This is a genomic window from Rhodopseudomonas palustris (genome assembly GCF_003226555.1).
GTDB classification, from domain to species: Bacteria; Pseudomonadota; Alphaproteobacteria; order Rhizobiales; family Xanthobacteraceae; genus Rhodopseudomonas; species Rhodopseudomonas palustris_I.
Window position 1 is genome coordinate 434,934 of sequence record NZ_QKQS01000023.1, and the last position, 56,892, is coordinate 491,825.

The 56,892-nt window shown below is 64.8% G+C and carries 52 protein-coding genes and 1 pseudogene (2 of these 53 running past the window's edge); 19 read left to right on the forward strand and 34 right to left on the reverse strand.

Annotated features, from left to right (window positions below):
• Positions 1-8, forward strand: partial view of an ABC transporter substrate-binding protein gene (locus DNX69_RS14555; RefSeq protein ID WP_110786683.1) — the 3' portion only. The gene continues 1,213 nt to the left of window position 1, outside the view; the window shows 8 of its 1,221 coding nt (coding positions 1,214-1,221); its start codon lies off the left edge, out of view; the stop codon is at positions 6-8.
• Between the two features lie 114 nt (positions 9-122).
• Here the strand turns inward: DNX69_RS14555 and DNX69_RS14560 are convergent, their stop codons facing one another.
• Positions 123-1,400: an MFS transporter gene (locus tag DNX69_RS14560; RefSeq protein WP_110786684.1), complete on the reverse strand. Its 1,278-nt coding sequence runs from the start codon at positions 1,398-1,400 to the stop codon at positions 123-125.
• 268 nt (positions 1,401-1,668) lie between these two features.
• Between DNX69_RS14560 and DNX69_RS14565 the strand changes: the two genes are divergently transcribed.
• The 4 genes from DNX69_RS14565 to DNX69_RS14580 all read left to right on the forward strand — a co-directional run bounded on the left by DNX69_RS14565 (position 1,669) and on the right by DNX69_RS14580 (position 6,321).
• Complete coding sequence (locus tag DNX69_RS14565; RefSeq protein WP_110787631.1) at positions 1,669-2,322, forward strand: ABC transporter ATP-binding protein; 654 nt, start codon at positions 1,669-1,671, stop codon at positions 2,320-2,322.
• Positions 2,319-4,784, forward strand: coding sequence for an ABC transporter permease (locus DNX69_RS14570; RefSeq protein WP_110786685.1), 2,466 nt, complete (start codon positions 2,319-2,321; stop codon positions 4,782-4,784). The genes DNX69_RS14565 and DNX69_RS14570 overlap by 4 nt, the downstream gene beginning before the upstream one ends.
• Complete coding sequence (locus DNX69_RS14575; protein ID WP_110786686.1) at positions 4,774-5,862, forward strand: lipocalin-like domain-containing protein; 1,089 nt, start codon at positions 4,774-4,776, stop codon at positions 5,860-5,862. Before DNX69_RS14570 ends, DNX69_RS14575 begins: the two co-directional genes overlap by 11 nt.
• Before the next feature lie 66 nt (positions 5,863-5,928).
• Positions 5,929-6,321, forward strand: a complete 393-nt coding sequence (locus DNX69_RS14580; protein WP_110786687.1) for an MAPEG family protein — start codon at positions 5,929-5,931, stop codon at positions 6,319-6,321.
• Between the two features lie 145 nt (positions 6,322-6,466).
• Here DNX69_RS14580 and DNX69_RS14585 read toward each other — a convergent pair whose 3' ends face one another.
• From DNX69_RS14585 to DNX69_RS14625, 9 genes are all read right to left on the reverse strand, one after another.
• On the reverse strand, positions 6,467-7,660 hold the full coding sequence (locus DNX69_RS14585; RefSeq protein WP_110786688.1) for an ABC transporter substrate-binding protein: 1,194 nt from the start codon (positions 7,658-7,660) through the stop codon (positions 6,467-6,469).
• Positions 7,661-7,758: 98 nt separating this feature from the next.
• Positions 7,759-9,444, reverse strand: a complete 1,686-nt coding sequence (locus DNX69_RS14590) for an outer membrane beta-barrel protein (RefSeq protein WP_110786689.1) — start codon at positions 9,442-9,444, stop codon at positions 7,759-7,761.
• An 87-nt stretch (positions 9,445-9,531) separates the two neighbouring features.
• Positions 9,532-11,412, reverse strand: coding sequence for a molecular chaperone HtpG (htpG, locus tag DNX69_RS14595; protein WP_110786690.1), 1,881 nt, complete (start codon positions 11,410-11,412; stop codon positions 9,532-9,534).
• 87 nt (positions 11,413-11,499) lie between these two features.
• The gene (locus tag DNX69_RS14600; RefSeq protein ID WP_110786691.1) at positions 11,500-12,876 is read right to left on the reverse strand and encodes a sensor histidine kinase; all 1,377 of its coding nucleotides are present in this window, start codon (positions 12,874-12,876) and stop codon (positions 11,500-11,502) included.
• On the reverse strand, positions 12,873-13,538 hold the full coding sequence (locus DNX69_RS14605; RefSeq protein ID WP_110787632.1) for a response regulator transcription factor: 666 nt from the start codon (positions 13,536-13,538) through the stop codon (positions 12,873-12,875). Before DNX69_RS14605 ends, DNX69_RS14600 begins: the two co-directional genes overlap by 4 nt.
• The gene (locus DNX69_RS14610; protein WP_110786692.1) at positions 13,538-13,870 is read right to left on the reverse strand and encodes a PepSY domain-containing protein; all 333 of its coding nucleotides are present in this window, start codon (positions 13,868-13,870) and stop codon (positions 13,538-13,540) included. Before DNX69_RS14610 ends, DNX69_RS14605 begins: the two co-directional genes overlap by 1 nt.
• A gap of 91 nt (positions 13,871-13,961) precedes the next feature.
• Positions 13,962-14,270, reverse strand: a complete 309-nt coding sequence (locus DNX69_RS14615) for a hypothetical protein (RefSeq protein WP_110786693.1) — start codon at positions 14,268-14,270, stop codon at positions 13,962-13,964.
• 185 nt (positions 14,271-14,455) lie between these two features.
• Entirely contained in the window at positions 14,456-15,580 is a 1,125-nt protein-coding gene (mtnA, locus tag DNX69_RS14620; RefSeq protein WP_110786694.1) for an S-methyl-5-thioribose-1-phosphate isomerase, read from the reverse strand.
• Between the two features lie 110 nt (positions 15,581-15,690).
• Positions 15,691-16,566, reverse strand: a complete 876-nt coding sequence (locus tag DNX69_RS14625) for an S-methyl-5'-thioadenosine phosphorylase (protein ID WP_110786695.1) — start codon at positions 16,564-16,566, stop codon at positions 15,691-15,693.
• A 319-nt stretch (positions 16,567-16,885) separates the two neighbouring features.
• On the opposite strand from DNX69_RS14625, the gene DNX69_RS14630 reads away from it, so the two are divergent.
• The 4 genes and pseudogenes from DNX69_RS14630 (at position 16,886) to DNX69_RS14645 (ending at position 22,140) form a co-directional block, all read left to right on the forward strand.
• Positions 16,886-17,998: an iron-containing alcohol dehydrogenase gene (locus DNX69_RS14630; protein WP_425327313.1), complete on the forward strand. Its 1,113-nt coding sequence runs from the start codon at positions 16,886-16,888 to the stop codon at positions 17,996-17,998.
• A gap of 172 nt (positions 17,999-18,170) precedes the next feature.
• Positions 18,171-19,721 carry an AMP-binding protein gene (locus tag DNX69_RS14635; RefSeq protein WP_110786696.1) on the forward strand — a complete coding sequence of 517 codons (1,551 nt, stop codon included), beginning with the start codon at positions 18,171-18,173 and terminating at the stop codon, positions 19,719-19,721.
• Positions 19,722-19,975: 254 nt separating this feature from the next.
• Positions 19,976-21,828: pseudogene (gene recQ, locus DNX69_RS14640) on the forward strand (DNA helicase RecQ).
• A gap of 84 nt (positions 21,829-21,912) precedes the next feature.
• Positions 21,913-22,140, forward strand: a complete 228-nt coding sequence (locus DNX69_RS14645) for an FmdB family zinc ribbon protein (RefSeq protein WP_110786697.1) — start codon at positions 21,913-21,915, stop codon at positions 22,138-22,140.
• Positions 22,141-22,304: 164 nt separating this feature from the next.
• On the opposite strand, the gene DNX69_RS14650 is transcribed toward DNX69_RS14645, so the two are convergent.
• A complete protein-coding gene (locus DNX69_RS14650) occupies positions 22,305-22,583 on the reverse strand; it encodes a DUF3551 domain-containing protein (protein WP_110786698.1) in 279 nt (92 codons plus the stop codon).
• 259 nt (positions 22,584-22,842) lie between these two features.
• Here DNX69_RS14650 and DNX69_RS14655 point away from each other — a divergent pair, with 259 nt between their 5' ends.
• Positions 22,843-24,429, forward strand: a complete 1,587-nt coding sequence (locus tag DNX69_RS14655) for an AMP-binding protein (protein ID WP_110786699.1) — start codon at positions 22,843-22,845, stop codon at positions 24,427-24,429.
• A gap of 119 nt (positions 24,430-24,548) precedes the next feature.
• Here DNX69_RS14655 and DNX69_RS14660 read toward each other — a convergent pair whose 3' ends face one another.
• Entirely contained in the window at positions 24,549-25,652 is a 1,104-nt protein-coding gene (locus DNX69_RS14660; protein ID WP_110786700.1) for an HD domain-containing phosphohydrolase, read from the reverse strand.
• Positions 25,653-25,868: 216 nt separating this feature from the next.
• Between DNX69_RS14660 and DNX69_RS14665 the strand changes: the two genes are divergently transcribed.
• Together DNX69_RS14665 and DNX69_RS14670 are read left to right on the forward strand one after the other, a co-directional pair.
• On the forward strand, positions 25,869-26,237 hold the full coding sequence (locus DNX69_RS14665; RefSeq protein WP_110786701.1) for a hypothetical protein: 369 nt from the start codon (positions 25,869-25,871) through the stop codon (positions 26,235-26,237).
• 55 nt (positions 26,238-26,292) lie between these two features.
• Complete coding sequence (locus DNX69_RS14670; RefSeq protein WP_110786702.1) at positions 26,293-26,964, forward strand: dienelactone hydrolase family protein; 672 nt, start codon at positions 26,293-26,295, stop codon at positions 26,962-26,964.
• A 31-nt stretch (positions 26,965-26,995) separates the two neighbouring features.
• Here the strand turns inward: DNX69_RS14670 and DNX69_RS14675 are convergent, their stop codons facing one another.
• The 3 genes from DNX69_RS14675 to DNX69_RS14685 form a co-directional block, all read right to left on the reverse strand.
• Positions 26,996-27,649, reverse strand: coding sequence for a polysaccharide biosynthesis/export family protein (locus DNX69_RS14675; protein ID WP_165825266.1), 654 nt, complete (start codon positions 27,647-27,649; stop codon positions 26,996-26,998).
• 134 nt (positions 27,650-27,783) lie between these two features.
• The gene (gene msrA / locus DNX69_RS14680) at positions 27,784-28,440 is read right to left on the reverse strand and encodes a peptide-methionine (S)-S-oxide reductase MsrA (protein ID WP_110787635.1); all 657 of its coding nucleotides are present in this window, start codon (positions 28,438-28,440) and stop codon (positions 27,784-27,786) included.
• Positions 28,441-28,594: 154 nt separating this feature from the next.
• Complete coding sequence (locus DNX69_RS14685; RefSeq protein WP_110786703.1) at positions 28,595-28,912, reverse strand: hypothetical protein; 318 nt, start codon at positions 28,910-28,912, stop codon at positions 28,595-28,597.
• A gap of 358 nt (positions 28,913-29,270) precedes the next feature.
• Here DNX69_RS14685 and rpsT point away from each other — a divergent pair, with 358 nt between their 5' ends.
• The 5 genes from rpsT to gyrB all read left to right on the forward strand — a co-directional run bounded on the left by rpsT (position 29,271) and on the right by gyrB (position 37,527).
• A complete protein-coding gene (gene rpsT / locus DNX69_RS14690; RefSeq protein ID WP_110786704.1) occupies positions 29,271-29,537 on the forward strand; it encodes a 30S ribosomal protein S20 in 267 nt (88 codons plus the stop codon).
• A gap of 1,239 nt (positions 29,538-30,776) precedes the next feature.
• Positions 30,777-32,195, forward strand: a complete 1,419-nt coding sequence (dnaA, locus tag DNX69_RS14700) for a chromosomal replication initiator protein DnaA (RefSeq protein ID WP_110786706.1) — start codon at positions 30,777-30,779, stop codon at positions 32,193-32,195.
• A 240-nt stretch (positions 32,196-32,435) separates the two neighbouring features.
• Entirely contained in the window at positions 32,436-33,554 is a 1,119-nt protein-coding gene (gene dnaN / locus DNX69_RS14705; RefSeq protein WP_110786707.1) for a DNA polymerase III subunit beta, read from the forward strand.
• A 174-nt stretch (positions 33,555-33,728) separates the two neighbouring features.
• Positions 33,729-34,868 (forward strand): DNA replication/repair protein RecF, encoded by a 1,140-nt coding sequence (recF, locus tag DNX69_RS14710; RefSeq protein ID WP_110786708.1) that lies wholly within the window; start codon positions 33,729-33,731, stop codon positions 34,866-34,868.
• A 217-nt stretch (positions 34,869-35,085) separates the two neighbouring features.
• Entirely contained in the window at positions 35,086-37,527 is a 2,442-nt protein-coding gene (gene gyrB / locus DNX69_RS14715; protein ID WP_110786709.1) for a DNA topoisomerase (ATP-hydrolyzing) subunit B, read from the forward strand.
• A gap of 229 nt (positions 37,528-37,756) precedes the next feature.
• Here gyrB and hppD read toward each other — a convergent pair whose 3' ends face one another.
• Complete coding sequence (gene hppD, locus DNX69_RS14720) at positions 37,757-38,875, reverse strand: 4-hydroxyphenylpyruvate dioxygenase (protein ID WP_110786710.1); 1,119 nt, start codon at positions 38,873-38,875, stop codon at positions 37,757-37,759.
• Positions 38,876-39,000: 125 nt separating this feature from the next.
• On the opposite strand from hppD, the gene DNX69_RS14725 reads away from it, so the two are divergent.
• Positions 39,001-39,480: an Lrp/AsnC family transcriptional regulator gene (locus tag DNX69_RS14725; RefSeq protein WP_110786711.1), complete on the forward strand. Its 480-nt coding sequence runs from the start codon at positions 39,001-39,003 to the stop codon at positions 39,478-39,480.
• Positions 39,481-39,529: 49 nt separating this feature from the next.
• Here DNX69_RS14725 and DNX69_RS14730 read toward each other — a convergent pair whose 3' ends face one another.
• The 18 genes from DNX69_RS14730 to DNX69_RS14815 all read right to left on the reverse strand — a co-directional run bounded on the left by DNX69_RS14730 (position 39,530) and on the right by DNX69_RS14815 (position 56,460).
• The gene (locus DNX69_RS14730) at positions 39,530-40,981 is read right to left on the reverse strand and encodes a PAS domain-containing sensor histidine kinase (protein WP_110786712.1); all 1,452 of its coding nucleotides are present in this window, start codon (positions 40,979-40,981) and stop codon (positions 39,530-39,532) included.
• Positions 40,978-41,262, reverse strand: coding sequence for a circadian clock KaiB family protein (locus DNX69_RS14735; RefSeq protein ID WP_011155579.1), 285 nt, complete (start codon positions 41,260-41,262; stop codon positions 40,978-40,980). The genes DNX69_RS14730 and DNX69_RS14735 overlap by 4 nt, the downstream gene beginning before the upstream one ends.
• A gap of 11 nt (positions 41,263-41,273) precedes the next feature.
• Entirely contained in the window at positions 41,274-42,965 is a 1,692-nt protein-coding gene (gene kaiC / locus DNX69_RS14740; RefSeq protein WP_110786713.1) for a circadian clock protein KaiC, read from the reverse strand.
• Positions 42,966-43,168: 203 nt separating this feature from the next.
• Positions 43,169-44,218, reverse strand: coding sequence for a methyl-accepting chemotaxis protein (locus DNX69_RS14745; protein WP_110786714.1), 1,050 nt, complete (start codon positions 44,216-44,218; stop codon positions 43,169-43,171).
• 292 nt (positions 44,219-44,510) lie between these two features.
• Positions 44,511-45,020, reverse strand: a complete 510-nt coding sequence (locus DNX69_RS14750; RefSeq protein WP_110786715.1) for an Lrp/AsnC family transcriptional regulator — start codon at positions 45,018-45,020, stop codon at positions 44,511-44,513.
• 140 nt (positions 45,021-45,160) lie between these two features.
• A complete protein-coding gene (locus tag DNX69_RS14755; protein WP_110786716.1) occupies positions 45,161-45,370 on the reverse strand; it encodes a hypothetical protein in 210 nt (69 codons plus the stop codon).
• A 138-nt stretch (positions 45,371-45,508) separates the two neighbouring features.
• On the reverse strand, positions 45,509-45,727 hold the full coding sequence (locus DNX69_RS14760; RefSeq protein ID WP_110786717.1) for a hypothetical protein: 219 nt from the start codon (positions 45,725-45,727) through the stop codon (positions 45,509-45,511).
• A 1-nt stretch (position 45,728) separates the two neighbouring features.
• Positions 45,729-45,914 carry a cbb3-type cytochrome oxidase assembly protein CcoS gene (gene ccoS / locus DNX69_RS14765; protein WP_110786718.1) on the reverse strand — a complete coding sequence of 62 codons (186 nt, stop codon included), beginning with the start codon at positions 45,912-45,914 and terminating at the stop codon, positions 45,729-45,731.
• The gene (locus DNX69_RS14770; RefSeq protein ID WP_110786719.1) at positions 45,905-48,103 is read right to left on the reverse strand and encodes a heavy metal translocating P-type ATPase; all 2,199 of its coding nucleotides are present in this window, start codon (positions 48,101-48,103) and stop codon (positions 45,905-45,907) included. Before DNX69_RS14770 ends, ccoS begins: the two co-directional genes overlap by 10 nt.
• Positions 48,104-48,137: 34 nt before the next feature.
• A complete protein-coding gene (locus tag DNX69_RS14775) occupies positions 48,138-48,638 on the reverse strand; it encodes a FixH family protein (protein WP_110786720.1) in 501 nt (166 codons plus the stop codon).
• A gap of 19 nt (positions 48,639-48,657) precedes the next feature.
• Positions 48,658-50,115 (reverse strand): cytochrome c oxidase accessory protein CcoG, encoded by a 1,458-nt coding sequence (ccoG, locus tag DNX69_RS14780; RefSeq protein WP_110786721.1) that lies wholly within the window; start codon positions 50,113-50,115, stop codon positions 48,658-48,660.
• A 111-nt stretch (positions 50,116-50,226) separates the two neighbouring features.
• Positions 50,227-51,108, reverse strand: a complete 882-nt coding sequence (ccoP, locus tag DNX69_RS14785; RefSeq protein WP_110786722.1) for a cytochrome-c oxidase, cbb3-type subunit III — start codon at positions 51,106-51,108, stop codon at positions 50,227-50,229.
• Between the two features lie 7 nt (positions 51,109-51,115).
• Entirely contained in the window at positions 51,116-51,280 is a 165-nt protein-coding gene (locus DNX69_RS14790) for a cbb3-type cytochrome oxidase subunit 3 (RefSeq protein ID WP_110786723.1), read from the reverse strand.
• 9 nt (positions 51,281-51,289) lie between these two features.
• Entirely contained in the window at positions 51,290-52,024 is a 735-nt protein-coding gene (gene ccoO / locus DNX69_RS14795) for a cytochrome-c oxidase, cbb3-type subunit II (protein ID WP_110786724.1), read from the reverse strand.
• Between the two features lie 12 nt (positions 52,025-52,036).
• Positions 52,037-53,683: a cytochrome-c oxidase, cbb3-type subunit I gene (gene ccoN, locus DNX69_RS14800; protein ID WP_110786725.1), complete on the reverse strand. Its 1,647-nt coding sequence runs from the start codon at positions 53,681-53,683 to the stop codon at positions 52,037-52,039.
• Positions 53,684-54,004: 321 nt separating this feature from the next.
• Positions 54,005-54,925, reverse strand: a complete 921-nt coding sequence (gene panE / locus DNX69_RS14805; RefSeq protein WP_110786726.1) for a 2-dehydropantoate 2-reductase — start codon at positions 54,923-54,925, stop codon at positions 54,005-54,007.
• A 73-nt stretch (positions 54,926-54,998) separates the two neighbouring features.
• Positions 54,999-55,736, reverse strand: a complete 738-nt coding sequence (locus DNX69_RS14810; RefSeq protein WP_110786727.1) for an SDR family oxidoreductase — start codon at positions 55,734-55,736, stop codon at positions 54,999-55,001.
• A 121-nt stretch (positions 55,737-55,857) separates the two neighbouring features.
• Entirely contained in the window at positions 55,858-56,460 is a 603-nt protein-coding gene (locus tag DNX69_RS14815; protein WP_110786728.1) for a 2-hydroxychromene-2-carboxylate isomerase, read from the reverse strand.
• 216 nt (positions 56,461-56,676) lie between these two features.
• On the opposite strand from DNX69_RS14815, the gene DNX69_RS14820 reads away from it, so the two are divergent.
• Positions 56,677-56,892: the beginning of a glutathione S-transferase gene (locus DNX69_RS14820; RefSeq protein WP_110786729.1), read on the forward strand. Its footprint extends 453 nt past the window's final position; the window shows 216 of its 669 coding nt (coding positions 1-216); it begins with the start codon at positions 56,677-56,679; its stop codon lies off the right edge, out of view.

A 56,892-nucleotide genomic window follows, 5' to 3' on the forward strand; every position in this document is an offset into this window, starting at 1 on the left:
GCCGGTAAACCTCTGTGAGACCACTCCGCTAAACTTCCGTCATGCCCGGCCTTGCCGCCGGGCATGACGGATCGAGACGAAAGCGTCTTGTTTCATTTGGGGCCGCATGTCCGGTCAGGCTCTCAGGCCGGCTTGAGATGCGCCGGCGCCGTACTTTGCAACAGCCTTGCCGGTTCGGTGTTCGGCCATAGCAGCAACAAGCCGGCGACACCGGAAGCAATCATCACCGCGCCGTTGATGGCGTAGCCGGTCAGGTAGCCGTGGAGGGGCGAGGCCGCGTGCTGCAGCACGTTGCCCATCACCCAGGGCGCGACGATCCCGGCGAGGGTGTACAGCGCGCCGTAGATCGCGATCGCGGCGCCGCGCTGCGACACCGGCGCGAACTCGGCGATCATCGGCGGGCACACCACGTAGATCGAGCCGCACAGGCCGGAGCCGACCACGAGCGCGACGATCCGCAGCGTGGCGTTGTCGATATAAGGCAGCGTCAGGATGATCGCGCCGCCGACGAGTAGCGGCGCTGCGCCCAGCACGCCGCGCGCCATCCGGCTGGACACGCCGCGTTGGATCAGCCGCTGCGACAGCCAGCCGGTGAGCAGCACGACGGTGGCGCCGAACACCCAGGGCGTGATCGAGATCAGCCCGGCCTGATGCTGGCCGAAGCCCAATCCCTGAACGATGAAGGTGGTGAACCAGGTCAGTCCGAGCGACAGCGCCCAATACGCCCCGAAGGTCGCCAGCACGCAGCCGATGAAGGTGCGCGAAGTCAGCAGCCGCGCGTAGGGGATCCGCACCTCCGCGGCCGCGACCGCCGGGCTTGGGACCAGCGGCCCCTCTTTGCCGAGCGCGAGCCACGCCGCCGCCCACATCAGCCCGACGATGCCGAGCGCCGCGAACGCGTAGTGCCAGGAGTGATTGACGATGATCCAGTTCAGCGCCGGCACTGCCAGGATCACGCCGAAGGCCGAGCCCTGCGACAGGATCGCGGTCGGCAGCGTGCGCTGGTGATCGGGAAACCATTTATAGATCGCATGCGCCGCGACCGAGAACGCCGGCCCTTCGCCGGCCCCGAGGATGATCCGGCAGATCACGAAGGTGGCGAAGGAGACTTCGCCGACGATCGGGAATTGCGCCACCGCCCAGATCAATGCCAGCGCCAGCAGCACCCATCGGGTCTCGACGCGATTGACGATGAAGCCGACCACGATCGCCGAGATCGAAAACAGGAAGAAGAACGACGAGCCGAGCAGACCGAATTGTTCGGGCGAGAGCTTCAGCTCCTGCATGATCGGCACGCCGGCCAGCCCGACGACGATCTTGTCGGCGAAGTTCACGACCATGAACAGAAACAGGAGAAGAGTAATTCTCCAAGCGCCTTTCGGCGTCGATTGCGCGGTCACGACAACCTCCCCGGATATACTCGTTCGACGGCCCTTATTGCGAGCCTGTTGCAATGCTGCAGCGGTTCCCGTCCGAATGCAATCGCGGATGTTGCCAGCCGCGATCAAAAGATCCGTTATTTATGCGGTGAATACGCGTTATCTTGAGCAGCCCAGCGACAGCCACCATATCGGCTCGACACGGCTGTAACGGTTTGGAAGACGACATGACCGGCACGATCTCACGCAATCCACGCGCGCCACTCGCGGTGCTGTGTCGACGTCACCGATGCTGATCGTCTCCAGCCTCACCAAATCCTACACCTCAGGCCAGGACCGCGTTGCGGTGCTGCGCGGCGTCGATCTTGCGGTGCAGCCCGGCGAGAGCGTGGCGCTGACTGGCGAATCCGGCAGCGGCAAATCCACCTTGCTGCATCTGATCGCCGGCCTCGATCAGCCCGACGGCGGCGCGATCAGCTTCGGCGAGGAGACGATCTCGACCATGCCGGATGCCGCGCGCGCCGCATTCCGCCGCGAGCGGCTCGGACTGGTGTTTCAGCAGTTCAACCTGATCCCCAGCCTGACCGTGGCCGACAACCTCGCCTTCCAGTCCCGCCTCGCCGGCCGTCAGGATGAGGCGTGGCGTAGCGAGCTGATCGAACGGCTCGGGCTCGGCGCCTTGCTGAAGCGCTATCCCGAGCAGCTCTCTGGCGGCCAGCAGCAGCGCGTCGCGATCGGCCGCGCGCTGGCGATCAAGCCGTTGCTCCTGCTCGCCGACGAGCCGACCGGCAATCTCGACGAGGCCACCGCCGACGACGTGCTGTCGCTCGCCACCGATCTAGTGCGCCGCACCGGCTGCGGCTTTCTGATGGTGACGCACAGCGAGCGGCTCGCCGGCATGCTCGACCGCCGGGTGCATCTGCACGCGGGGCTGATCCATTGAGGCGCGCGCTGTGGATCCTCGCCGTGCTGCTCAGCCACTGGCGACGGCATCCGATGCAACTCGCGACGCTGGCGATCGGCCTGATCTCCGCGACCGCATTGTGGAGCGGCGTGCAGGCGCTGAATGCGCAGGCCCGCACCAGTTACGACCGCGCCGCTGCGGCGCTCGGCGGCAATCGCACCGCGACGCTGGTGGCGCGCGACGGCGGCAGCTTCTCCCAGCAGCTCTATGTCGATCTGCGCCGTGCCGGCTGGCCGGTGTCGCCGGCGGTCGAGGGCGCGATCCGGATCGGTGGCCGGTCGCTGCGGCTGCTCGGCGTCGAACCGCTGTCGCTGCCGATCGAAGCCCGGACCGCGCCGGCGCTCGGCACCGGCGATCTGCAGGGCTTCATCCTGCCGCCGGGCCAGACGCTGATCGCGCCCGAGACGCTGCGCGAAGTCGGCCTGACCGAAGGCGCGACGCCGGAGCTACCGAACGGCCAGCATCTGCCGCCGCTGAAGCCGCAAGCCGAAATCGCGCCCGGCGTCCTGGTGGTCGATATCGGCCGCGCACAGAAGCTGCTCGACATGCCGGACCGGCTGTCGCGGCTGCTGCTCGGCAGCACTCAGACCGGCGCACGCCCACCGCTGCGTGAGATCGTCGGCGACAAGCTGCAGCTCGACCAGCCGGATGCGGCCACCGAACTCGAGCGCCTCACCGACAGCTTCCATCTCAACCTCACGGCGTTCGGGCTGCTGTCGTTTCTGGTCGGGCTATTCATCGTCAATTCGGCGATCGGACTGGCGTTCGAGCAGCGCCGGCCGATGCTGCGCACCCTGCGGGCCTGCGGCACCTCGGCGCGTCAGCTCAACGCCGTGATGGTGATCGAGTTGTGCCTCATCGCCCTGCTCGCCGGCCTGATCGGCCTCGTCTGCGGCTATCTGATCGCCGCAACGCTGCTGCCCGACGTCGCCGCCACTTTGCGCGGCCTGTACGGCGCGCAGATTCCCGGCGAGCTGTCGCTGCGGCCAGAATGGTGGGTCGCCGGCATCGCCATCAGCATTCTCGGCACCCTCGCCGCGGCCTCCGCTGCGTTGATCAAGGCGGCGCGACTGCCGGTGCTTGTCGCCGCGCAGCCCTATGCGTGGCAGCAAGCACAGCATCGCTGGTTGATCGTGCAGGGCGCAGCCGCGCTCGCGGTGTTCGCCGCCGGCTTCGGATTTTTTTGGTTCGGCGACTCGTTGTTGTCGGGCTTCGCCGTACTCGCCGCGATCCTGCTCGGTGCCGCGCTCGGCCTGCCGGCAATCCTCGGGCTGGTGCTGGCGCTCGGCGAGAAGCTGGCGCGCGGACCGCTGACGACCTGGTTCTGGGCCGACAGCCGGCTGCAGCTGTCGGGATTATCCCTGGCGCTGATGGCGCTGCTGCTGGCGCTCGGCGTCAATGTCGGCGTCGGCACCATGGTCGAGAGCTTCAGCCGCACCTTCCAGCGCTGGCTCGACGGCCGGCTCGCCGCGGAGGTCTATCTCAATGCAGCGACCGACCAGCAGGCGACCGAGATCAAGGCCTGGCTGAAGGAGCGCCCCGAAGTCCGATCGCTGCTGCCCGGCGCGCACGCCGAAGTGAAGCTGCAGGGCCAGCCGGTGGAGCTGATCGGCTTCGCCGATGATGCGACCTATCGGGATCACTGGCCGTTGCTCGCGCACACCAAAGACGTCTGGGACCGCGTCGCACGCGGCGACGCGGCGCTGGTCAGCGAGCAGCTGTGGCGCCGGCTCGGCGTCAAGCTCGGCGACCGCATCGTGGTGCCGAGCGACCGCGGCCCATGGCCGGTCGAAGTGGTGGCGATCTACGCCGACTATGGCAATCCGCGCGGCCAGCTCGGCGTCGCGTTCGATGCGCTGGTGCAGCATTTCCCGGATGTGGCCAAGACCAGGTTCGGGCTTCGGGTCGACCCTGCCCGCGTGCCGGCGCTGATCGCCGATCTGCGCAACAGCTTCACGCTCGGGGAGCGGAGCCTGGCCGATCAGGCGACGCTGAAAGCGATCTCCAAGCAGATCTTCAGCCGCACTTTCGCGGTCACCACCGCGCTCAACGCCTTCACGCTCGGCATCGCCGGGGTCGCACTGCTGACCAGCCTGTTGACGCTGGGCGCATCGCGGCTGCCGCAGGTCGCGCCGCTATGGGCGATCGGCATCACCCGTCGAAGGCTGGCGCTGGTCGAGCTGTTGAAGACGCTGGCGATGGCGGCGATCACCGCGCTGGTGGCGCTGCCGCTCGGCCTATTGGTGGCGTGGTGCCTGATCGCGGTGGTGAACGTGAAGGCGTTCGGCTGGCGGCTGCCATTCGAAGTGTTTCCGTTCGAGCTGGCGAAGCTGGTCGGCGTCGCTCTGCTCGCGACGCTGCTGGCAGCGGCGCTGCCGATCCTGAAGCTGATGCGGATGCAGCCGGCGCGGCTCGTGAAGGTGTTTGCCGATGAACGCTAGAGCTCGGATCAGCCGCCGCGCCTTCGCCGGCGGCCTGCTCGCCGCAGCCCTCGCGTCGCCCCGGGCCTCGGCGCAGGGCTTTGCCGGGCTCGGCAGCGAAGCCGGTGGATTCGCCCCCGTGGTGCCCGGCCGCAAGCTGACATTTCCAGACGATCATGGTCCGCATCCGGATTTCCGGATCGAGTGGTGGTACCTCACCGCGAACCTGAAGGACGCGGCCGGCAACGCCTATGGGGCGCAGTGGACGCTGTTCCGCCAGGCGATGACACCGGCCCCGCAACGCAGCGGCTGGGCCAATCAGCAGATCTGGATGGCGCATGCCGCCGTCACCAGCGCCGACACCCACCGGTTTGCCGAGAAGTTTTCGCGCGGCGGCGTCGGCGTTGCCGGGGTCGAGGCCACGCCGTTCAAGGCCGTCATCGACGACTGGGCGATGCAGGGCGATTCATCGCTGGTGGCCGCGACGCTGTCGCCGCTGGAGGTGACTGCGCGCGCGGCGGATTTCAGTTACGCGCTGCGGCTGAGCGCCGACCGGCCGCTGGTGCTGCAAGGCGACAACGGCTACTCGCGCAAATCCGAACGTGGCCAGGCATCCTATTATTACAGCCAACCGTATTTTGCCGCGGCCGGCACGCTGACGCTCGACGGCCGCTCGATCCCGGTCGAAGGATCGGCCTGGATGGACCGGGAATGGTCGAGCCAGCCACTCGCCTCCGACCAGACCGGCTGGGACTGGTTCTCGCTGCATCTGTCATCGGGCGACAAGGTGATGCTGTTTCGGCTCCGGCAGCGCGACGGCAGCAATTACTTCGCCGGCAATTGGATCGGCACCGACGGCCGCTCCGTGCCGCTGTCGCCGAATCAGATCCGGCTCGAACCGCTCGGCGTCACGACGATCGGATCACGCCAGTTGCCGACGCGTTGGCGGGTGGCGGTCGTCGGGCATGATCTTGCGATCGAAACTGCACCGCTCAATCCGAAAAGCTGGATGGGGACCAGCTTCCCGTATTGGGAAGGGCCGATCGCGTTCAAAGGTAACCAGAGCGGTATCGGGTATCTTGAGATGACCGGATATTGAGTTCAAGCTGCACGCAACCGGCGGCCATCAGCCGGGCAAGAACGAACCTAGCCTGGGAGCCCTTGGATGTTTCACTACACCACGATCGTCACCCTTCTGGCGTTGATGTTCTATTTCTACACCTCGGTGCAGGTCGCGCGGGCGCGGATGCTGTACGGCGTCAAAGCACCGGCGATCTCCGGCCATCCCGAATTCGAGCGGGTATTCCGCATCCAGGCCAATACGCTGGAATGGATGCCGATCTTCCTGCCGTCGCTGTGGCTGTTCGCCTATTATCTCAGTGACGTCTTCGCGGCCGGCGCAGGCGCGGTGTGGATCATCGGACGGATCCTCTACATGCTGGGTTACGCCGAAGCCCCCGAAAAGCGCGGCCTCGGCTTTGCGGTGCAGATGGTGGCGAGCGCTTTCCTGTGGGGCGGCTCGGTGTACGGCGTGGTGCACCAGATGGTGGGAGCGTAACCCAAGCACAGCCGGCTCCCCCTCCCGCTTGCGGGAGAGGGTTGGGGTGAGGGCGCCCCAGGCAGTGACTCAGCGATCCGCCGAGAGGAGTGCCCTTACCCAGATCGCTCGGCGCCGGCTCTCACTACAATGGCTCGATGAGCGCTTACTTGGTGAGCGGACAGCCGCTTTCCGCCGCAGTCGGGAACGCCTTGTCCCCCGGCACGGTGGCGAGCAGCTTGTAGTAGTCCCACGGCTTCTTGGATTCTTCCGGCTTCTTGACCTCGAACAGATACATGTCGTGGACGAAGCGGCCGTTGGCCAGCACCTTGCCGGATGCGAACGCGTCGTCGACCGGCAATTCCTTCAGCTTCTTGGCCACCGCCTCGGTATCCTTGGTGCCGGCGGCCTTGACGGCCTTCAGATAGGACAGCGTCGCCGAATAGGTGCCGGCCTGGATCATGCTCGGCATCCGGTTGGTGCGCTTGAAGAACCGCTCGGCGAACTGCCGCGATTTGTCGTCCCGATCCCAGTAATAGGCTTCGGTCAGCACCAGTCCCTGCGCGGCCTTGAGGCCGAGGCCGTGCACTTCCGCCAGTGTCATCAGCAGTCCGGCCAGCTTCTGGCCGCCGGCCACGATGCCGAACTCAGAGGCCTGTTTGATCGAATTGGCGGTGTCGAGACCCGCATTGGCGAGGCCGACGACCTTGGCCTTGGAAGCCTGCGCCTGCAGCAGGAACGAGGAGAAGTCCGACGAATTCAGCGGATGCCGCACCGATCCGAGCACCTTGCCGCCATTGGCGAGCACGATCTCGCTGGTGTCTTTCTCCAGCGCATAGCCGAACGCATAGTCTGCGGTCAGGAAGAACCAGGTATCGCCGCCGGCTTTGACCAGCGCGCCACCGGTTCCGACCGCAAGCGCATGGGTGTCGAACGCCCAGTGGAATCCATAAGGCTGGCAGGCATCGCCGGTGATGCGCGAGGTCGCGGCACCGACCACGATGTCGATCTTCTTCTTTTCCTTCGACAGATCCTGGATCGCCAGCGCCACCGACGAGGTGGTCAGCTCGGTGATCATGTCGACGCCATCGACGTCGTACCATTTGCGCGCGATCGCGACCGCGTTGTCGGGCTTGTTCTGATGATCGGCGGAGACGATTTCGATCTTCTGCCCCAGGACTTCGCCGCCGAAATCCTCGACGGCCATTTTGGCGGCTTCGAGCGACCACTTGCCGCCGTAGTCGGCGTAGACGCCGGACTGATCGTTGAGGATGCCGATCTTGACGCCTTGCGCCGAGGCCGGCGTGACAGCGATAAGAGCCGTTGCCGCGAGCGCGGCGGAAAGAAATTTGAGTTTCATTGCGTGCCTCCCAGTGTTTTGGTTGACGCGCAGACTAAGCAAGAAGCCTTCGACCGACCAGCGGTTTTTCCTCGTCGCAGAACAATGGTGACACCCGTTTAAAGCGGGTCGAACTTGTAGGCGGCCTGGAGAAAGGTTCCATACCTTTCGGTGCGGACCGGCAGGGTCTGACACGGACACTCCGTGCCGAAGATGTTGGTGTAGGCGTTGGTGGTCGCCCACATCGCCCAATACCGCGCACCGGCGCCAATGCTGAAAGCGCTATTGAGCTGATACGACAGGATGGCTTCGAGTTGGACGCCCTGACCGGTGCCCTGCGACGGCGACACGGTGTCGGGGACGTCCGTCCGCAGCAAATGAGTGTCGGTTCCGAACGTCTTCACATAGGGCAGATAGGCTGCATCGGCCAAAAGCTTCAGCCCGCGGCCGAGGCCGATCTCGCCGTTGAGGCCGACCCGCAGCGAGTGCCAGGTGTCGTTCTGGGTGATGCCGAGAACCGCAGCCGAAATCGGTTGCGCGCAGATCAGCGAGGTGGCGCCCGCCGTCTGAATGCAGCCATAGGCCGATTTGTTCTCCCGGTAGTAATTGTAGCCGACGAAGCCGCCGAGTTTGTAGTCCGGCCCGCGCAGCAGATTGTAACCGACGTCGAGCGTCGCATAGGCGATGCTGCCCTTGACCGGATCCGACAACGTATTCGAATAGGGGATGCCCTCGGTGGCGATCCAATCCTCGTCGTTCATATGGCCGCTCACGAGCGTCCCGCCGCCGGCAAAGCCCTTGAGGAAGGTGTCGTAGGGACCGTCGACGCGGCCGAAAGCCTCGCCTGACGCGGCGGTGCTCTGATAGGTCAACCGCGAGATCAGGACGTTCTGACTCCCCTGATCGACCGTCGCCCCGAGATCCTTCTGGAAGCGGCCCGAACTGTACCAGACGCGTCCGCCGACCTCGACCGCGCCGCGCTCGACGACATCGACTCCGGCTTGGGATCCGCGCAGATGATAGTCGTCGAAGCGAGCGTCGACATCGCCGCCGAATTTGAGATTGAGGCCGACCTTCACGGCGTGCAGGTCCTGCTCGACCTTGCTCGTGCCCCGCGGAGTGGCGAAATAGCCGACGCCAGGGACCAGCCGGAAGCTCGCCGGCGTCGCCATGTCGCGGCTGCCGAAATCGGCGTAGTCGTATTCGAGCTTCACCGACCAGGCCGGCGCCAGCGCCCGTTCGATGCCGGCGCCGACGGTCCAGCCCCACCGGCCGTCATCGACATCCGTCGAATTGCCGAGCGGATAGCCGACGGTAATATCGAGCCGTTCGCTGAGGAACGCTGCGCCGCCTTTGGCATAGAGCAGCGTCCGGCCGCCGCGGCCGGTCACCAAGCCGGCACGGCCGGTGAGCGTCGCCAGCGCATCCTGGCGGACGCGACAATTGGACGAAATGAACAACCCCGAGGACGCCATACAAGTATTGGTGCCCTTGGCGTTCATCGAACTGAGATCGGCTTCGACGCCGATCAGCCAATTCGCATTCGGCTGATAATTGTAACCAACTTGAATGCCGGCGAGGGCTGCTGGGCTGCGGACGTTGCCTCCGTAGAGGCCGGGTCCGGCGGGATCGCTGAAGCTCGACGAGCCGAAGCTACCGCCGAGATGAGCGCCCCAATACAAGCCGGTCCAATTCCACGACACCGGCGCAGCCGGCATGAGTGGAGGAAAATACGGCATGTCGGCCGCTGCGGCCGGCGAAATCACCGTCGCCAGCGCGGCTGCGGCAACCAGAATTCGACTCATGGGATCACACTCTGCTCGGCACAACGATGCCGAGCAGAGTGCAACCCATGGATTAAAAAAATGGTAACCGTGTTTGTTAGCTAGCTGCTAACCATGCGCAACGACGCCGCGCAGCACCAGCCGGTTGAGACGGCTGGCGAACGCAGCAGGGTCTTCGGGCAACTCGCCGTCGAGGATCTGCGCCTGCTCCAGCAGCAGGAAGGCGAGATCGCCGGCTTCCGCCTTGTCGGTCTTGGTATCGCCGAGCGCCGCGACCAGCGGATGCTTCAGGTTGATCTCGAGGATCGGCTTGGAGCCGGCGCCCTTGTTGGCGCGCGCCAGCATCTTCTCGAGTTCGCGATCCGGCCCCATCCCGCCCGCCACCAGGCACGATGCACTCGAGGTCAGCCGCTGCGAGGCTTTGACGTCGGAGACGCGGTCGCCGAGCGCGTCCTTGATCACCGCGATCACGGTCGCCTCGTCGGCCTTGGCCTCGTCCTTCTTGTCCTCGTCCTGCTCGAGCTTCGGGATCAGGTCGAAATTGACGTCGCCCTGGCTCAGCGACTTCAGCGGCTTACCGCCGAAATCGAGCTGCGCGGAGGTCCAGAACGCGTCCACCGGATCGGTCAGCAGCAGCACTTCGATGCCGCGCGCAGTCGCCGATTCCAGCTTCGGGTTGGACTTCAGCCGCTCAAGAGAATCACCGACCAGATAATAGATCTCGGTCTGATTCTCCTTCATCGCTTCGACATATTGCTTCAGCGACCGCTTTTCGCCCGCGGTCGTCGTGAAACGGGCTAGCGACAGCAGCTTCTCGCGGCGCTCGAAGTCCTCGTACAGGCCCTCCTTCAGCACCGGACCGAACGCGTCCCAGATCTTGGCGAAGTCGTCCGGCTTCTTGTCGGCAAGGCTCTCCAGCTCGCTGATCACCTTGCCGGTCACCGCGCTGCGGATCTGTGCGAGCTGCGGATTCTTCTGCAGCATCTCGCGGGACAGATTGAGCGGCAGGTCCTCAGAGTCGATCACGCCGCGCAGGAAGCGCAGATAGGGCGGCAACAACTCGGCCTCGGAGGTGATGAAGACGCGGCGGACATAGAGCTTGATCTTGCCCTTGCGCTCCGGCTCGAACAGGTCGAACGGCTTGGTCGACGGCGCGAACAGCATCACCGCGTAGGACTGCCGGCCCTCGGCGCGATAGTGCAGCGTCATCGCCGGCTCGTCGAACGCGCCCGCGATCTGCTTGTAGGCCTGCTTGTAGTCGTCCTCGCTGAGTTCGGATTTCGAGCGCTGCCACAGCGCGCTGGCCGAATTGATCTGGCGCGGTTCGCCTTCCTCCGGCACCAGCAGAATCGGAAATTGGATGTTGTCGGAATATTCGGTGACGATCCGCTCGATCTGCCAGTCTTCGAGATATTTCGACGCGTCCGGCTTCAAATGCAGCACGATCTCGGTGCCGCGTTCGACCCGAGCCGCGGCCTCCTCGGACGCAGGAGCGATTTCGAAGCCGGCGCCGCCGGCGGACGTCCAGGTCCAGACCTCGTCCGATCCGGCGCGACGGCTGGTGACGATGATCTTGTCGGCCACCATGAAGGCGGCATAGAAGCCGACACCGAACTGGCCGATCAGGCTGGCACTGTCCTTGGTCTCGGCGAGCTTGGAGATGAACGACTTGGTGCCGGACTTGGCGATGGTGCCGAGATTGTCGATCAGCTCCTGGCGGTCCATGCCGATGCCGTTGTCGACGATCGTCAGGGTGTCGGGTGCCTTTTTCGGAATGATCCGGATCGTCGGCTCGCCGCCTTTTTCCATCAGCTCGGGCTTTGCGATCGACTCGTAGCGCAGCTTGTCGAGCGCATCAGAGGCGTTCGAAATCAGCTCGCGCAGGAAGATGTCGGTCTCGGAATAGACCGAGTGCACCATCAGGTTCAAAAGCTCGGCAACTTCGGCCTGGAACGGCTTCGTCTCGCTCGGGGTATCAGTCATGGTCATGGCGAATGTCGCTGGTCCTGCAGAAGGAATGTGAGGGAAAACCGGGATATAGCGCGGGAGCGCGCGATGGCAAGGTGGTCGCGCGCGCTAGATGCCGGGACCGGCCGAAGCAACCGCCGAGCAGCAACAGGCCTTAAGCCCGCCGAGTTCGGAGCGCGACAGCCGCAGGCTCCAGCCATAGGCGTCGAGCACATCCTGGACGATCGCCAGCCCAAGCCCCGCACCCTCGCCGCGCTGATCGAGCCGGATGCCGCGGGACAGCACCTCGGTGCGCGCCGCCTCGTCCAGCCCGTCGCCGTCGTCTTCGATCATGACGCAGAATTCGTCGGCGTCGCAGGCGGTACCGATCCGCACCCGCGACTTGGCGTGGCGGGTGGCGTTGTCGAGCAGATTGCCAAGCACCTCGGCAAGATCAGTCCGTTCGATCGGCACCGCCACATAATCGGCGACCTCAATGGCGTAGTCGATCGCGCGACCAGCCGGGGTGCGCGACTGGATCGTCACCAGCGACCGCACCAGCGGCAACAGCTCGACCGTCACGCTCTCGCCGCGCCGGGCGGCACCGCGCAGCCTTGCCCGCGCCAACTCGCGGTCGACGTGCCGGCTCATCGCCGCGCCGACCGCCTCGATGTCGCGTGCGAGCTTGTCCTCGCCGCGCTCGCGCAGCCGCGCCGCATCGCCGGCCAGGGCTGCGAGCGGTGTTTTGAGACCATGGGCGAGATCGGCGGCGCGGTCGCGGGAGCGCTCGATCTCGCGCGCCTGCGCGTCCAACAGCGCATTGACCTCCTCGACCAGCGGCCGCACCTCGTCCGGCACCGCCTCTGGCAGGCGGCGGCTGTGGCCGGAGCGGATCGCGGCGACGTCGCGGCGCAGCGCAGCGAGCGGGCGCAAGCCGAGCATCACTTGCACCGAGGTGGCGATCGCCAGCACCACGCCGAGCAGGCCGAGCGCGACCACAAGATCGCGCGCGAACGCCTTGCCGGCCGCATCGACCCGGGCCAGATCGACCGCAACCGCAGCACGGATCGGGACGCTCTTGCCGCCCATGGTGAGCAGCACCCGGCGCTCGACAACCGACAACCGCGAGCTGAACGGGCCGGCGATGTCGTGATGATGCACTTCGCCGGGGCCGGGCTGATCAATCGGCACGGTCAACCGGTCGTCCCACAGCGAACGCGAGCGGACGAGCTGATCGCCGTCATCGCCGACCTGCCAGTACAGCCCGGACAGCGGCTCGGAAAACCGCGGATCGGTCGGAGGCCTTACCACCAAGAGCCGGCCGTCCGGCCCGGCCTCGATGCCGGCGAGCAACTGCTTCAGCGACACGTCGAGATCGTCCGCGATGGTGCGGGTGACATGGCGCTCGAACAGGATGGTGAGCGCGAAACCGGCGATGCTGAGCGCGATCAGGATCGCCGCGGCGCCGCCGGCGATCAACCGCAGCCGCAGCGAACTGTGCTTCATGGACGCTCGTCCGGCACGATGTAGCCGAAGCCGCGCCGGGTCTCGATCAGCTCAGCGCCGATCTTGCGGCGGACGCGCCCGACCAGCACCTCGATCGCGTTGGAATCATGGGCATCGTCCTGGCCGTAGATGTTTTCGGCCAGCTCGTATTGCGACACCACCCGGCCACGATGCAGCACCAGATAGGACGCCAGCCGATATTCCAGCGGCGACAGCGACACCGGCTTGCCGCCGACGCTGACTTGCATCTGGCGCTCGTCGAGCGTGACCTCGCCGATGGTAACCACCGACGAGGCATGGCCGGCCGAGCGCCGCACGATCGAGCGCAGCCGCGCCAGCAGCTCCTCCATCTGAAACGGCTTCGGCAGATAGTCGTCGGCGCCGGCATCGATGCCGTCGACCCGTTCGGCCCAACTGCCGCGCGCGGTGAGAATCAGCACCGGGGTGAGGCGGCCGTTGTCGCGCCAGCGCTTCAGGATGGTGAGGCCGTCGAGCCGCGGCAGGCCGAGGTCGAGAATGATCGCAGCGTAGTCCTCGGTGTCGCCGCGGAACCAGGCCTCTTCGCCGTCGCCGACGATCTCGGCCAGATAGCCGGCTTCGCGAAGGCCGCGGGCCAGCTCCGACGCGATCCGGCTGTCGTCCTCGACCACCAGCACCCGCATCATTTCTCCCTGGTGCGGCGGATCTCGCCACTCAGCGCATCGACGTAGACTTCGTACAGCCGGCCGCCCTTGTCGACCACGATGAACTCGTACAGCCATTGATCGTGGTGGCGCTCGATCTCGACGCCGGTGATCTCGCCAGGGAGTTTGCCGCGAATCATCGCCAGCAGTTCGGCGAGCGGTCGGATTTCGCCGCGCTCGACGGCGAGGCGGGCTTGGTCATGATCGTGGCGGCGGTCGTGGGCGCCGTGGTCGTGCGCGAACACGGGGGCCGACGGCATCGGCGCCGCGGCGATCACAGCTGCGAATGCGAGAATGAAGAGGCGCCTCATCGGCTTCCGGCCGGCTGCTTCGGAAACCGCCAATCTCGCGCCGAGCCGCTGACCGCTCGCTGACAACGGTCAAAGCAGCGGAAGGCCGCCGTCAGCCGCCGTTCCGGGAAAACAATGGCCGCAGCACGCCGGCCACCACGCCAGCAGCGATCAACAAGCCGACCACCGGGATCCACAGCAGAAACGCCCCGAGCAGCAGCACCAGCACCACGGCGATCACCGCCCCAATAACCAGCGCCATCAAAAACAGGCCGAGCGGGCCGACTTTACCGACGAAAACTCGCTCGGTGGTGTTCTGGTCGATGAAAATCCGCGTCCCCATCGGATCATGGGTCTGTCCGGGCGGAATGATCTCCGGCTCATAGCGTGGCCGCTCCGGCGGCCGGGATTGATCGGTCATGATGCGAGTCCTTGGGGCGCGCGAGGCTCGGCTCCGGCGCGAATCCAGCATAGCCACAAAGGTGGCGGGCGCGAGAGCCTTTCCACAGAGGTTACGCGGCGATCGGCCGCGCGACACACTGTTTCGACGCGGCAATACCGCCGAGCTGCCTCGTGCTGCGGCTGAGCAGCCGCACTGTACCGAACTCAGGACGCCCGCAGGAGTTCCATGGCCTGCGCCACCCGCTCCGGGAAGGCGGCCGCCAGCGCGGCACGGTCGGCTTTCAGCACGCCGCGCTCGGTGATCAGACCGGTGACCAGCCGCGCCGGGGTGACGTCGAAGCCGTAATTGGCGACCTTGGAGCCCTGCGGCACGATCCGCACCGTCTCGATCCGGCCATCGCCGGTGCGGCCGGTCATGTCGGTCACTTCCGCGGCCTCGCGCTGCTCGATCGGGATTTCCTTCACGCCGTCGTGGATGGTGAAGTCGATCGTCGGAGACGGCAGCGCGACGTAGAACGGCACCTTATTGTCCGCCGCCGCCAGCGCCTTCAGATAGGTGCCGATCTTGTTGCAGACGTCGCCGTCGGCGGTGACGCGGTCGGTGCCGACGATCACAAGATCGACCAGACCGTGCTGCATCAGATGGCCGCCGGTATTGTCCGGAATCACGGTGTGGTCGACGCCGTGGTGGCCGAGCTCCCAGGCCGTCAGCGACGCGCCCTGGTTCCGCGGCCGGGTCTCGTCGGCATATACATGGATCGGAATACCAGCGTCGAACGCCTGATAGATTGGCGCCGTGGCCGTGCCCCAATCGACGGTGGCGAGCCAGCCGGCGTTGCAATGGGTCAGCACGTTGACGCGCTCGCCGGGCTTCTTGGTCGCGGCGATTGCCTCGATCAGCTTCAGCCCGCTGGCGCCGATCGCCTGATTGATCGCAACGTCTTCGTCGGCGATCTCACCGGCGCGCCGATAGGCCGCCGCGACGCGATCCGCCGGCTGCACCGGGGCGAGCGCACGGCGCATCTCGTCCAGTGCCCATTTCAGATTGATGGCGGTCGGCCGGGTCGCGACCAGCTTTTGATAAGCGGCCTCGAGCCCGGCGTCGGAGGCATCCTCGCGCATCGCCAGCGCCATGCCGTAGGCCGCCGTCGCCCCGATCAGCGGCGCGCCGCGCACCAGCATGGTGCGGATCGCATCGGCCGCTGCATCGGAACTGGTCAACTTCACCACCACATAGTCGTGCGGCAGCCGGCGCTGATCGATGGTGCCGACGGTCCAGCCGTCGGCTTCGAGCCAGATCGTGCGGGTATGTTTGCCGTCGACTTTCATGGTGCCTCGCTAACATCGAATCCGTCATTGCGAGCGAAGCGAAGCAATCCAGAAGTTCTGGCACTAGCACTGGATTGCTTCGTCGCTTCCGCTCCTCGCAATGACGAGGTTTACGCCTTCAAAACCCGCGCCGCCACCGCATCGAGCTTCTTCAGCAGTTCCGGATCGCGCGCTTCGGGAGCGGTGATGAAGGCGGCGTCGAGGGCGCGGTCGGAGCCGATCGGGCACTCCTCGTGCTCGCGCGGGAAGTCCTGCGCCAGCCGCGCCACCAGGCTCTTGGCCTTCTCGGCATTGGTGGTGAGGACCCGAACGATATCCTGCACCGTCACCGCGTCGTGGTCCGGGTGCCAGCAATCGAAGTCAGTGACCATCGCCACGGTCGCGTAGCAGATTTCCGCCTCGCGGGCGAGCTTGGCCTCCGGCATGTTGGTCATGCCGATCACCGAATAGCCGAGCTGCTTGTAGGTCATGCTCTCCGCATAGCTGGAGAACTGCGGCCCTTCCATACACAGGTAGGTACCGCCGCGTGCCACCGAAATGCCCTCAGCCTCGGCGGCCGCGGCGAGGTGGATGCGGAGCCGCGGCGAAACCGGATGCGCCATCGAGACATGGGCGACGCAGCCTTTGCCGAAGAACGAGCTTTCGCGCTTGTAGGTGCGGTCGACGAACTGATCGACCAGCACGAAGGTGCCGGGCGGCAGCTCTTCCTTGAACGAGCCGCAGGCCGACAGCGAGATCAGGTCGGTGACGCCGGCGCGCTTCAGCACGTCGATATTGGCGCGGTAGTTGATATCCGAGGGCGACAGCCGGTGGCCTTTGTCGTGGCGCGGCATGAACACGATCGGCAGGCCGGCGATATTGCCGCGCCGCACCGCGGAAGACGGCTGCCCCCACGGGCTCTCGATCGCTTCCTCGCGAACGTCTTCCAGCCCCGGCAAATCATAGATCCCGGAGCCGCCGATAATGCCGAGCACGGCCTTGGTCATGGACTGTCTCCCCGACGACAGCGTTTCCGAGCGAAATGGTCACCGGTTCGCGTGAAGAAAACGCGTCACAACAAAATCTGTCGCTGCATTCAACATGCGGGCGGGGCAGCGACAACCCCTTACGGCGACGGATCAGCCAAACGTCTTATCTTACCGCGTTGCCGGACAGGCTCGTGACGAGCCGGAGCAGACCGGCGCCGCGACGAATTTTCCTGTTCCCGAAGCTGCGACGATCGGATTAGGATTGCCGCTAAGGCCACGCAAAAGCGGCCAACGGGAGTGAAACCACGTGATCACGGGACGCGTCGTATTCGGCGCCATGGAGGAGGTCGTTTACGGTCAGCCGGCGGCGGATGCGCTTGCCGCTCAGCTCGACCGGGTGGGCGCGCAGCGGGCGCTGCTGATGGTGTCGGGCACGCTGAACCGCACAACCGATGAAATCGCCAAGATCAAGGACGCGCTCGGCGGCCGTTGCGCCGGGGTGTTCGACGCGATGCCGGCGCATACCCCGCGCGCAGCAGTGATCGCCGCCACCGAACAGGCCCGCGCTATCCAGGCCGACCTCATCGTCACCGTCGGCGGCGGCTCGATCACCGACGGCGCCAAAGCGGTGCAGATCTGCCTTGCCAACGACATCAGAACCACCACCGACATGGACCGCGTCGCCAATCAGGCGTCGCCGGTCGCGCCGAAAGTGCGGCAGATCAGCGTGCCGACCACGATTTCGGGCGGCGAGTTCAGCGCGATAGCCGGCGTTACCAACGAGGCGACGCGGGTCAAAGAAAAGTTCGCCCATCCGCTGGTGATGCCGCGCGCCGCGATCCTCGATCCGACCATTACGCTGCACACGCCGGAATGGCTGTTTCTGTCGACCGGCATCCGCGCGGTCGATCACTGCGTCGAGGCGATCTGCTCGCGCGAGGCGCATCCTTACGGCGACGCCCAGGCGCTGCGCGGCCTCGCGATGCTGGCAGCCGGGCTGCCGCGGGTGAAGGCCGACCCGACCGATCTCGACGCCCGGCTCGACTGCCAGATCGGCACTTGGCTGTCGATGGGCGCGCTGTCGTCAGGCGTGCCGATGGGCGCCAGCCACGGCATCGGCTACGTGCTCGGCGCGGTGTTCGACGTGCCGCACGGCCACACCTCCTGCATCATGCTGCCGGCGGTGATGCGCTGGAACAAGGCCGCCAACCACGACCGTCAGGCGCTGGTCGCCGCCGCGATGGGCCATCCCGGCGAAGACGCCGGCGACGTGCTCGACGCGCTGATCCGGGTGCTCGGCATGCCGCGCAGCTTGCGCGAGGTGAATGTCGGCCCCGAACATTTCGAGCGGATCGCCAGCCAGGCGATGGGCACGCCCTGGGTGCCGCGCAATCCGCGCCCGATCAGTGGGCCGGCGCAGGTGCGAGAGATTTTGGAGATGGCGGCGTAATCACCGCATCAACCAAGAGGGGCCGTCATTGCGAGCGCAGCGAAGCAATCCAGAAGCACGGTGCACCGAGCTGGATTGCTTCGTCGGCTTCGCCTCCTCGCAATGACGGCGGCGAATAACTGAACCGTTCAAAAAAACCAGAAGCTTAGGCACGCATCAGCAAAGGACCACGATGTACACCGGCCAGTTCGCGAAGACCCGTCCCGACCATCCCGCCTTCATCATGGGCTCGACCGGCGAGACCGTGAGCTATGCGGAGCTCGAGGCCCGCAGTAACCGCCTAGCGCATCTGTTGCGCAATCACGGTCTGCAGCGGCTCGATCATTATTCGATCTTCATGGAGAACAACAGCCGCTACATCGAGGCGTGCGGCGCCGGCGAACGCAGTGGCTATTACTACACCTGCGTCAATTCCTATCTGACGCCGGCCGAGCTCGCCTACATCCTGACCAACAGCGAATCGCGCGCGCTCATCACCTCCAAGGCCAAGCTCGACGTCGCCCGCGAGGCGCTGAAGGAATGCCCCAAGGTCACCCTCTGCGTGGTGGTCGACGGCGACGGTGAGAGCGAGCGGATCGTCGGGCTCGCCGAGGCGACCAAGGACCTGCCGGATACGCCGATCGCCGACGAGAGCCTCGGCACCGCGATGCTGTATTCGTCCGGCACCACCGGTCGGCCGAAGGGCATCCTGCGGCCGCTGCCGGAGCAGCCGCCGTCCGAACCGCTGCCTCTGTTCCACTTCCTCAACATGCTGTGGAAGTATCGCGACGGCATGATCTATCTGTCGCCGGCGCCGCTGTATCACTCGGCGCCGCAGGCTGCGGTCGGCCTCACCATCCGGGTCGGCGGCACCGTGATCATCATGGAGCATTTCGATCCGGAGCAGTATCTGGCGCTGATCGAAAAATACAGGATCACGCACAGCCAGCTGGTGCCGACGATGTTCTCGCGGATGCTGAAGCTGCCCGAGGAGGCGCGAAAGAAACACGATCTGTCGACGCTGGAAGTCGCGATCCATGCGGCCGCGCCCTGTCCGCCGCAGGTCAAGGAACAGATGATCGAATGGTGGGGACCGATCATCCATGAATATTACGGCGCGACCGAAGGCCTCGGCTTCACCGCCTGCAACAGCAGCGAGTGGCTGGCGCATCGCGGCACCGTCGGCAAGGTGATGTTCGGCGACCTGCACATTCTCGACGACGGCATGAAGCCATGCCCGAAGGGCACGCCGGGGCAGATCTGGTTCAAGACCGCAACGCCGTTCGAGTATTTCAACGACCCGAAGAAGACCCAGGAAGCACGCTCGGGCGACGGCAGCATGAGCACGGTCGGCGACGTCGGCTATGTCGACGACGACGGCTATCTGCACCTCACCGACCGCGCCACCTTCATGATCATCTCCGGCGGCGTGAACATCTATCCGCAGGAATGCGAGAACCTCTTGATCACCCACCCCAAGGTCGCGGATGCCGCGGTGTTCGGCGTGCCGAACGAGGATCTCGGCGAAGAGGTCAAAGCGGTGGTGCAGCCGATCGAGGGCGTCGCTGCCGGCGCCGAGTTGGAACAGGAACTACTGGCGTTCTGCGCCCAATCGCTGTCGCGCCAGAAGGTGCCGCGCTCGATCGATTTCACCGACGAAATGCCGCGCCTGCCCACCGGCAAACTCTACAAGCGCCTGCTGCGCGACAAATATTGGGGCAACAAGAACAGCCGGATCGTGTGAGACGGAGCGTCACGACGCTCCTCGTTTGAAGAACACCGCGCTGACCAGACGTCCTCGATCTCGAGTCGTCATTCCGGGGCGCAGGCGAAGCCTGCGAACCCGGAATCCCGAGATTGTGGGGCACCTCTTTGCCCTTGCACGTCGAGATTCCGGGTTCGCCGCTTCGCGGCGCCCCGGAATGACAGTGGTTCACGAGCCGAATCGGCCGCGGTGGGGTATATGCATCGCATGTCCCGCTCCTCCCGCCCGCTCGCATGACCCGCACGGCGTCCCGCGAAACCGACGACGAACTCGACGCACGAATGCTGTCGACGCTGAACCATGTGTTCGGCCTGTCGTCGTTCCGCGGCCAGCAGGAGGCGATCGTGCGGCATGTCGCCGATGGCGGCGATGCGCTGGTGCTGATGCCGACCGGCGGCGGCAAGTCGCTGTGCTACCAGCTGCCGGCGTTGCTGCGCGAGGGCTGCGGCGTGGTGGTGTCGCCGCTGATCGCGCTGATGCGCGACCAGGTCGCGGGGCTGCTGGAAAGCGGCGTGCGCGCCGCGGCGCTGAATTCGACGCTATCCTACGACGAGGCGAATGCGATCGAGCAGCAACTCCTGAAGGGCGAGCTCGACCTGCTCTATGTCGCGCCGGAGCGGCTGCTGACGCCGCGCTGCCTCAGTCTGCTGGCGCGGGCGAAGATCGCGCTGTTCGCCATCGACGAGGCGCATTGCGTGTCGCAGTGGGGCCACGACTTCCGGCCCGAATATGTCGGCCTCTCGGCGATCGCCGAGAAATTTCCCAACGTGCCGCGGATTGCGCTGACCGCCACCGCCGACGCGCTGACGCGGCGCGAGATCGCCGAACGGCTGTCGCTGCTTGATGCGCCCTGCTTCGTATCGAGCTTCGACCGCCCCAACATCCGCTACAGCATCGTCGACAAGCAGAACGCACCGGCCCAGCTCAAGGCGTTCATCGACGAGCGCCACCGCGGCGATTCCGGCGTCGTGTATTGCCTGTCGCGCGCCAAGGTCGAGGACATCGCCGAGACGCTGAGTAAGTCCGGCCTCACCGCGCTGCCGTATCACGCCGGCCTGCCGGCCGAGATCCGCGCCCGCAATCAGGATCGCTTCCTCAATGAAGACGGCGTGATCATCGTCGCCACGATCGCGTTCGGCATGGGCATCGACAAGCCGGACGTGCGGTTCGTCGCGCATCTCGATCTGCCCAAGAGCATCGAGGCCTATTATCAGGAAACCGGACGCGCCGGCCGCGACGGCAAGCCGTCCGAGGCCTGGATGGCCTATGGCCTGTCCGACATCGTCCAGCAACGCCGGATGATCGACGAGAGCATCGGTTCCGATGCGTTCAAGCGCGTGTCGATGGGCAAGCTCGATGCCCTGGTCGGCTTATGCGAATCCACCGGCTGCCGGCGCACGCGGCTGCTCGGCTATTTCGGCGAGACGTCGCCGCATCAGCATTGCGGCAATTGCGACAACTGCCTCACCCCGCCGAAGGTGATCGACGGCACCGTGGCGGCGCAGAAGCTATTGTCCTGCGCCTATCGCACCGGGCAGCGGTTCGGCGCGCAGCATTTGATCGATGTGCTGCTCGGCCGGCTGACCGAGCGCGCCTCTCAGTTCGGCCACGACAGGCTGTCGGTGTTTGGGATCGGCGGTGAGTTGAACGAAAAGCAATGGCGCGCTGTTATCCGGCAATTGGTGTCGCTCGGTCACCTTGCGCCGGACAGCGAGGCGTTCGGCGCCTTGAAGCTGACCGAGACCTCACGCGCGGTGCTGAAGGCCGAAACCCAGGTGATGCTGCGCGAGCAGACCGGCCGTCCGCCGCGGGCGAAATCCCGTCGCGGCGAAATCTGGTCGGCGGCACGCCGCGCGAGACCAGCGGCGATCCTGAACTGTTCGCGGCGCTCAAGGCGTGGCGATCCGAAGTGGCAAAGGCCCGCGGCGTGCCTGCCTATGTGGTGCTGCACGATGCCACCATCGATGGCCTTGCAGCCGCAAAGCCGCGAACGCTGGACGAGATGCGGGGCATTCCGGGCATTGGCGACAAAAAGCTCGAGCATTACGGCGCCGCGCTGCTGGCGGTGATCGGCGACCGGCGCTAGCCGGCCCGCAGGCAATCGGCTGCTGAAAGGACGTGGTCCGGATCCTGCAAAGCATCGCCTGGACGGATTATAGGAGGTGTCGCGATGCCGCTTTACGGCTTCCATTGTAAGCAATGCGACAAGGACTGCGAACTGCTGGTCGGGTTCGACGACAAGCCGCCCTGCCCGGCCTGCGGCAGCCGGCGGATGGAGCGATTGGTGTCGCGCCCGGCCGCGCCCGGCAAGAGCAAAGGTCTGATCAAAGCCGCACGCGCCCAGGCGGCACGCGAGGGACACTTCTCGAACTACAGCCGCAACGAGCGTGGCGGCTGATCTGTGTTGGAGTCGGGAACGGGCGATCGGTCAGATCACGACCGCCTCGTTGGCTATCGTCGCAACGACTGTCTCAAGACGACTGTCTCGATCGGAAGACCACCCTTGATCACAGGCATTGAGCCCGGTCGCATATCGCGCACCGGGCCCGCACACGCCGTCGATCAGTCGGCGTAATAACCATAGGCGTTATTGTAGTCGTATGCGCGGTAGCCACCGCTCCAGGCGCTGTAGCGAGGATTCGCCACGCAATTGCCGCCCGCGCCCTGCGCTGCATAGCGGCAGGCTTCGAAGCTGACGAAACTGCAGTTACCGGGATATCCCTGGTGCGCACCCTGCTTGCAGTACGGATATTCCACCTGGGCCATCGCGGGCTTCGCAGTCATCAGTTGCGTGGCACCCACTGCGCCGAGCGCCATCGCGGTCAAGGCCAGAGCTTTCATCGTGATGTCTCCTGTGTTGCGGGCACGTCACTGTGCCGTCATGAGCAGCCAACGACACGCCGCAACGAACGTTCCGGCTCCCGGCAGGTGCCGCGTTGTCGCATGCCCGCATTCGGATCGGTCGAATTGCGCCTGCGGCCGGGCGGTGGCACAAGCTCGGGCTACAGCAGACGAGAGATGTGTACGACACGGGGACAATATGCCGCCGTGCGAGAAATCAACGAGTGCGGGGGAATCCGCACCTTTCGGGAGAGAAGCGATGCCGCAACCGATTGAGGCGCCTGGCGTGGTGAGTCCGTTCGACGGAATGGATGTGCCGTGGCTTTTGAAGCTGCATGCCGAAGCGCGGCGCGAGCATCCATTCGTGATCTGGGCGCCATTCGATGGCCCGTCGCGGAGCTGGAGCTACGGCGAATTCCACGACCGTGTTGGCGCGCTTGCCGCCGGCCTCGCCAAGCGCGGCATCAAGCCGGGCGATTACCTGCTGATCCATCTCGACAATTGCGTCGAATTCCTGCTCGCCTGGTTCGCCTGCACCGAGCTCGGCGCGATCGCGGTCACCACCAATACCCGCTCGGCCGCGGCGGAGATCGAGTATTTCGCCGAACACTGCGGCGCGGTCGCCGCCATCACCCAGCCGGCCTATGCCGACCTCGTCGCCACCAATTGCAAGAACCTGCGCTGGATCGCGGTGATCTCGCACGACCCGGGCTCGCCGTTGCCGGCCCGGTCGGTCGCCAAAGCGGATTCGTTCGAGAGCCTGTTCGGCGACAGCGCCGACCGGCCGCGCCGACCGACCGATCCGCTGGCGCCGTGCAGCGTGCAGTACACCTCGGGCACGACCTCACGGCCCAAGGCGGTGCTGTGGACCCACGCCAATGCGCTGTGGGGCGCCAAGATCAACGCCGCGCACCAGACGCTGCGCGCCGACGACGTGCACCTCGCTTACCTACCGCTATTCCACACCAATGCGCTGGCCTATTCGATGCTAGCAAGTCTGTGGGTCGGCGGGACCTGCGTGGTGCAGCCGCGGTTCTCGTCCAGCCGGTTCTGGAAGGTCGCGCTCGAGCATCGCTGCACCTGGAATTCCAACATCGCCTTCTGCCTGAAGGCGCTGATGGAGCAGGAGACGCCGAAGCATCACAGCTTCCGGATGTGGGGCACGGCGGTGGCGGAGCCGCCGGCGTTCAAGAGCTTCGGCATCAAGATCATCGGCTGGTGGGGCATGACCGAAACCATCACCCACGGCATCATCGCCGAGGCCGACCAGCCCAACACGCCGATGGCGATCGGCCGCGCCGCGCCGGAATACACGCTCCGCATCGTCGGCGACGACGGCGCGCCCACCGCGGTCGGCGACACCGGCAACCTCTTGATCAAGGGCGTACCCGGCCTGTCGCTGTTCAAGGAGTATCTCTACAACGAGCAGGCGACCCGCGACAGCTTCGACGAGCACGGTTACTTCATCACTGGCGACCGCGTCACGCTGCTGGAGCTCGGCGCCATCAAGTTCGGCGACCGGGCCAAGGACATGCTGAAGGTCGGCGGCGAGAACGTCGCCGCATCGGAGATCGAGCAGGTGGTGATCACCGTGCCGGGCGTGCGCGAGGCCGCGGTGGTGGCCAAGAAGCACCCGATGCTCGACGAGGTGCCGGTGGTGTTCGTGATTCCGCAAGGCGGGGTCGCCGCCGCGCCGCCGGATTTCGCCGACCGCATCAGCGCCGCCTGTGCCTCGGCCCTCGCCGACTTCAAGCGCCCGCGCGAAGTCCGTTTGGTCGACGACATGCCGCGCTCGACGCTGGAGAAGGTGGCGAAGGCCGAACTCCGCAAGATGCTGGCGGACTAATCGTCCCTTCAGGTCATTCCGGGGCGCGCCGCGAGGCGCGAGCCCGGAATCTGGAAGGTCATGGAAGAGAGAGATCGCCGGTGCCGCGCTGCGCGCGTCCCCGGAATGACCAATTGGTATCAGCCGCCCATCGCGACCGGGCGGAACGCCTGCAGCAGGCGCTGGTCAATCTTGCCGCCCATGTTCTCCATCGCGATGAACGCCTGCAGCGGCGTCTTCGGCGTGTGGTTCTTGCGCGGTGCGACCAGCGACGCGAAGATGTCGACGATGGTGGTGATGCGAACGATATCGGCGACCTGATCGCCGTGCAGCCCGTCTGGATAGCCCGAACCGTCGAGCAATTCGTGATGGTGCAGCACGACGTCGAGTGTCTCGCGCGGGAAGCTGCCTTCGGCGACCAGCGCCTCGTACCCGAGCCGCGGATGCTCGCGGTATTTGCGCAGCGTATCGCCCTGCAGATTGTCGAGGTTGTCGAGCGCCGACACGTCCACATAGGCCTTGCCGACATCGTACAGCAGCGCCGCGCGGGTCAGCCGGCGCTGATCCTCCTCTCGCATCCCAAGATACTGCGCGAACGCCACCGCAAAGCCGGTTGCGAACAGACAGAGCCGGTAGCTGTCGTCGTGATGGCGGCCGACCGTGGATAGCCATTCGCGCAGCGACGAGCGCTTGATCGCCTTCAGGATGGGGCCTTCCGCCTGCATCACATCCTGAAACGTCAGCGGCTTGCCGTGCAACCGCTCGAACATCTTCACCAGAACCTTGTGAGCCGCAGTGACACCGTCGCTGAGCGCAGCGGCGCGAGCGGTGGCGGTGTCTTCGGACGGATCCGGAAACGCCGAGCGAACCCGCTGCAACAGATCGCGCGGATCGAACGGACGGGCGATGGTGTCGGTGGCGCCGAGCGCCCACGCCTGCATCGAGCCGTGATGCAATTCGTCGGCGAGCACGAACAGCCGCGGCATCGGCTGATAGGCGCCGCCGAGCAGCTTGCGCCGCACCAGCTGCACGCTGTCGGCCGAACGCAGATTGATGTCGACCACGATGCCCGACAGATCGCGCGCCGGCGCGTCCGGCAGATGCGCGGTCGGCACCGTCTCGACCTCCGCAACGCTCGCCAGAATGCCCGCGATGTCGACGCTGCGATCACGGCGATCGGACGCCAGCAGCAAACGCCGGCGCGGCGCAGGGTTGGACGCGGGTTGTCGAGCTAATGCAGTCATGAAGGTCACCGGATCGCTTCCGTGGGCAGGTAATGTCCTTACACTAACGAGAAACTGGTTCTCCGAGATTAATGGGCGTTGTTAACGGGCCGTGACCGCCACGGCTCACATTTGATACAATGTCAGAACCGTGATTATGCGAGGGCTCGCGCTGACGAGCCGCATCGTTATGATGCGCGCCAGAGTGCCATGGAGAATGGGGCGGGACGGAGACCGATGACAGCGACAACACCTGCGATCGCCCCTCGGCTCCGCGTTGCCGTAGCGACAGTCGGCGCGCTGCTGCTATCGGTCGCACCGACCTTTGCTCAACGATCCGAGGTGATCGTCGCACCGCCGTTCGTTGCAACGCTGTCCAACACCACGCCGCTGGCGTTCGGGATGGATGCCAATCAGGCTGCGACCGCGCTCGGCATGCCGCTCAACTATGTCAGCGGCAAGCCCGGCGACGAGGTCTTTCTGGTAATCCGCACTCAGGGTGGCACCGGCTTCTTCGACCGCCGCGACCGGCTTTATCTGCAATTCCGTCGCGGCCGCTTGGCTGGCTGGAAGGGCGACTGGGGCCGCAACTGGATGTGGCGCTAGCACCGCCCTCCGCTTTCATCGAACCCTTCATTGTCAACGACGCAAAGGATCGCCCGTGGGACACGACATCACGCTGAAGGCTGCCGACGGCTTCGAACTCGGCGGCTATCGGGCCGATCCCGCAGGCCCGCCAAAGGCTGCGATCGTGGTGATCCAGGAGATTTTCGGCGTCAACCATCACATCCGGAACGTCTGCGACCGCCTCGCCGCGGAAGGCTATGTGGCGGTCGCGCCGTCGATCTTCGACCGCATCGAACGCAATTTCCAAAGCGGCTATTCGCCCGACGAAGTCGCGGTGGCGCGCAAATTCGTCGCGAATCCGGATTGGCCGGCAATGCTGCGCGACACCCAGGCGGCGATCGATGCCGTGAAGAACATCGGCCCGGTCGGCATCATCGGCTTCTGCCTTGGCGGCAGCGTTGCCTATGCGGCGGCGACCAAACTTCAGGGGCTGAAGGCTGCGATCGGGTATTACGGCGGTGCCATCGTCCGCTTCGCCGACGATAAGCCATCGGTGCCGACGCAACTGCATTTCGGCGAGAAGGACACCGGAATTCCGCTGAGCGACGTCGATGCCATCCGGGCCAAGCGGCCGGAGGTCGAGATTCTGGTCTATCCGGGCGCGCAGCACGGCTTCGGCTGCGACGAACGGGCGAGCTACGACAAGCCGAGCTCAGACATCGCCTGGCAGCGCAGCCTCGCGTTCTTCGGCGCGCATCTGAAATAGGTTTTCGTGGGAGACTGACGCTGGTCGGCGATCAGAACCAGCGTTCGCCGACATAGACGGTGTCGCCGGGGCTGATCGGCGTGCCGAGCGGCACCACCTCACGTACCGTGCCGCCGCCCTCCGGATGCGTCACCGTCACCCGATCGCGCTGCGCGCGCGGGGTGAACCCGCCGGCGATCGCAACGGCACTCTCGACGCTCATATGCGGCACATACGGGTATTGGCCCGGAGCGGTCACTTCGCCGAGGATGAAGAATGGCCGATACGACTCGACCTCCACCGCCACCGACGGCTCGCGGATGAAGCCGCGGCGCAGCCGCGCGGTAATCTCGGCGGCGAGACCCGCGGGGGTGCGGCCGCGCGCCGGCACCGCGCCGATCAGCGGCATGGTGATCGAGCCCGCAGCGTCGATCGAATAGGTGTTGGTGAGCCCTTCCTGTCCGTAAACCACGACGCGCAGCCGATCGCCGGCGTCGAGCCGATAGGCCGGCTCCGGCATGTTGGGCGCCGCATAGGCGGCAGCCATCGGCGGAACGCGTCCGCCATACGCCATGGTGTCGAGGGTGTTCTGCGGCTGAATCATGGCGACCGGACCAGACCGGCGCATGCAGCCGCCAAGCGCAAGCGCCGTCGCCACGATGATCATCGATACTTGAAACGCGCTTACGACACGCACTGGGGCCATCCCTCACGACGAGACAGCTCCGTTTATGCCCCGTTAGGGTTAACAAACGGTTTGGGAGTGGGACGCGCCCCCGTAATCAGGCGAGGCGGCAGCCATCCGCCGCCCGCAGGCAGGCGGCGGATGGCAGGATATGATCAGGCGGTGACGCCGACACCGACCGGGCACGACACCCCGGTGCCGCCGAGGCCGCAATAGCCGCCCGGATTCTTGGCGAGGTACTGCTGGTGGTAGTCCTCGGCATAATAGAACGCCCCTGACGGCGCGATCTCGGTGGTGATCGGCCCATAGCCCTTGGCCTTCAGCGCTTCGCCATAGGCGACGCGCGAGGCTTCCACCGCGCGCATCTGCTCGTCACCGAACGTGTAGATCGCCGAGCGATATTGCGAGCCGACGTCGTTGCCCTGCCGCATCCCCTGGGTCGGATCGTGGCTTTCCCAGAACGTCTTCAGCAATGCGTCGTAGGAGATCTTGGCCGGATCGAACACCACCAACACCACTTCGGTGTGGCCGGTGCGGCCCGAGCAGACCTCCTCATAGGTCGGATTGGGCGTAAAACCGCCAGCATATCCGACCGCGGTCGAATAAACGCCGTCGCCGAGCTGCCAGAACTTGCGCTCGGCACCCCAGAAGCAGCCGAGTCCGAATACCGCCTGCTGCAGGCCTTCCGGGAACGGCGGCTGCAGCCGGTTGCCGTTCACGAAATGCGTCCGGGCTGTGGGGATCGGCGTCGGCCGGCCCGGCAACGCCTCGGCAGCACTCGGCATCGCGGTCGATTTGCGCATGAAGAACATCGAAAACCCTCCCGGCGCGAACGCGAGCGGCGGCCCGCTCCGCGCATACATGATGGCGACAGCCGAGCCCAGCGTGGCGCTGATGCAATCGGCTCTCAACTCAATTTCAGGATATAGGTGTCTTCGCAGCGACGGCGAGATTGTTACGCCGCCGTCAGTCGCGGGCGTAGCCGATCAACGGCTTGCGCGGGCGGAACAGCAGCATCAGCGCCACCCCGATCACGCCCAGCACCGCGAAGGTCGGCTGCGTCAGCACGAACTTGGCCACATGGTTCCACAGCCACGGCGCAGTCTGCTCGAGCCAGTCGCGAAACGACTGCTGGCTGGCCTGATGGATGTCGTTCCAGAAGTCCCCGAGCTTGGTCCACTGCACTGAATTATCGGCGACCGACCGCGCGCCGTCATAGACCAGGAAAATGAACCCTCCGGTCAAGAACAGCAGGCCGATCAGCCGAAATAAGCCCCGGATCATGTCAACCACCCCGATTGCCTCTGCCCCGGGCCGGGCTTACCGGTCGGGAGGGGAGAATTCAACCTCGCCGCCGGTTTGGGGATCTTTCCGGGGGGCACCATGCCTTATGCCTGGAACCGGCGCGCCGCTGGCCCGCACGCCACCGTTGACGCTGGAAAGCGCTGCCAGTATAACCCGGCCGATGGCGGTGGGGGCGATCCTGCCGCCGCTGTTCTTTGGGCGGCGCCGCGGATTGTGGCCGTGTCGGCTCCGGGAGCATCTTCAGCAACATCCGGAACACACGGCATGACGCATTCGCGCGGCATCGCCAATCAGCCCCGGCCGCTCGAGCAGAGGCCGCTGCAGGATTTGAGAGATCATGGCTAATACGTCTTCCGCCAAGAAAGCGACCCGCAAGATCGCCCGGCGCACCGCGGTGAACAAGTCGCGTCGGACTCAGATGCGCGGATCGGTCCGGACCGTCGAACAGGCGATCGCGAGCGGCGACCGCGAGGCCGCGCTGAAGGCGATGGCCCAGGCCGAGCCGGAACTGATGCGCGCAGCGCAGCGCAACATCATTCACAAGAACGCCGCGAGCCGGAAGGTGTCGCGCCTGACGCACAGCATCGCCAAGCTGGCGAAATAATTCTCACCATCATCTCGGATGGTTTCGATGCCCGGCTCTGCCGGGCATTTTCTTTTTTGGCGACGGCTCGAGCGATGCCGCTGTGTTCGCGCTGCGCCCATTGGTGTAGTTGCCGCTCGAATGCGGTACGCGGTCGCTCATAATTTGAATCGAGTGCCGCCTGCGATCGGCGCCACCTGCCTCGTTCCGAAACACATCGCGGGCGACGTCAATCGCGCTTGACGCGACCGCGAAGAAACCGCTGCTGCACAGCAGGAACTCTGGCGTTTGTGCAGCTCGCTTGACTTTCAGCGAACGCGTCCTCGTGCAACTACGCGGTCATTTATGACAGGGGTTACCCTGTCCGAGCGCTCACGAAAATCTGCGGCGAGCGAACCACTTATCGGCAAAGCACCGACGAGCGTTTGGAAAACGCCTTCACCCGACCGTCAAAGGTAAAGGATTCATGAAATTCTTTTAGGTACGCGGCCAAAATGTCACGCACCGAGCACACATCGAATCTGTGCACAGATTCAAAATCTTGCCTCAGCGGAATTGATTAGTTGCCTGTTTCGTCCTCGCTCGAGGCGAAATCTTCACCCTCCCCTCGGAATCATATCCATTGCGGCGGAGGAGCCGTCGTGGTTTTCATAGTCCACCCGCGACGCCCACGGCTCTTCAGATCAGAGCGGTTTGAGAACCAAGGGCGGACATGCAAATCGGCGGCGGTATGCATGTTAGCGGCTTTTCCAAATGACGGTCGAACTGCAACTCATAGCAATATGGGGCTGGCGAAGCCGTGTCTGAATTCAAGTGGAAGCGCTCGCGTAGCGAGCGGCTTCCGGGCGAACGATGACATCGACGATCCAGTAGCGGGCCGACGCGGTCTCGGAGAGCAGCGCGGGTTTTGTTTTGGCGACGTCTGGCCGCGCGCGAGCGCGGCGAGAGGGGGAGGTTTCATGAGCACCGCATTCGACGTATCATTCGAACCTGCCGATCTTCCGGTCGAATTCTCCGCCATGGCGGGACATTCGTTTTTCAATGGTCGTTGCTGCGCTCATGCTCCGGTCTATCCGTCGAGTCCTCCACTGAGCTGACCGTTTAATTTCCATCCCTGTTCGGCCCTGATCTGACGTCGGCTGCTGCAGCCGAAACAGAATCGCTATGGCCGAAATCATCTCGCTGGTCGCGGCGACGGCGTGAGCCGTTATGGCTCGCCGCTGCGATGGCCCGTCACTCTGGAACTGAAAAGCTGCTGAAATGTCGAACATGGAACAGGATCGCTGGTCACGCGTGAAGGGCCGTTTGCGCTCGAGCGTCGGCGAGGACGTGTATTCGAGCTGGTTCGCGCGAATGGACCTCGAAAGCGTTCAAGACGAGAGCGTGCATCTGTCGGTGCCGACCCGGTTCCTGAAGAGCTGGATTCAGACGCACTACTCCGACAAGGTACTGTCGTGCTGGCAGGCTGAACTGCCGGACGTCAATCGCATCGACCTCACCGTGCGTTCACCGGTACGCTGTGCAGCCCCCGCCAAGGAGGCTCCTGCGCCAGCGGAGAGCCGTCGCGACGAGCAGCGTTCGGCAGCCGAGCGCAGCAACGGCGCGGCGCCGGTATCGGCCAATCACGATGCGCTCGGCGGATCGCCGCTCGATCCGCGCCTGACGTTTGCGAGCTTTGTCGTCGGCCGCTCCAACACGCTGGCGCATGCCGCCGCCAAGCAGGTGGCCGAAGGCCGCCGCGGCGATCCGGTGATGTTCAATCCGCTGTACATTCACTCCGGCGTCGGTCTCGGCAAAACGCATTTGCTGCAGGCGGTGACCTGGGCCGGCAATACCGGCAACGAACGCAAGGTGCTGTATCTCACCGCCGAGAAATTCATGTACGGCTTCGTCGCGGCGCTGAAGACGCAGACCTCTCTCGCCTTCAAGGAAGCGTTGCGCGGCATCGACGTGCTGGTGATCGACGATCTGCAATTCCTGCAGGGCAAGACCACCCAGGCCGAGTTCTGTCACACGCTGAACGCGCTGATCGACGCCGGCCGCCAGGTCGTGGTCGCCGCCGACCGGCCGCCGTCCGACCTCGAAAGCCTCGACGAGCGGGTGCGCTCACGTCTCGCCGGCGGCCTTGTCGTCGAAATGGCGCCGCTCGGCGAAGATCTCCGCCTCGGCATTCTGCGCTCGCGCGTGGTCGCGGCTCGCGCTCATCACGCCAGCTTCGACGTACCGCAGCCGGTGCTCGAATATCTCGCTCGCGCCATCACCCATAACGGTCGCGATCTCGAAGGCGCGATCAACCGCCTGCTCGCGCATTCCAAGCTGAACAATCAGCCGGTGACGCTGGAGATGGCCGAGCACGAGGTGCGCGACCTGATCCGCCCCTCTGAGCCGAAGCGGATCAAGATCGAAGACATTCAGCGCATCGTGGCGCGGCAATACAACGTCAGCCGCTCGGACCTTCTGTCGTCACGCCGCACCGCCAACGTTGTGCGCCCGCGCCAGGTCGCGATGTATCTGGCCAAGACACTGACGCTGCGCTCGCTGCCGGAGATCGGCCGCCGCTTCGGCGGGCGCGACCACACCACGGTGCTGCACGCGGTCCGCAAGATCGAAGGGCTGGTGTCGAAGGACAACACGCTGTCGGACGAGGTCGAATCGCTGAAGCGTCAGCTTCAGGAGTAGGCAGGCCGGCGAGCAGCCACGCTTGCATGATTTTCCGGCCCGAATGTCGGGGAAATTGAGGTGGCGGCGGCCGCTCACTCTTGCGTCCGCCGCACAACCACGCCAACCTGCGACCCCCCGCGGGTCCGGGCGACCTTGCGGGTGCCAAGTTGCCGCGGCGCCGCACCAGGCCGCCGGGCCTTTCCAATATAGCCGGCAGCTTCATCAAACGATGCGGGCGCGGATCAGGCGGGTTTTGTAATGAAGGTCACGGTCGAACGCGCGCAACTGCTCAAGTCGCTGGGCCACGTCCATCGTGTGGTCGAGCGTCGCAATACCATTCCGATCCTCGGCAACGTGCTGGTTCGCGCCGAGAACGCGCAGCTCGCGCTGAAGGCGACCGACCTCGACCTCGAAGTCACCGAGACGCTGCCGGCCGAAACCGCGACCGCCGGATCGACCACGGTGCCGGCGCACATGTTCTACGACATCGTCCGCAAGCTGCCGGACGGCTCGCAGATCGTGCTGGAGACCGACGGTGACCGTTCTGTTCTGGCGATCCGCGCCGGGCGTTCGCGGTTCACCCTGCAGACCCTGCCGGAAAGCGATTTCCCGGACCTCGCCGCCGGCGAGATGAGCCACGCTTTCAAAGTGCCGGCTTCCGACGTCAAGCGGCTGATCGATCGCACCCAATTCGCGATCTCGACCGAAGAAACCCGCTATTATCTGAACGGCATCTACCTTCACACCGCGGCGAGCGCCAACGCCTCGGCCCTGCGCGCGGTCGCCACAGACGGCCACCGACTGGCCCAGCTCGATCTGGCGCTGCCGAGCGGCGCCGACGGCATGCCCGGCGTGATCGTGCCGCGCAAAACCGTGAGCGAGGTGCAGCGGCTGATCGAGGACACCGACGCGGAGATCGGTCTCGAATTGTCGACCGGCAAGATCCGCTTCACGCTCGGCAACGTCGTGCTGACCTCGAAGCTGATCGACGGCACCTTCCCGGATTACGGCCGGGTGATCCCGCAGAACAACGACAAGGAACTTCTGGTCGACAAGAAGGACTTCGAGGCCGCGGTCGACCGCGTCTCGACGATTTCTTCCGAGCGCGGCCGTGCCGTGAAGCTGGCGCTGTCGGCCGGCAAGCTGGTGCTGTCGGTGACCAATCCGGATTCCGGCAGCGCCACCGAAGAGCTTGAGGTCGAGTACGCTTCCGACCCGCTCGATATCGGCTTCAACTCGCGCTATCTGCTCGACATCGCCGCACAGATCGAAGGCGAAGTTGCGGTGCTCAAGCTCGCCGACCCGGGTTCGCCGACCCTGATCCAGGACCGCGATTCCAAGAGCGCCCTGTACGTGCTGATGCCGATGCGGGTGTAATACGAGCCGCTTCAATCGCACCATCGTCATCGCCCGGCTTGACCCGGGCGCCCCAGTCTTCCAGAGCGTCTCGGGTCCTAACGAACGCTCTGAGATACTGCGCCCTCCGCTTTCGCGGAAGGTGACGGCAGTGCAAGTTGCAGTCCCTTGCAACTCCTCAGCGCAAGCCATTGCATGACCCCCGCTCGCATCACCCGCCTGACGCTGACGCACTTCCGAAATTACCGCGCCGCGTCGCTGTCGACGACCGCCGACCAGGTCGTGCTGGTCGGCCCGAATGGGGCCGGCAAGACCAACTGCCTGGAGGCCATCTCGTTTCTGTCGCCGGGTCGCGGCCTGCGGCGGGCAAGGCTGGAAGACGTCGCCGGCCATGAAGGTGATGGTTCGTGGGCAGTGTCGGCGGAAGTCGAAGGCGCGTTCGGCCTCGCGACCCTCGGCACCGGAATCGAGCCGCCGCGCGGCGATGCGGCGACGACACGGCGCTGTCGCATCGACCGCGAACCGGTCGGCTCTGCGGCCGCGTTCGGTGACCATCTGCGCATGGTGTGGCTGACGCCGGCAATGGACGGCCTGTTCATGGGCGCCGCCTCGGAGCGCCGAAGGTTCTTCGATCGCTTGGTGCTGGCGATCGACAGCGGCCATTCGGCCCGCGTCTCGGCACTCGATCGCAGCCTGCGGTCGCGCAACCGCCTGCTCGAAGACGTCCGCAACGCCGACTCGCATTGGCTCGACGCGATCGAACGCGAAACCGCGGAACTCGCGATCGCAGTGGCAGCGCAGCGTGGCCAGACCGCCACCAAGCTTGCCGCGATGCTCGATGCCCGCGGCGCCACTTCGGCGTTTCCGTCTGCGAAAATCATGCTGCACGGCTGGATGGAGAACGCCCTGGCGTCCGAACCGGCCACCGCGGTGGAAGACCGCTACCGCGCCATCCTGCGCGACAACCGCAGCCGCGACGCCGCCGCCGGTCGCACCCTCGACGGTCCGCATCTCACCGACCTCGAGGTGATCTACGCGCCCAAAGCGATGCCGGCGCGCGACGCCTCCACCGGCGAGCAGAAGGCGCTGCTGATCGGGCTGGTGCTGGCGCACGCCCAGCTGGTCGCCGAGACCACCTCGATCACGCCGCTGCTGTTGCTCGACGAGGTGGTGGCGCATCTCGATCCGGCACGCCGCGCGGCCTTATTCGCCGAACTCGAGAGGCTCGGCGCGCAGGTCTGGATGACCGGAGCCGACCCTCTGGCATTCGCCGAGATCGGCGCGGCATCCGCGATTTTCGAGGTCGAGAACGGACGAATCACGGCTCGCAAGTGAGCCCCTGAACGGTTCAGCGACGACACTTTCGCCGACCTTCGCAGCAGACCTCGAAACGACCTTTCCGGGCCTTGCAACGGCGTCAAAAATCCCTATTTCTTCAAGAGCTTGTATGCCACGACTTTGCACTGGTGACCGGTCTCCTTTCATGGCACAAAAGAACGCCTCGCTTGCCTCTAGCGCATGCTGATTCGATCGCACTCCTGAAGGTCCTTGCATGACTGAACCTGCCCGGCAGGCCTCTGCCGAATCCGCGCATCCCGTGCCGGCCGAATATGGCGCGGAATCGATCCGGGTGCTGAAGGGCCTCGATGCCGTCCGCAAGCGGCCGGGCATGTATATCGGCGATACCGACGACGGCTCGGGCCTGCACCATATGGTGTACGAAGTCGTCGACAACGCCATCGACGAAGCGCTGGCCGGCCATGCCAGTCGGGTCGAAGTGATCCTCAATGCCGACGGCTCGGTGACGGTGCGCGACGACGGTCGCGGCATCCCGGTCGACATCCACAAGGGAGAAGGCATCTCGGCGGCCGAGGTCATCATGACCCAGCTGCACGCCGGCGGAAAATTCGACCAGAACTCCTACAAGGTCTCCGGCGGCCTGCACGGCGTCGGCGTCTCGGTGGTGAACGCGCTGTCGAGCAAGCTGATCTTGCGGGTGTGGCGGAACGACAAGGAACACTACGTCGAATTCGCCCACGGCGACGCCGTGGCCCCCCTGAAAGTGGTTGGCGAGGCCAATGGCAGGCGCGGCACCGAAGTGACGTTCTACGCCTCGGCCGACACCTTCACGCACATCGAGTACGACTTCGCCACGCTGGAGCACCGGCTGCGCGAACTCGCCTTCCTGAATTCCGGCGTCAACATCCTGCTGTCCGACATGCGTCATGCGGTCGAGAAGCGCGAGGAGATGCGCTACGAAGGCGGCGTCACCGAGTTCGTCAAATATCTCGACCGCAACAAGAAGCCGATCGTGCCGGTGCCGATCGTGGTCGGCGCCGACCTCAACGGCATCACCGTCGAAGCCGCGCTGTGGTGGAACGACACGTACCACGAGAACGTGCTGTGCTTCACCAACAACATCCCGCAGCGCGACGGCGGCACGCATCTGGCCGGCTTCCGTGCCGCGCTGACGCGCCAGCTCACCGGTTATGCCGACAACAACGCCAAGAAGGAAAAGGTGGCGCTGACCGGCGATGACTGCCGCGAAGGCCTCACCGCGGTGCTCTCGGTGAAGGTGCCGGATCCGAAATTCTCGTCGCAGACCAAGGACAAGCTGGTATCCTCGGAAGTGCGGCCGGTGGTCGAGAACGTGCTCAACGAGGCGCTCGCCGCCTGGTTCGAAGAGCACCCGGCCGAGGCCAAGACGATCGTCGGCAAGGTGATCGAAGCCGCCGCCGCCCGCGAAGCCGCGCGCAAGGCGCGCGAGCTGACGCGGCGCAAGGGCGCGCTCGATATCGCCTCACTGCCAGGGAAGCTCGCCGATTGCCAAGAGCGCGACCCGGCGAAGTCCGAACTGTTCATCGTCGAGGGTGACTCGGCCGGCGGAAGCGCCAAGCAGGGCCGCAACCGGGAATTCCAGGCCGTCTTGCCCCTGCGGGGCAAGATCTTGAACGTCGAGCGCGCGCGCTTCGACAAGATGCTCTCGTCCGAACAGATCGGCACGCTGATCACCGCGCTCGGCACCGGCATCGGCCGCGACGACTTCGATCTGGGCAAGCTGCGCTATCACAAGATCATCCTGATGACCGACGCCGACGTCGACGGCGCGCACATCCGGACGCTGCTGCTGACGTTCTTCTTCCGGCAGATGCCGGCGCTGATCGAGGGCGGCTATCTCTACATCGCCCAGCCGCCGCTCTACAAAGTGACGCGCGGCAAGTCCGAGCAATATCTGAAGGACGAGCGCGCGCTCGAAGATTATCTGATCGCGACAGGGCTCGATGACTGCGCCTTCAAGCTCGCCAACGGTGAGGTGCGCGGCGGACGCGATCTGCTGGCGCTGGTCGAAGATGCGCGCGCGATCCGCTCGACGCTGCACAATCTGCACAGCCGCTACAATCGCAGCGTGGTGGAGCAGGCGGCGATCGCCGGCGTGCTGAACCCGAGGGTCACCAGCGACGTTGCGACCGCCACCGAGGCCGCCGCCTACATCGCGCGCCGGCTCGACGTGCTGGCCGACGAAGTCGAACGCGGCTGGACCGGCCGCTTCGTCGAAGGCGAAGGCTTCCAGTTCGAGCGCACGGTGCGTGGCGTGAAGGACGTAGCGATGATCGACGATGCGCTGCTCGGCTCGGCCGACGCCCGCAAGCTCGACGAGTACGCGGCGGTGCTGCAGGAAGTCTATCCGCGCCCAGGCATGTTGCGCCGGAAGGACGCCGAAACCGCGATCCACGGCCCGATCAGCCTGTTCGAGGCGGTGACCGATGCCGGCCGCAAAGGCGTGGCGCTGCAGCGCTACAAAGGCCTCGGCGAGATGAATCCGAACCAGCTCTGGGAGACCACGCTCGACACCAACGCCCGCTCGCTGCTGCAGGTGAAGGTGCGCGAGGTCGACGAAGCCGACGACATCTTCACCAAGCTGATGGGCGACGTCGTCGAACCCCGCCGCGAATTCATCCAGGAGAACTCGCTGCACGCGACCGTGGACGTGTAGACGATCTCATTGATCGATTGCAGCGCTGCCAGAAGCGGCTATGCCCTCATTTTGACGAGCCCGGCAAGGCCGGGCGTCTGGAAGAATGAGGCGCCGGATCGCTTGCGGCCCATGGTTCGAGACGGCGCTGCGCGCCTCCTCACCATGACGTTGTGCTGGTTAGGAGCTTGCAGCAGAGGCGGTTCTGATCGTGAGAAGCAGAACCGCTTCAAGCCTTGGCGCTACGTAACTACGCCGCCCGCTCCGCCTTCAGCACGCCGCGGCGGATCTGGTCTTCTTCGATCGATTCGAACAGCGCCTTGAAGTTGCCTTCGCCGAAGCCGTCGTCGCCCTTGCGCTGGATGAATTCGAAGAAGATCGGGCCGATCGCATTGGCCGAGAAGATCTGCAGCAGCACCTTGGTCTGGCCGCCATCGACGACGCCTTCGCCGTCGATCAGGATGCCGTTGCGCTGCAGCCGCGCGAGATCTTCGCCGTGCTTCGGCAACCGGGCGTCGATCTTTTCGAAGTAAGTCTGCGGCGGCGACGGCATGAACGGCAGGCCACTGGCGCGCAGGCCTTCGACCGTGCTGTAGATATCTCGGCAGCCACAGGCGATATGCTGGATGCCCTCGCCGCGATACAGATTGAGATACTCCTCGATCTGCCCAGAATCGCCGGCGTCTTCATTGATCGGAATCCGGATCTTGCCGTCCGGGCTGGTCAACGCCCGCGAGAACAGGCCCGAGGCGCGGCCTTCGATGTCGAAGAAGCGGATCTGCCGGAAGTTGAACAGCTTGGCATAGAACCCGGTCCACACATCCATGCGACCGCGATGGACGTTGTGAGTCAGGTGATCGATGTAATAGAGGCCCGATCCGGCAGGCCGCGCATCGCGCGCGCCGACCCAGTCGAACTCGGCATCGTAGGCCGAGCCTTTGGCGCCGTAGCGGTCGACGAAATACAACAGGCTGCCGCCGATGCCCTTGATCGCCGGCACGTCGAGCGTCTTCTGGGCGGACGCGATGCCGGCCGGTTCGGCGCCGAGCGCGATCGCCCGCTCATACGCCTGTTCGGCATCGACCACGCGAAACGCCATCGAGGGTGCGCACGGCCCGTGCGCAGCGACGAAGTCGGTGCCGTGAGTGCCGCGCTGCTCGTTGACCAGATAGTTGACGTCGCCCTGGCGATAGACCGAGATCACCTTGGTGCGATGCTTCGCAACCAGACTGAAGCCCATCAGGTGGAACAGAGCGTGGAGCTGCGCCGGATCGGGATGGGCGAACTCCACGAACTCGAACCCGTCGGTGCCCATCGGATTGTCGGCGGTGATCGTGGCCGGCTGCGCATCGTGCGGAAATGGTCCCATCGGCGGCTCCTCCAGATTGGTTCTTGAGCCGGTAGTATCGTCTGCCCGACTCGCAAGGGGCGTGCAAATGCGAGCCGATCGCGCTAGCCTGTGCACGATCCATGCATTAAACATGGCCTTTGCGCATGATATCTGTCGACGCCTTCGACCTGAAGATCCTGAGCGCGCTGCAGGACGACGGCCGCCTGACCAATCAGGAACTGGCCGACCGAGTGCAGCTGTCGCCATCGCAATGCTCGCGTCGGCGGATGCGGCTGGAGCAGGACAACATCATCACCGGCTATCGCGCCGAGCTGGCGGGCGACGCGCTCGGCTTCGGCGTCGTGGCCTTTATCCAGATCACCCTGGCGACGCATTCGCCGGGCAACGCCGAGAAGTTCAGGTCGCTGATCGGCCGGATCGACGAAATTCAGGAAGCCTATTCGCTGACCGGCGATGCCGACTACGTGCTGAAGGCCGTGCTGCGCGACCTCAGGGGCTTGTCCGATCTGGTCAACAACGTGCTGATGCCGCACCAGAGCGTCGCCCATGTGCGTTCCTCGATCGTGCTCGACCGCCTCAAGGAAAGCGCGAGGCTGCCGCTGGCGCAGCTCACGAACGGCTGATCCTTCCGACTTTGTTGCAGACTGATCGTCCCGGCGAGGGCCCCGTCGCTCAGCTCCGCGGAATCGAGATCCGGCAAACGATTCCGGCAGGGCGAAAATCCAATGTGGCCCCGCCGCTGCCGAGGCTGCGCGAGATCAACGTTTGGCCGAAGCCAGAGCTTTGCGGCTGCGTCACCGGCGGACCGCCGTGCTCCTGCCACTCGATCGTGAGCGCATCGGCGCCGGCGGCGACCTGGCGCACAGAGATCCGGCCGGACGGGACCGACAGCGCGCCATATTTGACGGCGTTGGTTGTGAGTTCGTGAAACACCAAACCGAGCGACACCGCCGTTCTGGCTTCCACCGCAACGTCCAGCCCGTCAGTGACAATGCGACCACTGGACAGTGAGGCGAACGGCGCCAGTTCGGCGGCAAGCACATCGCGGATCTGCAGGTTCTGCCACGAGGCGTTCGACAGCAGCGTGTGGGTCGCCGCCAGCGCCTGGATCCGGCCGGTGAACGACTTCTGGAAATCCCCGATAGTGCGTTCGTGCGCGGCGGTGCGGGCGCAGATCGCCATCACCATCGTCAACGTGTTCTTGACCCGGTGGTCGAGCTCGCCCATCAGCAGCGCCTGGTGCCGCTCGGCGGCCTTGCGCTGCGACAGGTCGACCAGCGTGACGACGCAGCCCTGGGTGCGCTCGCCCGAGACCAAGAGCGGCGCCGCGCTGATCATCACGTCGGTGATCGCTGCCGACGGCGTGCGCACCGCGGCTTCCAGTCCCCGCACCGGAAGGCCGGCAGTCGCCATGGTGACGATGTCGTCGCTGCTCATCAGCTCGGAGGCTTCGGGGAAGCTGAGCGCGATCGCCTCGGCGAAGGTCTTGCCGACCGGCGCCTCGGCGCAGATCCGCATCGCTGCGCCGTTGAGATGGGTGACGCAGCCGGCCCGATCGCAAACGATCACCGCCTCGTTCGCCGAAGCCAGGATGGCACGCGCGAGCCGCTCGGACTCGCGGGCCGCTGCGGCCTGTTCGCGTTCGCTGATATCGGTGAAGGTGATGGCCGCGCCCTGCACGACGCCGAATTCCAGCGGCGTCCCGGTGAGCAGCATGCTGCGCTCGGCATTGCCGACTCGCAGATGAATCTCGGCCGACTGCCGTTCCCGCTGCGCCTGCGCCAGCAGGCCTCGGAAGGCGGCCTGGTTGACCGGATCGAGCAAGGCGACCAATGCCGACGCAGTCAACGAGCCATGCGCGCAATCGAGCAGCGTGCACAGCGCCTGATTGGCATACAGCAACTGGCCGTCCCGATCGAACGCTGCGGCGCCGACGTCCATCGCTTCCATGAAAGTACGATAGGATTGGCCGCCGCCCTCGAGCGTGAACACCTGCTCGGCATCGGCCCCGCGCACCACGACGGCGTCGATTTCGCCGTCGCGGATCGCCCGCAATGTCTCCTCGGCCTCCTCTAGCCGGGCTTCCAGTTCCGCCCTGCTCAGCGCCGAGATTGCCGACGTCACGAGGACGACTCCTCCACCGCCAGATGCACCAACACTTTCGGCGTGTCGGAGAGATCGCCGATGATCTTGCGGATCGGCACCGGCAGCTCCTTGACCAAGGTCGGGATCGCGACGATGCCGTGCTCGCGAGCGAGCTGCGGTGACTTCTTCAGGTCGATCACCTCGACCTTGTACTTACCGGCGAGATGCTCGGCGCAGATCTTTTCGAGATTGCGGATCGCCGCCAGCGATTTGGGCGTTTCGCCGGCGACATAGAGCACCAGCTTGATCGGGTCAGCCATTGGTCGCGCCTCTACTCCGTGCCACCGGCCGGACCGGCAACGCCCCGGCTCCGCGCCATCTCGCTCGCATCGCGTTCGCTCTGCGTGCGATAACTGGCTTCCACCTGCATCAGCCGCTGCAGCTCGGCTTCATCGGCCGCAAGATCGGCCTGCAACGTATCGATCTGCGCGAGCGAGCGCCTCCGGCGCTGCTCGATCTGGTCCTGCAGCCGCGCCAACTCGGTGTGGCGCTCGTTCTCCGCGCGGCGCGCTTTGGCCTCCTCGGCCCGGCGCGCCGATCCGGTCACCGCGCCGCCGTCGCCGAGATAGGGCGGCAACAGATGGATACCATCGTTCGACATCACGAATTCGCGGACCTGATTAGAATGCGCGATGCCACGTGCCTTCAACAGATAAAGCTCACGATTGAATTCGCCGTGCGCTTCGCGATTGAGCAACAGGATCCAAGCATCCATCAGCGACGACAGGCCGGCTTCGGTCTCGGTTCGCGTGCCTTGGGTGAGATGCGTGAACACGCCGGTGATGCCGTTGGATTTCAGATAATCGACCATCCGCAGCAGCATCGACTGCACCTCACCGATCTGACCGCTTTCGGTGAACGCGGAAATCGGATCGAGCACCACGAGTTCCGGCTTGAAGCGCGCGACCTCGCGCAGCATCACCGCCAGGTGCATTTCCAGGCTGTAGAAAGTCGGCCGCGCCGCGATGTAGCGGAGCCGGTCGCTGCGCAACCAACACTCGAGGTCGGTGCCGACCGACCTCATGTTGCGGACGGTCTGCGCCTCGGATTCCTCGAACGACAGGTACAGCGCCTTGTCGCCTCGCCGGCAGGCGGCGTCGACCATCATGCAGGCCAGCGAGCTCTTGCCCGAACCGGCAACACCACTGATCAGCACGCTGGTGCCGCGAAAGAATCCGCCGCCGGACATCATTGCGTCGAGGTCGGCGACGCCAGTCGAAATTCGATCCTGATAGACCTTGTGCGAAAGCCCGAGCGACGACACCGGCAGCACGCTGAAGCCGTCTTCGTCGATCAGAAACGGATACTCGTTGGTACCATGAGCGGTACCGCGATACTTTACGATCCGGAGCCGGCGGGTCGAGATCTGACTATCGACCCGGTGATCGAGCAGGATCACGCAATCCGAGACGTATTCCTCCAGACCCTGCCGGGTCAGCGTGCCGTCGCCGCGCTCGCCGGTGATGACCGCGGTCAGCCCCTTCTGCTTCAGCCAATCGAACAGCCGGCGGATTTCGGCGCGCAGCACGGCCGGATTCTGAAATGCCGAGAACAGGCTCTCGATGGTGTCGAGCACGATCCGCTTGGCGCCGATCTGATCGACCGCGAACTCCAGCCGAAGAAACAGGGCTTCGAGATCGTAATCTCCGACCTCGGCGACCTCGGTCGGATCGATCGCGATATGCTCGATCAGAATCCGCTCCTGATCGATCAATCCCTGCAGATTGAAGCCGAGCGAGGCGACGTTGTCGACGATATCCACCGGACGCTCTTCGAACGTCACGAATACGCCGGGCTCGCCGTAAAGCCGCGCGCCGTTGATCAGGAAGGTCGATGCGAACAGCGTCTTGCCGCACCCCGCCGATCCACAGACCAAGCTCGGACGCCCGGCGGGCAAGCCGCCGAGGGTAAGATCGTCGAAGCCTTCAATACCCGTCGGGGCCTTGGTAATGCCGTCTGTCATCGGTGTACAAATCGTTTTGCGACTTGTAGGAGAACCGCAAGTCGCTGCCTAGGGGAGGGAAAGCGAAAATCCTGTGTCCAGGCGCCGGAACAAATTCCAGTTATCGGCGTTCCCGCCTGCGGCTGCGACCCGACTGTCAAACTAACTTGACGCCCGCGGTGGTCTGGACGCCCCTGTCCCGAATGGATCACGGCCAGGCCTGATCAGTCCGCCCGGCGGACGATCACGCCATACCAGCCGAGGCCACGATAGGTCTCGTAGCCGGGCGTCAGGTGGAAGCCGACCAGTGCGCCGTGGTTGTCGCAGTAGGTCCCGCTGGGCGGGTGGGCGGAGGGCAGCGGAAAGCGCTCGTCGAGGATGCCCTGCCCGTCCGAAGCGGCGATCACACGCCGGTCGGCGTCGAGCAGCAGCACCCGAGAACGGTTCGGGTCGTCGACCCGCACCCCCTGTACGATCGCCTTTGCCTGCACCTCCCAATCGAAGTGGATTGCCAGAATACCTAGCGGAGTACCGTCACTGCGGCCGTCGGCACAGATACTGGCGCAATAGGTCGCCACTTGGGCATCGCCCAGCAGCGCCAAACGCTCGACATTCCCCGCCACATAGTCGTCGCCACTGCGCAGCCGCAACGCCTCCTTGAACCACCCTTGGCCAGCGACGTTCTGGCCTGCCACCGCGAAACGGTTCGGCCGGCCATTGGCCAAGATAGTCCCGTCGAGACCGCACAGCCACAGGTCGAGGTAGACGGTATAGGCCGACAGGATCACGCCCAGCCGCTCCGACGCATGGGCGAAGGCCTGCGGCGAAGGTTCGGATGCGCAGTCCACTACGGCAGAGTCAGTCGCCCACCAGCGGACGTCGCAAGTACGTTCATACAGATTGCGATCGATCAGTTCGACGGCGTTGAGCGCGAGATCGACCAGCCGATCGCCGTGCGACCGCCGGGTCATATCACCGATCGATTCGATCAGTTCGCCGGTTCTTCTGGTCAGCTGAGCTTCGAGATCGCGCGCGATCTGTTCGATCTGAGCGCCGACATTGCGAACCTCCTGGGCGACGATGGCAAAACCGGCGCCGTGCTTGCCGGCGCGCGCACTTTCGATCAGCGCATTGAGCGCCAGGATCTTCATCTGGCTGGTGATGTTCTGAATCGTCCGGGTCTTGCCGCAGGCAATCTCGTTGACCTCCGACGTCAGCCGCGACACCAACGCAGCGACGTCAGCTCGATCATTCGTCCTGGGCTCACCAGCCATATCCGTCTCTGCGAACGGCGGCGGCGCGCATCTGTTTCCATCCCCGACGCCGAATGGCGCCGGCGATAAATGTGAGCGAATTCTCCTAATGAGGGCTAAACCAAAAACAGGGAAATCCAGCCGCGCCCAGCCCCTGATTGCTGTTAGTTTGTGCAAAGCGACTGATTGGTGGACAACCGACGACTGTCATAATTCATGAAGGCAGCTAACTACCTTTCCCAAGCTCATTGGTCGATCGCCGCGCAGCGCTGATTCGACGACAGGTCATCGACCGACCAACCTGACAAGTCGATCAGGACACCGTCATCGGCGGCACCGGCAGCGCCGTCACTGATTTGATCTTCTCCATCGCGAAGCGCGAGGTCACGTTCTTCAGCGGCACGGTACCGATCAGCTTCTTGTAGAACTGGTCATAGGCGCGCATGTCGGCGACGACCACGCGCAGCATGTAGTCGACGTCCCCGGCCATCCGGTAGAACTCGATCACTTCCGGCATCGCACTGACCGCATCGGCGAAGGTCTTCAGCCAGGCATCGGAATGATCGCCGCTCTCGATCGAGACGAACACCGACAATCCCAGGCCGATCTTGTCCTGGTCGACCAGCGCGACGCGCTTGGTGATGACCCCATCGGCTTCGAGACGCTGAATGCGCTTCCAGCATGGGGTGGAAGACAATCCGACCCGGTCCCCGATCTCGGCGACCGACAACGACGCATCCTGCTGAAGAACCGTGAGGATTTTCCGATCAATAGCGTCGAGCCGCCGGCTGGGTTCGGCGGGAGCGCTGTCGACATCGGTCATGACGGAGAACTTTCTTCCAAATACGATGGCACAACGCATCATAAGTGGAATGGAATTTCCCGCAAGTCAAAGTTCCCGACTTGCGGGTGCGCAGCTGACCGACATCCGCCGCGCCTCAGCCTTGGCGGACAAATGCGCCTTCAGGCAACCCGCAGTTTGGCGCCCCGACCGCCGGTGAAGGCCTCCAGATGGCGTACGGCCGCCTTTTGGGCGTCGCCCGGCGAGCGGAAGCCCTGCCCCTCCAGGCCGGAAAAGTCGTCACAGGCGGAATGGAAGCGGAAGCTGCGGCCGTCGCGCACCACGATGCCGGCGGCGCGCGAATCGACTTCGATGATGAAGGCATGAGACATGGCGGCACTTCTCTGGTCGGCGACTCGCTTGGTCGAGCCGCACGCCGGCCTGATAACCCCGCACTGTTTCAGGCAGATGAAGCGCGCTTAAATCTTTGATCTTACGTGGCTCTACGGAAACGTAGGGAACCCGGCGGATCAGCAGCAGGACATCGGCGGAAACGCCGGCTGAAGCTTGCGGAGCGCCCGGTAGAACCGTGCGAACCAGCGGCGCGGCCACGGCTGAGCTTGAAGCCAGCGCTCCTGCACGTCGTCGTCAGGCTCGACCGGCGCCTCGACAGCCGGGGCGACGGGCTTCGTCGGCGCCTCGAACGCGACCGCGATCCGCGGCCGGTCGTCGTAAGTGAGCATCGCCATGTCAGCCTCGTTTTTCTGCCGGCAGCTCGGCCGGCGGTTGCACGGGCGGATCGTCGTCGGCGATCGCTCGCCAGGCGGCTCCGTCGAGATCTTCGTATTGGCCACTCTTCAGCGACCACAAAAACGCTATCAGCCCGAGCAGGCCAAGCCCAAGCGCCAAAGGCACCAAAAAGACCATCACTTCCATCGTGCGGCTCCCCGGCGGACGCGGCGCGCCCGCATCGCGTTCAGCATCACCAGAAGCGACGAGCCGGACATTGCAAGCGCCGCGATCAACGGCGTGGCATAGCCCGCGATCGCGATCGGAACCGCCAGCATGTTGTAGCCGACGGCCAGACCCAGATTTTCGCGCATCACGGCCATCGCCTTTCGCGAGTAGTCCACCGCAGCCAACACCGGCGCCAGCTCCTTGCCGAGGAACACCAGATCGGCAGTTGCCTGGCTGAGGTGCGTTGCGCTGATCGGCGACATCGAGACCTGCGCAGCGGCGAGCGACGGTGCGTCGTTCATGCCGTCACCGACCATCATCACGGTGCGGCCCTGCTGCTTGAGCGCTTCGATATGCGCGATCTTTTCCGAAGGCGTGACCCCGGCGCGCCAGACGGAGACGCCGAGCGCGTCGGCGGCATGACGCACCGCCGGCTCGCGATCGCCGGACAGCAATTCGACCGCGATGCCGCGGTTACGAAGTGCGTCGATTGTCTTGGCCGCATCCGGCCGCAGCAACTGCCGGACCGCGAACACCACCCGATGCCCGCCCCGGCTGAACGCCACGACGGAAACTTCAGGATCTTCACTGAGGATCTGGTTGGCTTCAGCGTTTGCGCCGCAGAAGGCGGGACTGCCAAGCCGCAGCTCCTCGCCGGCGTAATCGGCACGAACGCCCCGGCCGGGTTCCTCGACCACACCGGGGAGCGGCGCCTTGGCCTGCGCTGCGCGCGCCACCGCCGCGGCAACCGGATGATGGCTGGCAAGCGCGAGCCGGCCGGCGAGTTCGAACATCTCCGGCGGCACGCTGCCGGCGTTGACGACGTCGAGCTCGGGCAGCGTCAAGGTCCCGGTCTTGTCGAACACGATCGTATCGACGGACGCGGCGCGCTCGATCGCATCTCCAGCGTTGAGCAGGACACCGGCTCGGAACATCGCCCCTGACGCGACCGTCTGCACGGCGGGAATCGCGAGGCCGAGCGCGCACGGACAGGTGATGATCAACACCGCGATTCCGATCACGATCGCATCGTGCCAGCTCGCGCCGGCCAGCACCCAACCAAGGATGGTGAGCAGCGCCGCAGCGTGGACGACCGGCGCGTAGAGGCGCGAGGCGCGATCGGCGAGCTGCACATAGCGCGAGCGCGCCTGCAGCGCATGATCGAGCAGCCGCGTGATCTCCGACAGCAGAGTGCCTTCCGCTGCGGCGGCGACGCGGACCCGCAACGTCCCGGAGATGTTGAGGGTGCCGGCATAGACCTGCGTGCCGCGCTCGGCCGGCACGTGCAGCGTTTCACCGGTGATCAGGCTCTGGTCGATCTCCGACCTGCCCTCGATCACCGTGCCGTCGACCGCGCAGCGCTCGCCGGGCCGCAGCAGCACGATGTCGCCGGACCGCACTGCGGCGATCGGCACCTCGGCGATTTCGTCGGGGCCGACGAACTTCGTCGCAGTCTCCGCCTTCAGCGCGGCGAGATTGCCCGCAACGGCTCGCGTCTTCTGCCGCATCTTTTGGTCGAGGAAGCGTCCGGCCAGCAGAAATGCGATCAGCATCACGGCCGCGTCGAAATACGCGTGCTCGGCGTGGTTGATGGTCTCGACCAGCGACATGCCGAGGGCCAGCGAGATGCCGATCGTAATCGGCACGTCCATATTGACGCTTTTCGCCTTCAGCGCGCGGAAGGCCGACTGGAAGAACGGCTGTCCGGCATAGGCGGCGCACGGCAGCGCCACCAGCGCAGACAGCCAATGGAAGAAGTCGCGCGCTTCAGGGCTGAGATCGCCGCCATACCACACCGGTACCGACAGCATCATCACGTTCATGGTGGCGAAGGCCGCGACGCCGAGACAGCGCAGCAGATATTTGCTGCGCTCGGCTTCCTCGACTTCGGCGCGGACCGGCTCGTAAGGGTAGGCCTTGTAGCCGAGCTCTGCGAGCCGATCGATGAACTGGCCGGGTTCGAGGGCGCTGCCCTTGTTCCACTCCACCGCGAGGCGGCGATCGGTGAGATTGACGCGCGCCAGCGTCACGTCCGGAATCGACTGCAGACCGCGCTCGATCTTGGCCATGCAGCTTGCACAGTGGACGCCTTCAACGGCGAGGTCGAGATGTGCGATCCGGCCGTCGACGTCTTTGACGTAGTGTGAGAAATCCCGCGTCTGCAGCATTCGGCGATCCTCGTCACGCCCGCCGGCCAGGCGTTCAGTTCAACATCAGCTTGTTCCGGGACAGGAACATGCGGACTCCGCCCTTGTCGCCCTCCAGGACGAGATCCCAGCGTCCCGGCAGCACGCGGTCGGCATCGCCGCGATAGACGCCGGTGGAGATCTCCGCCAGCGTCACCTCACGGTCGTACCGCTTGTCGGAGGGGCGCTCCAACCGGCCGAAGAAGTTGAGGCCCGCGAGCGGAAGACCGGCTTTGTCGCGCGCCTCGACCTGCAGTACGGCGGCACCGTCCGGCTTGCGCTCGACCTTGGCATCGACCTTCCACCCGCGCTTGTCCTGATCACGCGCGGCTTCGATTTCCCGCTCATAGGCGAGGCTCGCGGCGTAGGCGCTGTCGACCTCGGTCCCGGGCAGCGTCTTGATCGCCAGCGTCATCATCAGGCCGTTGACGCCGAACACGATGCCGAAGAACACCACAAGCGCGGCGAGAACGACTTTGCCGGTGAGCGGACGCGGCGATGAATTCGAACGGCTCATGTTCAGGCTCCGGTTCGGATCAGGGCGTGACGAACACGTCCTTGGTGGAGGCGACCTCGCCGAGACCGATATCGGTGACGTGGAACGTCACCGGCACCGAATGAGGCATGTCGTCGCTGGAGTTGGAATCGACTAGGACGCGCAGTTCGGTAGTGGTGTCGCGCCCCAGAATGATCATCGGCCGGTCCGGCGTGATCGAATCCGCGCCGACGACGTGGATCACCGCGTTCGGCGGACCCTCGACGTCGACCGCGACGACCCGGTCGAACCCGCGCTTGTTGAGGAAGCGGACAGTGTAGCCGTTGCGAACCGATCCGTCGGACAGCCGCACCGCGACCGGATTGCGGTCGTGCAGCACGTTGACGTCCAGCAGGGTACGGTTCGCGAGTTTGTAGAGCATGGCTCCGCCGATCGCGACGATGATCAGCGCGTAGACCACCGTGCGGGCCCGGATCGGCTTGAAGACTTCCGGCTTGCCCTCCATCCGGCGATGGATGTTGATGTCGTTGTCGTAGCCGATCAGCCGGGTCGGCCGACCGATCTTCTTCATCACATTGTCGCAGGCATCGATGCAAAGGCCGCACTGAATGCAGTCGAGCTGCGGTCCGTTGCGAATGTCGATGCCGGTCGGGCACACCGCGACGCACTGGTTGCAGTCGACGCAATCGCCGACCGGCTCGCCGATCGCACGGAGCTGCTCTGCCTTCTTGAGCGACGAGCGCTTCTCGCCGCGGTCGTACTTATAGGTGACGTTGAGCGCCCACTCGTCGGTCAGCGCCGCCTGAATGCGCGGCCACGGGCACATATAGACGCAGACCTGCTCGCGCATGAAGCCGGCCAGCGTGTAGGTGGTGAAGGTGAGGATGCCGATCCAGATATACGCCACCATCGGCGCATCGAAGGTGACCAGTTCCTTGATCAGGGTCGGGGCGTCGGCGAAGTACAGCACCCAGGCGCCGCCGGTCCACCAGGCGATCATCAGCCAGATCGAATGCTTGAGCGCCAGTTCGGCGGCGCGCTGCATCTTGAAGCCTTCGCCCGCCTTGCGCATCCGTTCGCGGCGGTCACCCTCGACGAACCGTTCGACCGCGTAGAACAGGTCGGTCCACACGGTCTGCGGACAGAGATAGCCGCACCACACCCGGCCACCGAGCGAGTTCATCAGGAACAGCACGATGGCGGCGACGATCAACAGACCGGTAAAGTAGTAGATCTCCTGCGGCCACAGTTCGATGGCGAAGAAATAGAACCGGTTATTGGCCAGGTCGATCAGCACCGCCTGATCGGGCGCGCCGAGACCGCGGTTCCAGCGAACGAACGGCAAAAAGTAATAGATCCCGAGGCAGACCGCCATCAGGATCCACTTGGTTCGCCGGAACGGGCCGGAGACGCTTTGCGGGTAGATTTTCTTTTGTGCCTCGTACAGCGGACCATCGTCGTCCGGCTGCAGCTCGGTCGCGCGCAGGGGTTTGTTCATAGCGAGGGTTCTTTTCCCTTCTGAAGTCTAGCGCAAGTTCAATTCCGGGCGCGCGGATCACAACCTCGCGTGTCCCCCAACACGCGAATCCTGCGCGCCCGCAAGCGGCGGCTATTTGCCGCCGCCGAGCGAGTGAACGTACACCGCCATGGCCTTGATGGTGGTCGGATCGAGGCGACCGATCCACGCCGGCATCACGCCGCCGCGGCCATTGGTGATCGTCTGGATAATCGTAGCTTCGTCGCCACCATACAGCCAGATCTTGTCGGTCAGGTTCGGCGCACCGAGCTCCGGATTGCCCTTGGCGTCCTCACCGTGACAGGCGACGCAATTATCCGCGAAGATCTGCTTGCCAGCGGCCAGATCGACGCCCGGACGGGTCGACATCCCGGACAACGAGCGGACGTAGTTGGCGACTTCGACGATCTGCTCCTTGGTCAGTACACCGTCCTTGCCGAAGGCCAGCATGTTGCCCATGTGGCCGTCGTCGTTACCGGAGCGGGCGCCGTACTTGATGGTCTTCTCGATCTGCTCGAGCGAGCCACCCCACAGCCAATCGTCGTCGTTCAGGTTCGGAAAGCCCTTGCCGCCGGCGGCGCCGGAGCCATGGCAGGCCGCGCAGTTATCGCCGAACACCACCTTGCCCTTGGCGCGCGCCAGAGCCAGCAGAGCCGGGTTCTTTTCGATCTCCTCGAGCGAGGCGCTCGCGAGCGCCTGCATCTTCTCGCCGCGAACCTGATTGAGCTTGGCGAGATCGACGTCGAGTTCGGCGCGCGACGAGTAGCCGAACAGGCCGTGAGTGTAGCCGTTCATCAACGGCCAAGCCGGATACACGATGAAGTAGCCGATCGACCAGATGATCGTGGCGTAGAAGGTCCAGATCCACCACCGCGGCAGCGGCGTGTTCAGTTCCTTGATGCCGTCCCACTCGTGACCGGTCGTGGTTTTGCCGGTGACATGGTCGTATTCGCCTTCGTGTGCGTGGTCAGCCATGTTCGTATCAATCCTCTCGCAGCGGCATCCGGGCGGCGTCGTCAAACGCCTCTTTATTCTTCGGCCACAGCGCATACACCACGATGGCGACGAAGATGGCCATGAACAGCGGCGTCCACCAGGTGGTGACAAGATGGGACGCTATGTTGTCTAAGTAGATGATCGCTTTCATGTCGCCGCCTCAGCGAAGATTGGCTTTTTCATCGTACAATTTGAAGTCGACCAGCGTGCCCAGCATCTGCAGATACGAGATCAAGGCATCGAGTTCGGTCGGGTCTCCGTCCTGACCGTCGAAATTGCGCACGACGGCTTTGGGATAGCGCTTCTGCAGGTCTTCCGCTTCAGGACTGTCGGCATTGACCTGGGCCTTGGCGTCGGCCGCGGCCTTGGCGACGTCCTCGTCGGTGTAGGGCACGCCGAGTTCACGGTTGGTCTTGAGGTGAGCGCCGAGGCTCGCGGCGTCCACCTTGGCGTCGGCGAGGAAGGCGTAGCTCGGCATCACCGACTGCGGCACGATCGAGCGCGGGTTCTTCAGATGCGCCGTGTGCCATTCGTCGGAATACTTGCCGCCGACCCGCGCGAGGTCCGGACCGGTCCGCTTGGAGCCCCACTGGAACGGATGGTCGTACATCGACTCCGCCGCCAGCGAGTAGTGACCGTACCGCTCGATCTCGTCACGCAGCGGACGGATCATCTGCGAATGGCACAAATAGCAGCCTTCGCGGATGTAGACGTTACGACCCGCCAGCTCGAGCGGCGTGTAGGGACGAATGCCGTCGACCTTCTCGATCGTGCTCTTGAGGTAGAACAGCGGAGTGATTTCCACGAGACCGCCGATCGCAATGACGAGCAGGATGCCGACGATCAGGACAACCGAGTTGGTCTCGAAGATTTTATGCCGAGCCCAGATGGACATTTATTGCTCTCCTTACTCGGCGGGCTGCAGGGCGGCGTGAGGCTGCGCCTCGGACCGTTCGCCGACGCGAACCGTCATCCAGAGGTTGTAGGCCATGATCAATGCGCCAGTGAGATACAACACGCCGCCGGCGGCGCGGATGACGTAGAAGGGATGCATAGCTTCGACGGACTCAATGAAGGAATATTCGAGGAAGCCCAGCGAGGTGTATGCACGCCACATCAGGCCCTGCAGAATTCCGGACACCCACATCGCCGAGATGTAGAGAACGATGCCGAGGGTCGCGATCCAGAAGTGCCAGTTGACCAGGCGGATGCTGTAGAGCTGCTTGCGCCCCCACACCCACGGCACCAGGCAGTACAGCGCGCCGAACGACACGAAGCCGACCCAGCCGAGCGCGCCGGAGTGAACGTGGCCGATGGTCCAGTCGGTGTAGTGGCTGAGCGAGTTGACCGCCTTGATGGCCATCATCGGGCCTTCGAAGGTCGACATGCCGTAGAACGCGACCGACACCACCATCATGCGCAGCACCGGATCGGTGCGAAGCTTGTCCCACGCACCCGACAGCGTCATCAGGCCGTTGATCATGCCGCCCCATGACGGCATCCACAGCATGATCGAGAACGTCATGCCGAGGGTCTGCGTCCAGTCCGGCAGCGCCGTGTAGTGCAGATGGTGCGGACCGGCCCAGATGTAGAGGAAGATCAGCGCCCAGAAGTGGATGATCGACAGCCGGTAGGAGTAGACCGGCCGCTCCGCCCGCTTCGGGATGAAGTAGTACATGATGGCGAGGAAGCCCGCGGTGAGGAAGAAGCCCACCGCGTTGTGGCCGTACCACCACTGGAACATCGCGTCCTGCACGCCCGACCAGGCGATGTAGGACTTGGAACCGAGGAAGCTTACCGGCAGCGTCGGATTGTTGCCGAGATGCAGCACCGCGATCGTGATGATGAAGGCGAGATAGAACCAGTTGGCGACGTAGATGTGCGGCTCTTTGCGCTTCATCAGGGTCGCCAGGAACACCAGCAGATAGGTGACCCAGACGATGGTCAGCCACAGGTCGGCGTACCATTCGGGCTCGGCGTATTCCTTCGACTGGGTGACGCCCAGCAGATAGCCGGTGCCGGCGACCACAATGAAGAAGTTGTAGCCGATCGCGACGAACCACGGCGCGAGATCGCCCGCGAGGCGCGCCCGTGTGGTCTTCTGCACGACGTAGAAAGAGGTCGCCAGCAGAACGTTGCCACCGAACGCGAAGATCACCGCCGAAGTGTGCAGCGGCCGAATGCGTCCGAAATTGATCCAGTGGACGACATTGAGGCCGGGATAGGCCAGCTCCAGGGCCGCGTAGAGACCTGCGCTGAAGCCGGCGATGCCCCAAAACATCGCCATGAAGGACAGGAACCGAATCGGCGCCAAATTGTAGTTTGGAACGCCGTTGATTTCCTGGGGCGGCAAGCCGGACCGGCTGCGATGCCGGACGATGATCGCGAACACCGCCCACGCGCTGACCGCGGCCGCGAGCGTGGCGTGAAATGCGAAGGGGGCATCGTGGGCGTAGATCGCCGCATAGATGGACAGGATCGTGGTCAATGCGAACACGACCGTGAGACCACCCTCGCCAAGGGTGATCCGCTTCGAATTCAGGGCTTGATTCATCTGATCAATCTTTTCTTCGGCGGGCAGGTGACTGCACCATCCCCGGTTTCGGGACCGCACGTTTGATCGAAATCAAAATGCCCAAATTTGCGCCACAACGACGCCCGTTTTGTGCGGTGCGATCGACACTTCGTGCTTTTCGGTGAAATGCCTCGAAATTGCAAGAACCATCACGACTTGCGGGGGTGGCCTCGGCTGCGTACGAGGCCGGACGAGCGCGTCAACCTGCGTCCTCGACCAAAGAATGAGGCGCAACTCAGCGAATGACTTTCACTCGCATCCGTCCTGCGGAAAATGCGCTCGGAACCGGGGTGGCGGACGTCAGCCGCGTCGCCGTTCGTAGGTCTTGAGGTGCGTATAGATCACCCGCAGCCGCGGCACCGGAACCTTGGCCTCATCAGCCCGAACGATCAGGTCACCGATGACATGATCGGCCTCGATCCGGGCTCCGGCCTGGATGTCGCGAAACATCGAGGCCGTCAGGGTCGAGCCATCGGCGAGCAGCATACTGCGGGTGCGGTCGACGGCGGCCTGGCGCGGCAGATGGCCTGCCGCCGCCGCAATCGTGGTGATTTCGTCGAGCACGCCGAGCATGAAGTCGGCCCCGCCGGGCGCGGCGAGAATGTCGCCGACCGCGCCGCGCATCAGCGAAGTGGAACCGGCGAGCGTCGCCAGGAACACCCACTTCTCCCACATCTCCTGCATGATCGCCGGCGAGGCGTTGACGCCGAAATCGCCGCCGCCGAGCGCCGCCGCAATCTGCGTCACGCGTTCCGACGCCGTGCCATCGCGCTCGCCGAACGTGATCGCGCTCATCGGGGCGAGTTGCACGACATGGCGCTCCGCATCGAGCGTCGCGGCGATCACGCATTGGCCGCCGAGCACGCGGTCTCGACCGAACGCGGCGTCGAGCACATCGAGGTGCTTCATGCCGTTGAGCAAGGGCACGATCGTGGCGCGAGCACCGACGCCCGCGCGGAACGAGGCCATCGCGTCGTCGAGATCGAACGCCTTGCAGCTCAGCATCACCAGATCGTAGTCGGGCGTCAACGCCGCAGCCTGCACGGCCGGAGGATCTTGAATCGTCGCATCACCGTGCGGGCTCTTGATCACCAGACCGTCGCGCGCCAATTCCGCCGCGCGGCCCGGCCGCACCAGAAACGTGACGTCGCGGCCGAGCTGCAACAGCCGCCCACCGAAATAACCGCCGATCGCTCCGGCACCGACGATCAGAACCCGCATCGCGTCCTCCCGACATTTTCGTCAGTCTTAGACGGATCATACCGGTCCGACGAGCGCCATACCGGCATACCCCTCACCACTTCTCGCCGTAGGGACGAATCTCCAGCTCGAAGGTCCAGGCGCTCTTTGGCTGTTGGTAGAGCTGCCAGTAAGCACCCGCGACGGATGCCGGCGGCATCAGCAGATCCGGATTGGCGAGCGCGTCCTTGCCGAACATCTGCTCGCGGCGCTCGCGCACCCAGGCGGTGTCGACGCCGGAATCGATAATCAGATGCGCGACGTGGATGTTCTTCGGCATCAACTCACGCGCCATCGACTGCGCCACTGCGCGCAACCCGAACTTGGCGGAGGCGAAGGCGGCGAAGCCCGAACCGCCGCGCAGCGACGCGGTCGCACCGGTGAAGAAGATCTTGCCCTGGCCGCGCGCCAGCATCAGCCGCGCCGACTCCCGGCCCGACACGAAGCCGGCCCAGCACGCCATCTCCCAGACCTTGCGAAACACCCGGTCGGTGGTCTCCAGAATCGGAAAATTGACGTTGGCGCCGACGTTGAAGATCGTCACCTCCAGCGGCGCATGGGCGTCGGCATCGTTCAGGAACGCCGTCACCTCATCTTCTTTGCGCGCATCGAGCGATCGGGCGACGATGCGACCACCGGCCGCCTCGACCTCCGCCACCAGCGGCGCCAGCTTGTCGCCGTTGCGCCGGCCGGCGAACACGGTGAAGCCCTCGGCGGCGAACTTCTTGGCGATCTCGGCGCCGATGTAGTCGCCGGCTCCGATCACAGCGACGGTTGCGTTGCGTGGCGTCATGCTGGCGTCTCCCTCAAGCTCCTCATTGCGAGCGAAGCGAAGCAATCCACGTTTTCAGCACACAGCGACTGGATTGCGTCGTCGCTTCGCTCCTCGCAATGACGGGAGAGATCGATCGAGGCTAGCCGTACATCTCTTCGACGTCGCGGAGCTGTTCCTTGCCGAAGAACATCTCCTTGCCGACGAAGAAGGTCGGTGAGCCGAATGCGCCGCGCTGCACGGCGTCTTCGGTGTTGGCGATCAACTTGGCTTTGACTTCAGGCTCCTGCGCGCCGGTCAGCAGTTTCTTGCCGTCGAGCCCGGACGACGACAGCGCCGCGGCGGCGATTTCGAGATCGTCCATCTTCTTCGGCTCGATCCACATGTGGTGGAACGCGGCCTCGACATAGGCCTCGAACACGCCGTCGAGCTGCGCCGCGACCGCGGCCCGCATCAGGTTCAGCGTGTTGACCGGGAAATGCGGATTCCAGACATACGGCTGGACCGCATAGTGCTTCAGGAAGCGCTCGGTTTCCAGCGCGTGAAATTCGCGCTTGTTCTTGATCCCGGCCAGGGTCTCGGCCGGCGATTTGTTGTTGGTGGCCTTGAAGATACCGCCGAGCAGCACCGGCACGTAGTCGAACTTGACGCCGATCCGCCGCTCGATCGCCGGAATCGCCCGGTGGGCCAGGAAAGCATTGGGACTGCCGAAGTCGAACAGGAATTGCGGGGCAGGCTGGGTCATGATTTCCTCCGGCAGCCGCGGGTGGCGCCTTATATGATTATCATCATCTCACTCCAACCGTAGCGCGTCGGTGGCAACCGATCAACCGGGTCGCTGGCGAGGTTCGCGGCCTTCGCAACTGTGATGTCCCGCGCCGCGGAAACTCTGCTAAGGCGGAGCGCGTTCTCACGGCTGGTGCCGCTTCAATCACTGACAGACATCCGGGATCTTCGCGACATGCTGACCGTCCATCACCTCAACAACTCCCGCTCGCAACGCGTGCTGTGGCTCCTGGAGGAGCTCGGCACCCCTTACGAGATCAAGCGCTACCAGCGGCAGCCCGACATGATGGCGCCCAAGGAGCTGCGCGCCGTGCACCCGCTCGGCAAATCGCCGGTGATTACCGACAACGGCAACACCATCGCCGAGTCCGGCGCGATCATCGAATACATC

Bases quoted from the DNA above. Each gene is read 5' to 3' on its own strand.
- DNX69_RS14565 (WP_110787631.1), top strand. From the start codon at position 1,669: ATGCTGATCGTCTCCAGCCTCACCAAATCCTACACCTCAGGCCAGGAC.
- DNX69_RS14575 (WP_110786686.1), top strand. From the start codon at position 4,774: ATGAACGCTAGAGCTCGGATCAGCCGCCGCGCCTTCGCCGGCGGCCTG.
- DNX69_RS14580 (WP_110786687.1), top strand. From the start codon at position 5,929: ATGTTTCACTACACCACGATCGTCACCCTTCTGGCGTTGATGTTCTAT.
- DNX69_RS14585 (WP_110786688.1), bottom strand. From the start codon at position 7,660: ATGAAACTCAAATTTCTTTCCGCCGCGCTCGCGGCAACGGCTCTTATC.
- DNX69_RS14590 (WP_110786689.1), bottom strand. From the start codon at position 9,444: ATGAGTCGAATTCTGGTTGCCGCAGCCGCGCTGGCGACGGTGATTTCG.
- htpG (WP_110786690.1), bottom strand. From the start codon at position 11,412: ATGACCATGACTGATACCCCGAGCGAGACGAAGCCGTTCCAGGCCGAA.
- DNX69_RS14600 (WP_110786691.1), bottom strand. From the start codon at position 12,876: ATGAAGCACAGTTCGCTGCGGCTGCGGTTGATCGCCGGCGGCGCCGCG.
- DNX69_RS14605 (WP_110787632.1), bottom strand. From the start codon at position 13,538: ATGCGGGTGCTGGTGGTCGAGGACGACAGCCGGATCGCGTCGGAGCTG.
- DNX69_RS14610 (WP_110786692.1), bottom strand. From the start codon at position 13,870: ATGAGGCGCCTCTTCATTCTCGCATTCGCAGCTGTGATCGCCGCGGCG.
- DNX69_RS14615 (WP_110786693.1), bottom strand. From the start codon at position 14,270: ATGACCGATCAATCCCGGCCGCCGGAGCGGCCACGCTATGAGCCGGAG.
- mtnA (WP_110786694.1), bottom strand. From the start codon at position 15,580: ATGAAAGTCGACGGCAAACATACCCGCACGATCTGGCTCGAAGCCGAC.
- DNX69_RS14625 (WP_110786695.1), bottom strand. From the start codon at position 16,566: ATGACCAAGGCCGTGCTCGGCATTATCGGCGGCTCCGGGATCTATGAT.
- DNX69_RS14630 (WP_425327313.1), top strand. From the start codon at position 16,886: ATGGAGGAGGTCGTTTACGGTCAGCCGGCGGCGGATGCGCTTGCCGCT.
- DNX69_RS14635 (WP_110786696.1), top strand. From the start codon at position 18,171: ATGTACACCGGCCAGTTCGCGAAGACCCGTCCCGACCATCCCGCCTTC.
- DNX69_RS14645 (WP_110786697.1), top strand. From the start codon at position 21,913: ATGCCGCTTTACGGCTTCCATTGTAAGCAATGCGACAAGGACTGCGAA.
- DNX69_RS14650 (WP_110786698.1), bottom strand. From the start codon at position 22,583: ATGAAAGCTCTGGCCTTGACCGCGATGGCGCTCGGCGCAGTGGGTGCC.
- DNX69_RS14655 (WP_110786699.1), top strand. From the start codon at position 22,843: ATGCCGCAACCGATTGAGGCGCCTGGCGTGGTGAGTCCGTTCGACGGA.
- DNX69_RS14660 (WP_110786700.1), bottom strand. From the start codon at position 25,652: ATGACTGCATTAGCTCGACAACCCGCGTCCAACCCTGCGCCGCGCCGG.
- DNX69_RS14665 (WP_110786701.1), top strand. From the start codon at position 25,869: ATGACAGCGACAACACCTGCGATCGCCCCTCGGCTCCGCGTTGCCGTA.
- DNX69_RS14675 (WP_165825266.1), bottom strand. From the start codon at position 27,649: ATGGCCCCAGTGCGTGTCGTAAGCGCGTTTCAAGTATCGATGATCATC.
- msrA (WP_110787635.1), bottom strand. From the start codon at position 28,440: ATGTTCTTCATGCGCAAATCGACCGCGATGCCGAGTGCTGCCGAGGCG.
- DNX69_RS14685 (WP_110786703.1), bottom strand. From the start codon at position 28,912: ATGATCCGGGGCTTATTTCGGCTGATCGGCCTGCTGTTCTTGACCGGA.
- rpsT (WP_110786704.1), top strand. From the start codon at position 29,271: ATGGCTAATACGTCTTCCGCCAAGAAAGCGACCCGCAAGATCGCCCGG.
- dnaA (WP_110786706.1), top strand. From the start codon at position 30,777: ATGTCGAACATGGAACAGGATCGCTGGTCACGCGTGAAGGGCCGTTTG.
- dnaN (WP_110786707.1), top strand. From the start codon at position 32,436: ATGAAGGTCACGGTCGAACGCGCGCAACTGCTCAAGTCGCTGGGCCAC.
- recF (WP_110786708.1), top strand. From the start codon at position 33,729: ATGACCCCCGCTCGCATCACCCGCCTGACGCTGACGCACTTCCGAAAT.
- gyrB (WP_110786709.1), top strand. From the start codon at position 35,086: ATGACTGAACCTGCCCGGCAGGCCTCTGCCGAATCCGCGCATCCCGTG.
- hppD (WP_110786710.1), bottom strand. From the start codon at position 38,875: ATGGGACCATTTCCGCACGATGCGCAGCCGGCCACGATCACCGCCGAC.
- DNX69_RS14725 (WP_110786711.1), top strand. From the start codon at position 39,001: ATGATATCTGTCGACGCCTTCGACCTGAAGATCCTGAGCGCGCTGCAG.
- DNX69_RS14735 (WP_011155579.1), bottom strand. From the start codon at position 41,262: ATGGCTGACCCGATCAAGCTGGTGCTCTATGTCGCCGGCGAAACGCCC.
- kaiC (WP_110786713.1), bottom strand. From the start codon at position 42,965: ATGACAGACGGCATTACCAAGGCCCCGACGGGTATTGAAGGCTTCGAC.
- DNX69_RS14745 (WP_110786714.1), bottom strand. From the start codon at position 44,218: ATGGCTGGTGAGCCCAGGACGAATGATCGAGCTGACGTCGCTGCGTTG.
- DNX69_RS14750 (WP_110786715.1), bottom strand. From the start codon at position 45,020: ATGACCGATGTCGACAGCGCTCCCGCCGAACCCAGCCGGCGGCTCGAC.
- DNX69_RS14755 (WP_110786716.1), bottom strand. From the start codon at position 45,370: ATGTCTCATGCCTTCATCATCGAAGTCGATTCGCGCGCCGCCGGCATC.
- DNX69_RS14760 (WP_110786717.1), bottom strand. From the start codon at position 45,727: ATGGCGATGCTCACTTACGACGACCGGCCGCGGATCGCGGTCGCGTTC.
- ccoS (WP_110786718.1), bottom strand. From the start codon at position 45,914: ATGGAAGTGATGGTCTTTTTGGTGCCTTTGGCGCTTGGGCTTGGCCTG.
- DNX69_RS14770 (WP_110786719.1), bottom strand. From the start codon at position 48,103: ATGCTGCAGACGCGGGATTTCTCACACTACGTCAAAGACGTCGACGGC.
- DNX69_RS14775 (WP_110786720.1), bottom strand. From the start codon at position 48,638: ATGAGCCGTTCGAATTCATCGCCGCGTCCGCTCACCGGCAAAGTCGTT.
- ccoG (WP_110786721.1), bottom strand. From the start codon at position 50,115: ATGAACAAACCCCTGCGCGCGACCGAGCTGCAGCCGGACGACGATGGT.
- ccoP (WP_110786722.1), bottom strand. From the start codon at position 51,108: ATGGCTGACCACGCACACGAAGGCGAATACGACCATGTCACCGGCAAA.
- DNX69_RS14790 (WP_110786723.1), bottom strand. From the start codon at position 51,280: ATGAAAGCGATCATCTACTTAGACAACATAGCGTCCCATCTTGTCACC.
- ccoO (WP_110786724.1), bottom strand. From the start codon at position 52,024: ATGTCCATCTGGGCTCGGCATAAAATCTTCGAGACCAACTCGGTTGTC.
- ccoN (WP_110786725.1), bottom strand. From the start codon at position 53,683: ATGAATCAAGCCCTGAATTCGAAGCGGATCACCCTTGGCGAGGGTGGT.
- panE (WP_110786726.1), bottom strand. From the start codon at position 54,925: ATGCGGGTTCTGATCGTCGGTGCCGGAGCGATCGGCGGTTATTTCGGT.
- DNX69_RS14810 (WP_110786727.1), bottom strand. From the start codon at position 55,736: ATGACGCCACGCAACGCAACCGTCGCTGTGATCGGAGCCGGCGACTAC.
- DNX69_RS14815 (WP_110786728.1), bottom strand. From the start codon at position 56,460: ATGACCCAGCCTGCCCCGCAATTCCTGTTCGACTTCGGCAGTCCCAAT.